This window comes from [Acidovorax] ebreus TPSY (assembly GCF_000022305.1).
Lineage (GTDB): Bacteria > Pseudomonadota > Gammaproteobacteria > Burkholderiales > Burkholderiaceae_C > Diaphorobacter > Diaphorobacter nitroreducens.
In genome coordinates this window covers 610,871-666,223 of record NC_011992.1, presented here as the reverse complement: position 1 = coordinate 666,223, position 55,353 = coordinate 610,871, and the positions used below count along the sequence as shown (strand labels likewise).

The following is a 55,353-nucleotide window of genomic DNA, read 5'->3' as shown; positions in this document are numbered from 1 at the left end:
GTGATCGCGATCGTCATCGTGCTGTTCCTGGTGGGCTACGTGGTACCGCAGGTGGCCAGCGTATTCGCGGGCACCAAGCGCGCCCTGCCCTTCCTCACGGTGGCCATGCTGGCCTTGAGCGACGTGGTGCGCAACTACGGCTGGGCGTTGCTGGGCGGGCTGGTCCTGCTGGCGTTCGGCGCCCGCGCCGCGCTGGCCCAGCCGCGGCTGCGCGAGAAGTTCGACGCCGCCTGGTTGCGCCTGCCGCTCGTCGGCAAGCTGGCGCGCGGCTACAACGCGGCGCGTTTCGCCGGCACATTGGCCATGCTGGCAGGCGCGGGCGTGCCCATTCTCAAGGCGCTGCAGGCCGCGGCCGAGACGCTGAACAACCGCGCCCTGCGCGCGGACGCACTCGACGCGCTGGTGCTGGTGCGCGAGGGCGCGCCGCTGGCCTCGGCACTGGCGCAGAAAAAGCGGTTCCCCGGCCTGGTGGCCATGTTCGCGCGGCTGGGCGAACAGACGGGCCAGTTGCCCACCATGCTGCAGCGCGCCGCCACGCAATTGGGCACCGAGGTGCAGCGCCGCGCCATGCAACTGGCCACGGTGCTGGAGCCGCTGCTCATCGTGGCCATGGGCGGCATCGTGATGTTGATCGTGCTGGCGGTGCTCATGCCGATCATCCAGCTCAACCAGTTCGTCAAATGAGCGCCACTCTGCAGGACAAGCTCGTCGTCGCGATCTCGTCGCGCGCGCTGTTCGACTTCGAGGAAGAGAACCGCCTGTTCGAGGCCGGCGACGAGCAAGCCTACATGCGCCGCCAGCTGGAGCTGGTGCATGAGCCCGCGCGCCCTGGCATCGCCTTTCCGCTGGTGAGAAAGCTCCTGGCGTTCAACACGCCCGATGCCGCGCGCGTCGAGGTGGTCATGCTGTCGCGCAACGATCCCGCCAGCGGCATGCGCGTGTTCGCCTCGGCCAAGGCGGCGGGCATGCGCATCGAGCGCGGCGTGTTCACGCGCGGGCGCAACCCGTTTTCCTATCTGCGGCCGTTGGGCGCGCACCTCTTCCTTTCAGCCAACGAGACGGATGTGCGCGAGGCGCTGTCCATCGGCTTTCCCGCCGCGCGGGTGATGATCGACTCCACGCCCGCGGGCGACCGCTATCCGCGCGAAGTGCGCATCGCCTTCGACGGCGACGCGGTGCTGTTCTCCGACGAGGCCGAGCGTGTGTACCAGCAGGGCGGCCTGCCGGCCTTCCTGCAGCACGAGGTGTCCCATGCCGCCACGCCGCTGGCCGAAGGGCCGTTCAAGCCGCTGCTGGCCGCGCTGCACCGGCTGCAGCAGCAGGCGGACGCCTCGCAGATGCGCATCCGCACCGCGCTGGTCACCGCGCGCAGCGCACCGGCGCACGAGCGCGCGATCCGCACGCTGCTCGACTGGGGCATCACCGTGGACGAGGCCATGTTCCTCGGCGGGCTGGAAAAAGGCCCCTTCTTGCGCGAGTTCGAGCCCGACTTCTTCTTCGATGACCAGACGGGCCACGTGGCGTCCGCCGCACGCCATGTTCCGGCGGGGCATGTCAGCAGCGGCATCGCCAACACGGCGGCGGCGCTACAGGGTGATACAGCCCGCCCCCCGCGGCGTTGAACCAGTGGCGGCGCGCCGGCTCTACTCCTGAATGTTGCCCTCACGCTCCTTCCGCCCCTTTACACGCCTGCTGACGGCCCCGGCAGCCTGCGCGTGGCTCATGGCCTGCGCGCTGGCGGCTCCGCTGGCCGCTCAGGCGCAGGGCGTGGCCCATGCCAACGCGCCCCGGCACAGCGCCAGTGCGCCCCTGACCAAGGGCGAGATCAAGGCGATCCGCCAGTTCGAGATGCTGGATTTCAACGGCGACGGCAAGCTCAGCCGTGCTGAAGTGGCCATCGTGCCCAAGGTGGCTGCGGCGTTCGATGATGCGGACACCAACCGCGACAACTACGTGACGCTGGACGAGGTGCGCGCCTTCGCCATCAAGTACCGCGCCGAGCGGGACGGCGCCCGCGCGGCGGCGCGCTGAGAACGCCGGCGGACCCAAAAATACCAGTCCAATTGGCCTCCAGCGCTTTAACAATAAGCGCTAACAGCTACTTATCTGATAGCAACCGCCGGAGCAAAACTCACAAACCGCCCGTGCGCTTGACCTTGGGATCGGAGTACGTGAGCGACTGACGGTCCTGCACCTGTTGGGCCAGTCGCTCCTGGAGGGTGTTCTTGTTGATGTCTTGCGCCAGCTCCACCGCACTGCCGCTGGCACGCCACATCGACTGGATGAATTCCAGCAGTTGCTTGTAGATGGGCTCCTTGGGCGGCTCCTCAGGCTCCTTCGGCGCTTCCTTCTTGGCCTCGGCCAGGGTCCAGTCGCGGTTGTTTTCGTCGGGCGCCGAGGGCTTGGTGGGCTCGCGCAGGCTGGCCCCCTCGCCCAGGCGGTCCGTGGACTCGACAGGATTGGCAGCGTTCACGGGCCGCACCGCCACGGCCCCCGAAGCGCCCGTGGAATACAAGTCCGCGCCCGTGGTACGCCACTGGGCGGGCGATCGGTCTACAGGTGGCAGTTGCATGGCATGGGTCCCCTCGTGAATGCGGCCGGCGGCAGTCGCAACTACCACCTCGTCGTACATTCATTACGGCAAACAAAAGGGGAAATTGAGGCTTTATTAGCCTTTTGTCACAAATTCATGCGACAGCCATGTCTGATTGACGTGGGCTATGACAGGGACAAACGGGCACAGGCCGCGCCAGGCAAGCGCCAGACGCTATAAAAAACGCTCCAGCAACTTGCGCGATGCACGGTCGAGCGCCGTGACATCCGGCACATGGAACTGCAGCCCGTCGCTGGCCGCGATGAGCAGCTTGGTGCGCCCCTCCAGCCGGCGGATGTCTTCCTCGCCCTTGAGCACCAACTGCGTGGCACCGCGGTCGGTGTCCACCTCCCAGGTACTGGGGGTGGAAAAGCTCGACACGGAGCGGATGCGCGTGATGGTGGGCACAAACTCACGCGCGGCCAATTCCTCCTCGACCAGCGCACGCACGGCAGGCGCCAGTTGTTCCAGGCGGGGCACCCAGGCCAATTCATGGCCGTCCGGCCCGACCAGCGACAGACCTTCGCCGGGAGCGGCAATGGGAAAGGCGCGCACGGGCGTCACGCCCACATGCGCGGTGCCGTCGGCCGCGCGCAGCACCAGCCGGCCATGGGGATTACGGTGCAGGTCCCAGCCTGCCGCGAGTGCCGAAGCGGTAGAGGGGGATGTGTGAAGGGTCATCGCGTGTCTTTCTCGCTCAGGTGTTGCCCGCGGGGTGAGCGGAGTGCTCGCGCACTTCGATGCGCACGCCCGCGGCCTGGGCGTCTTCCTCGGCACGGCGCGCCTGCGCCTCGTACAGGCGCCAGTAGGCACCCTGCTTCTCCATCAGTTCGTCGTGCGGCCCCACTTCGACGACCTCGCCCCGGTCCATGACCACCAGGCGGTCGGCCTTGCGCAGCGTAGACAGGCGGTGGGCGATGGCGATGGTCGTGCGGCCCTGCACCAGGTTGTCCAGCGCCTTCTGGATTTCCTTTTCGGTTTCGGTGTCCACGGCGGAGGTCGCCTCGTCCAAAATCAGGATGCGCGGGTCGATGAGCAGCGCGCGCGCGATCGAGATGCGCTGGCGCTCGCCGCCCGACAGGCCCTGGCCGCGCTCGCCCACCAGGCTGTCGTAGCCATGCGGCAGGCGCAGGATGAACTCGTGCGCATGCGCGGCGCGCGCGGCGGCGACGATCTCCTCGCGCGTGGCGTCGGGCTTGCCGTAAGCAATGTTCTCGGCAATGGTGCCGAAGAACAGGAAAGGCTCCTGCAGCACCAGGCCGATGTGGCGGCGAAAATCCGCCACCGCCATGCGGCGTATGTCCACATCGTCCACCAGGATGGCGCCGTCGCTCACGTCGTAGAAGCGGCTGATGAGGTTGACCAAGGTGCTCTTGCCGGAGCCGCTGTGGCCCACCAGGCCGATCATCTCGCCGGGGCGGATGGTGAGCGACAGGTTCTTGATGACCGTGCGGCTGCCGTAGCGAAAGCCCACGTCGCGCATCTCGATGGCGCCCTGCACGCGGTCCACCTTCACCGGGTTGACGGGGTCGGGCACGTTGCTCACATGGTCCAGGATGTCGAAGATGCGCTTGGCGCCGGCTGCCGCCTTTTGCGTGACGGAAACGATGCGGCTCATCGAATCCAGCCGTATGTAGAAGCGCCCGATGTAGGCGATGAAGGCCGCCAGCACGCCCACGGTGATCTGGTTGCGCGCCACCAGCCAGATGCCGAAGCCCCAGACCACCAGCAGCCCCACCTCCGTCATCAGCGAGACGGTGGGCGAGAACAGGCTCCAGGTCTTGTTGAGCTTGTCGTTCACCTCCAGGTTGTGCTGGTTGGCGGCACGGAAGCGGTCCGCCTCGCGCTTTTCCTGGGCGAAGGCCTTCACCACGCGGATGCCGGGGATGGTGTCGGCCAGCACGTTGGTCACCTCAGACCACACGCGGTCGATCTTCTCGAAGCCGGTGCGCAGCTTGTCGCGCACGGTGTGGATCAGCCAGGCGATGAAGGGCAGCGGCACCAGCGTGACCAGCGCCAGCCACGGGTTGATGGAGAACAGGATCGCCGCCGTCATCACGATCATCAGCACGTCGGTGGCGAAATCCAGCGCGTTGAGCGACAGAAAGACGTTGATGCGGTCGGTTTCGGAGCCGATGCGCGCCATCAGGTCTCCCGTGCGCTTGCTGCCGAAATAGTCCAGTGACAGCCGCATCAGGTGTTCGTAGGTGGTGGTGCGCAGGTCGGCGCCGATACGCTCGGACACCAGGGCCAGGATGTAAGTGCGCGCCCACCCCAGCGCCCAGGCCAGCAGCGCTGCCAACAGCAACCCCCCCAGGTACAGCAGCACCATGCCGGCGGGGATCTGCTGGCCGCTCTGGTAGGGAATGAGGATGTCGTCCATGAGCGGGATGGTCATGTACGGCGGCACCAGCGAGGCGGCGGTGGAGGCCAGCGTGAGCGCGAAGCCCGCGGCCAGCTGCTTTTTGTAAGGCCGGGCGAAACGCCACAGGCGCAATAGCACCCAGGTGGAGGTCTGCGGCGCCTGCTGGCGCGCACAGGCCGTGCACTCGTCGCTGTCGGGCGGCAGCGGCGTGCCGCACACGGCGCAGCGCGGCACGTCTTGCGCTTCGGGCGCGATGGCGCCTTGCAGGCTGTCCAGGCGCTGCACCTGGGCGTCCAGCCGCTGCTGCAGGTGCAGCGCCTGGGGATGGCGCCCCAACGTGAAGCGCCACAGCGCCAGGCGCCGGTCGGCATCGTGCAGCTCCACCGTGCCCACGCCGCCATGGTCCAGCAGTCGCAGCGCCATGCCGGGCGCCAGGGGCCATTCCTGCGCTGGCGCGTCACCGGCGCGCGCCAGCAGGCGCCGCTCGGTCAGCACCAGCAGGCCGGGGGCAAAGCGCAGGTCGGGCGTCAGGTCAACCTCGAAGGCGGCCTGCACGTTTTCGTCAGGAGCGAGCACTGCCCGCATCTCGGCCCCCCAGGGGCCAGACAAGACACCCGAGGCGTCCACAGAATGGTGATGTTGCATTTGGTTTTGTATGTCCACCCCCGCACGGACGGGGCGTTGGCGGGCCAGTCCGCGCCCATGGGGGGCATTGTCGGCCACCGGGCCCCAGGCCCTTGCGCCGCCGCGGTATCCCCTCGTAACGCACATCATCAGCCCGCGGCTGACACCCGCCAGTGCTGAGCTGCGCCAGTATCGGCGCACAATCTCAGCCCATGGGCATCGCCACATCCGCCGCAACCCGGCAGATATCCGAATCTTCCACGCTGCACTTCATGGCCAAATTCAACGATATCCAACTCCTGCGCACCACCTATCTGCGCGGCCCCAGTGTCTGGACCTACCGCCCGGTCCTCGAAGTCTGGCTGGACCTGGGGGAGCTGGAAGACTATCCCTCCAACAAGATTCCCGGCCTCAACGAGCGCCTGACCACCTGGCTGCCGGATCTGGTGGAGCACCACTGCGGCGTGGGCGAGCGCGGCGGCTTCCTGCTGCGCCTGAAGGAAGGCACCTGGATGGGGCACGTGCTGGAGCACGTGGTCATCGAGCTGCTCAACCTCTCGGGCATGCCGGCCGAGTTCGGCCAGACGCGCGAGATCTCCCGGCGCGGCGTGTACCGCATGGTGTTCCGCTGCCCCGAAGAGGCCGTGGCCCGCGTGGCGCTGGAGCATGGCCACCGTCTGCTGATGGCCGCCATCAATGACGAGGCATTCGACCTCAAGGCCGCCATCCACGCTATCAAGACCGCCATCAACGACCGCTACCTGGGCCCCAGCACCGGCTGCATCGTGGACGCCGCCAGCGCCCGGCGCATTCCGCACATCCGCCTGAACGATGGCAACCTGGTGCAACTGGGCTACGGCGCCGCGCAGCGCCGCATCTGGACCGCCGAGAGCGACCAGACCAGCGCCATCGCCGAGGGCATTGCCCAGGACAAGGATTTCACCAAGCGGCTGCTCGCCTCCTGCGGCGTGCCCGTGCCGGAGGGCCAGATCGTCCGCAACGCCGATGAGGCCTGGGAAGTGGCGCAGGAGATCGGCTTCCCCGTCACGGTGAAGCCCTCGGACGGCAACCACGCGCGCGGCGTGACGCTGGAGCTCTCGCGCGAGGCCGATATCAAGGCCGCCTTCGCGCTGGCCGAGCCCGAGGGCTCGGATGTCATCGTCGAGAAGTTCATCGACGGCGTGGAACACCGCCTGCTGGTGGTCGGCGGCAAGGTGGTCGCCGCCACCAAGGGCGAGACGGTCAGCGTGCACGGCAATGGCCAGTCCACGCTGCGCGAGCTGGTGGCCGTGCTCAACGAAGACCCGCGCCGCGGCCCCGAGCAGGAGTACCCGCTGGACTGGATCGACGTGGAAAAAGGCGCCGTGCAGCTGGAACTCAAGCGCCAAGGCGTGACGCCCGACACCGTGGTGCCCTCGGGCCAGGCCATCTTGCTGCAGCGCAACGGCAACATGGCCATCGACTGCACCGACGACGTGCACCCCGACGTGGCTTACTACGCCCAGTTGGCCGCGAAAATCGTGGGCCTGGACATCGCCGGCATGGACATGATCCTGCAGGATGTCTCCAAGCCCATGAAGGAACAGGGCGGCGCCATTCTGGAGGTGAACGCCGGCCCCGGCCTGCTGATGCACCTCAAACCCACCAGCGGTGCACCCCGCCCCGTGGGCCAGGCCATCGTGGAACACCTGTTCCCGGTCACCGACGAAGGCACGGGCGCGGGCCGCATTCCCATCGTGGGCATTGCGGGCACGCGCCACAACGCGTTCACCGCGCGCTTCGTGGGCTGGCTGCTGCAGCTGTCGGGCAAGCTCACGGGCGTGGCCAGCAGCGAAGGCATGTTCCTCAACAACCGCCGCACACAAAAGAGCGCCACCGCCCACTGGGCCGGCGCGCACCGCCTGCTGACCAACCGACTGGCGCAGGCCGCCGTGATCCAGACCACTGCCCGCTCCATCCTGGAGGAAGGCCTGGCCTACGACCGCTGCCTGGTCGGCGTGGTGACCGACATGGACGGTTTCGAGACCCTGGCCGACCATGACGTGCTGGAGCAGGCCCAGATGACGCGCGTGCTGCGCACCCAGATCGACGTGGTGCTGGACGAGGGCGCAGGCGTGCTCAATGCCGACATCGAGCAGGTGGCCGACCTGGCGCGCCTGTGTGATGGCGAGGTCCTTCTGTATTCCCTGTCGCCAGACAACCCCTTCGTCGCCGCGCACCGTGCAGAGGGCGAAGGCCGCGCCGTGTTCGTGCGCGGTGAGCAGGTGGTGCTGGCCACGGGCGCCAGCGAACGCGTGCTGGGCACGCTGGACGCCCTGAGCCTGCCCGGCGGCCACCGCCCCGACACGGCCGCGATGCTGGCCGCAATTGCCGCAGCCTGGTCCATGGACATCGGGCCGGACCTGATCGCCGCGGGCATCAAGACCTTCGACTATGCCGCGTGACGCCGCACCTGCTTTCAAAAGCATAGCTGCCACCGCTCACCCCACAAGCGCTACAGGCCAATTTGACTGAAAAATCGGGCTGAAAGAAAACACCATGCAGATCACCCGCATCCGCGCCCTGCGCGGCCCCAACCTCTGGAGCCGCAACACCGCCATCGAAGCCGTTGTGCACTGCGAGCCACAAGAGTGCGGCTACGCAGACATCGCGGGTTTTGAAGACCGCCTGCGCGCGCGCTTTCCCAAGATCGGCGCCCTGCAGCCCCATGGCGCCGACCAGCGCCTGTCGCTGGCCCACGTGCTCGAAGTGGCCGCCCTGTCGCTGCAGGCCCAGGCCGGCTGCCCCGTGACCTTCAGCCGCACCCACGCCACGCTGGAAGAAGGCACCTACCAGGTGGTGGTGGAGTACACCGAGGAGGCCGTGGGCCGCCTGGCCATGGAGCACGCCGGCGCCCTGCTGCAGTCCGCGCTGGCCGATACCCCCTTCGACGCCGATGCCGTGGTCGCCGAGCTACGCGAGCTGGACGAGGACGAGCGCATCGGCCCGTCCACCGGCTCCATCGTCGACGCCGCCGTGGCGCGCGGCATCCCGTTCCGGCGCCTGACCAGCGGCTCGCTGGTACAGCTGGGCTGGGGCTCCAAGGCGCGCCGCATCCAGGCCGCCGAGCTGGACACCACCAGCGCCGTGGCCGAATCCATCGCCCAGGACAAGGACCTGACCAAGCGCCTGCTGCACGCCGCCGGCGTGCCCGTGCCGCTGGGGCGCCCGGTGGCCGACGTGGAGGACGCCTGGGTGGTGGCCCAGGAAGTGGGCCTGCCCGTGGTCGTGAAGCCCCAGGACGGCAACCAGGGCAAGGGCGTGGTGGTCAACATCACCACCCGCGAAGGGCTGGAGGCCGCCTACAAGACCGCCCGCGAATTCGGCGACGAGATCATGGTCGAACGCTTCCTGCCCGGCCACGACTTCCGCCTGCTGGTGGTGGGCCACCAGCTCGTGGCCGCCGCGCGCCGCGAGCCGCCCCAGGTGCTGGGCGACGGCCAGCACACCATTCGCGAGCTGGTGGACATCGTCAACCAGGACCCGCGCCGCGGCTCGGGCCACGGCACGGCGCTGACCAAGGTGCGCCTGGACGACATCGCCATCGCGCGCATCGCCTCCGAGGGCCTCACGCCCGACTCCGTGCCCGTGCAGGGCCAGCGCGTGGTGCTGCGCAACAACGCCAACCTGTCCACCGGCGGCAGTGCCACCGACGTGACCGACGACGTGCACCCCGAGATCGCCGCGCGTGCCATCGAGGCCGCGCAGACCATCGGCCTGCACATCTGCGGCGTGGACGTGGTCTGCGAAACCATGCTCAAACCCCTGGAAGAGCAGAACGGCGGCATCGTCGAGGTGAATGCCGCGCCGGGCCTGCGCATGCACCTGGCCCCGTCGTTCGGCAAGCCGCGCAACGTGGGCGTGCCGATGGTGGACGAGCTGTTCGCGCCCGGCCAGGACGGGCGCATCCCACTGGTGGCCGTCACTGGGACCAATGGCAAGACCACCACCACGCGCCTGATCGGCCAGCTGTTCGCGGCGCACGGGCTGCGCGTGGGCATGACCAACACCGACGGCGTGTACGTGAACGGTCGCCAGATCGACAGCGGCGACTGCTCGGGCCCCAAGAGCGCGCGCAACGTGCTTTTCCACCCCGAGGTGGACGCTGCGGTGCTCGAATGCGCGCGCGGCGGCATCCTGCGCGAAGGCCTGGGCTTTGACCGCTGCCAGGTGGCCGTGGTCACCAACGTCGGCGCGGGCGACCACCTGGGGCTGAACTTCATCACCACCGTGGAAGACGTGGCGGTGCTCAAGCGCGTGATCGTGCAGAACGTGGCCGCCGACGGCTACGGCGTGCTCAACGCCGCCGACCCGCACGTGGCCGCCATGGCCAGCGTATGCCCGGGCAAGGTGATCTTCTTCGCCGTCGACCGCCACCACCCCCTCATGGCCACGCACCGTGCCCAGGGCAACCGCGTGGTGTATGTGGATGGCGACTCCATCGTGGCGGCCGAAGGCTCGTGGCGCGAGACCATCTCCTTGCGCGAGATCCCGATCACGCGCGGAGGCACGATCGGCTTCCAGGTCGAGAACGTCATGGCCGCGATCGGCGCGGCCTGGGGCGTGGGTCTGCCCTGGCAGACCATTCGCCGCGGCCTGGCCGGCTTCATGAACGACAGCGACAACGCACCCGGCCGCTTCAACGTGATGGACTACCGCGGCGCCACCGTGATCGCCGACTATGGCCACAACCCCGACGCCATGCGCGCACTGGTGCAGGCCGTGCAGGCCATGCCGGCCCGGCAGCGCAGCGTGGTGATCAGCGGCGCGGGCGACCGGCGCGACCAGGACATCGTCGAGCAGACCCAGATCCTGGGCCAGGCCTTCGACGACGTGGTGCTGTACCAGGACGCCTGCCAGCGCGGCCGTGCCGACGGCGAGGTGCTGGCGCTGCTGCGCCAGGGCCTGCAGGGCGCGCCGCGCACGCGCTACGTGACCGAGATCCACGGCGAGTTCATCGCCATCGACCATGCGCTGGAGCGCCTGCAACCGGGCGACCTGTGCCTGGTGCTGGTGGACCAGGTGGAGGAAGCCCTGGCCCACCTGGCGCAGCGCTGCAGCGAAGCCTCGGCGGTTGCGCCATGAATGCGCGCGGCGGCCTGCGCGCGGGCATGGCAAGCCTGGCCCTGCTGGCATGCGCCCTGGGCTTGGCTGCCGGGCCGGCCGCGGCCCAGGCCGAGAAGATCGGCACCGTGGACACCGCCTTCCAGTGGATCGGCCGCGACCACGACATCATCGTGGAGGCCTATGACGACCCCGCCGTGCAGGGCGTGACCTGCTATGTGTCGCGTGCGCGCACCGGCGGCATCAAAGGCACGCTGGGCCTGGCCGAGGACCGCGCCGAAGCCTCCATCGCCTGCCGCCAGGTCGGGCCCATCACCTTCGTGCAGCCGCTCAAGGCGCAGCAGGAAGTGTTCAGCGAACGCATGTCCATCCTGTTCAAGCGCCTGCGCGTGGTGCGCATGGTGGACGCCAAGCGCAACACGCTGGTGTACCTGACCTACTCCGAGAAGCTCATCGACGGCTCGCCGCAAAACAGCGTGACGGCCGTGCCCGTGGACCGGGCCACGCCGATCCCGCTGCGCTGACAGGTTTCCAGCCAAAACAGGCTGCAGCGCTGGATGGGCAAGCGCTACCAGCTATCAATAAAAGAGCATCAAGCCTGCTGTGCGATCTGCCGCAGCGCCTGCTCGAACACCTCGACCGGCTGGCCGCCCTGGATCAAATGGCGGTCGTTGATGATCACCGCCGGTACCGAATGGATGCCGTGGCCCTGGTAGAAGGCCTCGCGCTCGCGCACCGCCTCGGCATATTCCTGGGACGCCAGCACGGCGCGGGCGCGCGCCTCGTCCAGCCCCAGCTGCGCCACCAGACGCAGCAGCACGCCGTGGTCGCCAGGGTTCTCGCCCTGCGTGAAATACGCGGTGAACAGCGCATGTTTGAGCGCGCCCCGCTGCTCCGGCGTGCCCTCTTCCTCCAGCCAGTGCAGCAGGCGGTGCGCATCGAAAGTGTTGTAGATGCGGCCGCGCCGGTCCATGTTGAAGGTAAAGCCCAACTGCGCGCCGCGCGCGGCGATGGCCTCACGGTTTTGCTGTGATTGCTCCGGCGTGGCGCCGTACTTTTGCTGCAGGTGTTCGCCGATGTCCTGGCCCTCGAGGCCCATCTGCGGGTTCAGCTCGAAGGGCTGAAAGTGCAGATCCAGCGCCACCTCGCCGTCCAGCCGCTTCGCGGCCTGCTCCAGCGCGTGCAGGCCGATGGCGCACCAGGGGCAGGACACGTCGGAGACGAAGTCGATCTTGAGGGAGACGGGTTGGTTCATGGCAAGGGCTCCAGCCGGGGCAAAGCGCCCATGGTATGGGCGGCGCAATGTCCGCGCCGCTCCCGGGTTTGTTACGCCCCGCTCCCCGCCCCTTCGGCCTGCAGCCATGCGCGCAGCTCGGTCTTGAGCACCTTGCCATAGCTGTTCTTGGGCAGGGCCGGCACCCAGCGGTAGGCCTTGGGGCGCTTGAAGCGCGCGATGTGGTCCAGGCACAAAGCGTCAAGTTCCGCGTCAAGTTCCGCGTCAAGTTCCGCGTCAAGTTCCGCATCGAGCTTCGCATGCAGCGCGGCATCGTCCACGGCGCCGCCCTCGCCCGCCACCAGGAAGGCCACCACCACCTCGCCCCAGTCGGCATCGTGCTGGCCCACCACGGCCACCTCGCTCACGCGCGGGTGCAGCAGCAGCACCTCCTCCACCTCGCGCGGGTAGATGTTGGAGCCGCCCGAGATGATCACGTCCTTGCTGCGGTCGCGCAGGGTCAGAAACCCGTGCGCGTCCAGGCTGCCGACATCGCCCGTGTGCAACCAGCCGCCGCGCAGCGTCTGCGCAGACGCCTCGGGATTGCGCCAGTAGCCGGCCATCACGGTGTCGCCGCGCACCACCACTTCGCCCAGTTCGCCCGTGGGCACGGGTCGGTCCTCGTCATCCACCACCCGCACCTGTACGCACGCATGCGCCACGCCGACCGAGGCGATGCGCTCGGCCCAGCGCGGGTGCGCCGTGTCGGCCAGGTGCTCGCGCGCCAGCGCGGTGATGGTCATGGGGCTTTCGCCCTGGCCATAGATCTGCACGAACTTCTGGCCCATGGTGTCGATGGCGCGGCGCAGGTCGTCCACATACATGGGACCGCCGCCGTAGACGATGGTTTTGAAGCCGTCCACATTGGCGCCCGTGCGGCGCACGTGCTCCACCAGCCGGTGCACCATGGTTGGCGCGGCAAACAGCGACAGGCGGCCCACGTCCGCGGCCAATTGCACCAGCTCGGCCGGGTCGAACCCGCCGGACGCGGGCACCACGTGGCGCGCGCCGCGCAGCATGTGGGCGTAGTTGTACAAGCCCGCGCCATGCGACATGGGCGCGGCATAGACCATGGCGTCGCCGGGCTGCACGTCGTCCACGTCGGTGAAGTAGGCCATGGTCATGGCCAGCAGGTTGCGGTGCGTCTGCATCACCCCCTTGGGCCGCCCGGTGGTGCCCGAGGTGTAGAACAGCGAGGCCACGTCGTCGGGTGCGCGCTCCTGCAGCGCCAGCGGCGCGCCCTGCGCCGCCTGCTCCCAGGCGGATGCCCCCAACACCTGCACCGCCGCGGCGTCGGCGCCCGCAGCCAGCGCCGCATCGTGCAGCGCCGCAGACACGCACACCACGCGCGCGCCGCTGTCGGCAAGCACGTAAGCCAGCTCGCGCGCATGCAGCTTGTAGTTGACGGGCACCGAGATGGCGCCGCACCAGTGGATGGCGTGCAGCGCCTCCAGATACTGCGGACCATTGGCCGAGAAGATGGCCACGCATTCGCCCGGCTGCACGCCGCAATGCGCGCGCAGGTGTGCGGCCAGCGCGGCCACGCGCGCGGCAAGGGTACGGTAGTCGTGCAGCAGGCATGTGCCGGCCAGCAGCGCGGGCCGCTCGCCATGCACCAGCGCGCTGCGCTGCAACAGGTGGGCAATGTTCATGGGGTTGTCGCGTTGTCTCCTGGTGCGACTATAGGCAAGCGTCGGCAGCGCGCACAGTCGCAGAAATACACAAGGGAAATCCCTGGCGGGGGATGAGCACCGACCAACCGATTGCTCCTTTATCAGTAGCACATTGCGCTGGATGGTTAAGCGCTGGAGTCCTTTTTAGCTCACACTACGGGCATGCCATCTGCGCCCTCCGACGACCTATTTGCCGACGACCCCGCGGAGCCATCCACGCTGGCGCTGGGCATGCAGGCCGTGCTGCTGCGCGGCTTCGCGCTGGCACAGGCACCCCAGTTGCTGGAAGAAGTGCGACAGGTGGTGCGCCAAGCGCCGTGGCGCCACATGCAGACCCCTGGAGGCAAGGCGATGTCGGTAGCCACCACAGGCTGCGGGCCGTTGTCGTGGGTGAGTGACCGGCGCGGTTACCGCTACGCTGCGCTGGACCCGCTGACCGGCAAGCCCTGGCCCGCCCTGCCCGCGGACTTCGCGCAGCTGGCACATGCCGCAGCGCAGGAGGCCGGCTTTGCCGCTTTCGTGCCCGACGCCTGCCTGATCAACCGCTACGCCCCCGGCACGCGCCTGTCGCTGCACCAAGACCGCGACGAGCAGGACCTGGCAGCGCCCATCGTGTCCATCTCGCTGGGTCTGCCCGCCACCTTCTTGTGGGGTGGCGCCACACGTGGCGAGCGCGCCTTGCGCGTGCCGCTGCGCCATGGCGACACGGTGGTCTGGGGCGGGGTGGACCGACTGCGCTTTCACGGCGTGCTGCCGGTGGCGCCGGGCCAGCACCCGGCAACGGGCGAATGCCGCATCAACCTCACGCTGCGCAAGGCCACCTGATGCTACATGTTTGATAGCTGCTTGCGCTTACTGGGCGGATCTTGTAGCCATTTTTAACGATAATTTCGCAGAACGGCACATTGTCTTACACCGGCGTAAGACGTTCCCCGCACAATGCCCCTTTGCCCTGCGGCAGAGCCCGCTTCCCAAGGACCTTACTTGCGCATCCTCTACGTCGAAGACAACTGCGAACTGCGAGACACCATCGGCCTGCTGATGGAGGGAGAAGGCCGCACCGTCGTCACCTGCGCCACGGCCGAGGAGGCCTTGCAGCGCGATGCGGCCCAGCCGCACGACGTGGTGGTTTCCGACGTGAGCCTGCCCGGCATGAGCGGGCTGGATCTGTGCCGCCACCTGCTGGCAAGCAACCCCCAGCGCTGGGTGGTGCTGTGCTCGGGCTATCCGCTGGAGCACGGGGTGGGCACGCTGGGCCCGCATGTGCGGTCCCTGCTCAAGCCGTTCGAGCTGGAAGAGCTGGAGGAGTTGCTGGACGTGATCGCCAGCCACCTGCAAAGCGCCAGCCCCGCCTGAGGCGGCACCTGCCGGGCCGCTGAAGGCCCGGCATCCCCCCGCCCCCGTCCTGTCAAGCCGCCACCGCGCGCCGCGGCAGCGTCACCGTGAAGCAGGTGCGCCCCGCCTGCGAGGCGGCGTCGATCGTCCCGCCATGGGCCTGCACGATCTGGTGCACGATGAACAACCCCAGCCCCAACCCCTGGTATTGACCGGCCCGGTTGCGCCGGCCGGTGAATGGCGCGAACAGCCGGGGCAGCAGTTCGGCGTCAATCCCGCCGCCGTTGCTCACGCGCAGCACCACGGTATCGGCGGCGGCGCCGTCCAGTGACAACTCCACCGGCTGGTCGGGCGTGCCGTGGTGCATGGCGTTGCCCAGCAGGTTCGCCAGCATCTGGCCCAGGCGCTCTTCGTCCCACTCGCCGCGCAGATCCCCTTGCTGCTCAAGCCGCAGGTGGCGCTCGGGGTGGCCGGCGCGGACTTCCTGCACCACGCGCTGCGCCTGCTGCCCCAGGTCCATGGGTGCAGGCTCGATGGCCAGCCTGCCATGCTGGCGGGCGCGCGTCACATCCAACAGGTCCTCGATCATGCGGCCCATGCGTCGCCCGGCCTGCTGCACGTTGCACGCCAGAGCCTGCACCTTGGCGGGCTCGGGAGCGCGCTGCAGCGCACTGGCCACGGCCATGATGGCGCTGAGCGGGCTGCGCAGATCGTGGCTGAGCACGGCCATTAACATCTCGTTGATGTACAACGCCTCGGTGCGCTCCTGCAGCTCGCGTGCCAGCGCATGCCGCTGGCGCTGCAGGTCGAAGAACACCCGGGCCTTGTTGACCAGCATGTGGGGGTCGACGGGTTTGTAGAGGAAGTCCACCGCACCTTTTTCGTAGCCGCGGAACTGCCAGCCCTGGTCCCGCGAGCCGGCGGTGATGAAGATGAGCGGAATGTGCCGCGTGCGCTCGCTGCCGCGGATCAACTCCGCCAGTTCGAAACCGTTCATCTCGGGCATTTGCACGTCCAGCAGCGCCAGCGCCACGTCGTTGTGGGCCAGCAGCAGCTCCAGCGCCTGGGCGCCGGAGCCGGCCATGAGGATCTCGACGTCCTCATCCTTCAAGAGCGCCTGCAATGCGACGAGGTTTTCAGGAACGTCATCCACGATCAGGCATTTCACGCACGCGCCGGTCCGATGACTCGCGGGCTGTGCAGCCGGTGGGGCAAAAATCACGAAAGTCCCTCCTTATGCAAGGTGGTCAACAGCGCGGCGATGCGTGCCGGGGGAAGCACCTGATCGGGTTGGATCAGGGCCAGCGCCGCCTGCGGCATGGCCATGGACGAAGCGCTGTCGGGCGACTGCACCACCGTGGCGCCGCCAGCGGCCTGCACTGCGCGCAAGCCACGCGCTCCGTCACTGTTCGCGCCCGACAGGAGCACGGCCATGAGCCGCGGCCCGTATTCATCGGCGGCGGATTCGAACAACACGTCGATCGACGGGCGCGAGAAATTCAGCGGTGCATCCACGGACAGGGACAGCCTCGGCCCCGAATCCACCAGCAAATGATAGTCAGGCGGCGCGAAATACACCGTGCCCGGCTCCACGGGCTCCTTGTCCTGGGCCTCGCGCACCGGCAGGGCGCAGCGCTGGCGGAAGATGTTGCACAGCAGGCTGGGCCGCTCGCGCGGCAGGTGCAGCACGACCAGCAGGGCCGCATGGAAACCCGCAGGCAGCGCGGGAAGCACCACACCCAGCGCTTCGATGCTGCCGGCCGACCCGCCAATGGCGATGGCGTCCAGGCGCGCGCGTGGCAAAGCCGCCTGCCTCATGCGTCACCTCTCTTCTGAAAGATGCGCTCGGGCGCCACGAAGTCTTCGAATGCCGGCGCGTGCGAGGAAAAGCGCAGGGATTCCTTGGCCCCCAGGCCCAGGAATCCACGCCGGCACAGGGCCTCGCGGAACAGGCCCAGGGCGCGGTCCTGCAGCGTACGGTCGAAGTAGATCAGCACGTTGCGGCAGGAGATGAGGTGCACCTCGGCAAATACGCTGTCGGTCGCCAGACTGTGGTCGGAGAAAACGATATGCCGGCGCAGGCTCTTGTCGAACACTACGCGGCCATAGGCGGCGCTGTAGTGGTCGGACAGCGAGGAACGCCCGCCCGAGCGCGCATGGTTTTCGGTGAAGCCGGGCACGCGCTCAATGTCGTATACGCCCGCCTCGGCACGCTGCAGTGCCGTGCTGTTGATGTCGGTGGCGTAAATCAACGAGCGTTCCAGCAACCCCTCTTCACGCAGCAGGATGGCGAGCGAATACGCCTCCTCTCCCGTGCTGCAGCCCGCGACCCAGATCTTGAGCGAGGGGTAGGTACGCAACAGCGGCACCACCTTTTCGCGCAGCGCGCGAAAGTACTCCGGGTCGCGAAACACATCGCTGACCTGCACGGTGAGGTAGTCCAGCAGCGCGGGAAACACCCCGCGCTCGTGCAGCAGCCGATGCTGCAGTTGGGACAGCGTCTCGCAGTCGAACCGCGTGAGCGCGGCCTGGAGCCGGCGCTTGAGCGACGACTGCGCATACCCGCGGAAGTCGTAGTGGTAGCGCAGGTAAATGGCCTCGATCAGCAGCTGCTGCTCGATCTCTGCGGTCTTGCGTTGGTGCGGCAAGTGTTGGCTCCGATATCGTGTGTCTCCGCGCGCTGGCGCACGCTCACTTGGGCATCCACACCCTCACCAGCGACAGGAGTTTCTCCACGTCCAGCGGCTTGGCGATGTAATCGTTGGCGCCGGCGGCCAGGCATTTTTCCTGGTCGTCCTTCATGGCCTTGGCGGTCAGCGCGATGATCGGCAGACGACGCCACTCGGGGCGCCGGCGGATTTCCGCCATGGCGGCGAAGCCGTCCATCTCGGGCATCATGATGTCCATCAGCACCAGGTCCACGGCGCTCTCGCCGGCGGCGTTGGAACGCTCCAGCGCCTCCAGCGCCTCGCGTCCGTTGCGCGCGATCTCCACGCGCGCCCCCGTGGGCTCCAGCACGCTGGACAGCGCGAACACGTTGCGCACGTCGTCCTCCACCACCAAAATGGTGCGCCCTTCGAAAGTGGACTCACGGTCGCGCGCCAGCTGCAGCATGCGGCGCCGGTCGTCCGGCAAGGTGGATTCCACCTGGTGCAGGAACAGCGTGACCTCGTCCAGCAGGCGCTCGGGCGAGCGCGCGTCCTTGATGATGATGGACTTGGAGAAGCGTCGCAGTTGCTGTTCCTCGTCGCGCGACAAGTTGCGCCCGGTATAGACGATGACGGGCGGAAAGGACACCTCTTCCTGCTCGGCCATCTGCTGCAGCAGCTCGTACCCGTTCAGGTCGGGCAGGTGCAGGTCCATCACCACGCAGTCGAACGTGCTGCCCTTGAGCAGGTCCAATGCCTGCCGCGCGGTGGCGGCGCCCACGATCTCCACGCCGTCGGTTGCCAGCAGATGGTGCACGCTCTCGCGCTGGCGCGCGTCGTCCTCCACCACCAGCACGCGGCGCATGCTCTGGGTGAATTTGGCCTGCATGTGGAGCAGCGCCTGCTCCAGTTCCTCGCGCTTGACGGGCTTGAGCGCATAGCCGATGGCGCCGCGCTCCATGGCCTCCTGCATGTAGTCGGCCACGGAGACCACGTGCACGGGAATATGGCGCGTGGCCGGGTTGCGCTTGAGCTGGTCCAACACGCCCAGGCCGGAGAAATCCGGCAGGTTCATATCCAGCACCACCGCGCTGGGGCCGTATTCCAGCGCCGCCGCCAGGCCGTCGCTGCCCGTCGAGGCAATGACGCACTGAAAACCCATCTCATGCGCGAGGTCGCAAAGGATGCGCGCAAACCGCGGGTCGTCCTCGATGACCAGGATGGTGTAACGCCCCTGTTCCAACTGCTCCCGGTCATCCGGAACGACGTGCACGGGGGCGCATGGTTTTGCCGCCGGGGCCTCTGGCTGGCTCGCATGCGGTGGTTCGGCAGCGCGTCCGGCAGGCGTCGGCGCCACTGGCATCTTTGCCTGGCGCTCGCCTGCATCGCTGAGAAGGGGCGCCGTGACGGGCAGGGTCAGCGTGAAGACGCTGCCTTCGCCCGGCGCACTCTGCACCGCGATGCTGCCGCCGAGCAACTGCGCCAGATCCCGGGAGATCGACAGGCCCAAGCCCGTGCCGCCGTATTTGCGATGGGTACTGCCATCGGCCTGGTGGAAGGCATCGAAGATGCGCTCTTGCTGGTCGGGCGCGATGCCGATGCCCGTATCCCGCACAGCAAAGCACAGCGTGTCGTTGTCTCCTGCGAAGACGCGCAGGGTCACTTCGCCGCGCGCGGTGAACTTGAGCGCATTGGAAAGCAGGTTTTTGAGAATCTGCGCCAGGCGCTGCGCGTCGGAGGTTATGAATGCCGGCACGCCCGGCTCCACCACCGCGTTGAATTGCAGGCCTTTGTCCTGCGCCTGGGCCCGCAGCGGCTCCATCACGCCCGCCACCACCTTGGCCACCGTCACCTGGCCAATTTCGACCGAGGTCTGCCCCGCCTCGATCTTTGACAGATCGAGGATGTCGTTGATGAGGTTCAGCAGATCGGTGCCAGCGTTGTGGATGGTCTGCGCATAGCGGACCTGTTCCGCCGTCAGGTTCTGCTGCTTGTTGTCGGCCAGCAGCTTGGCCAGGATCAGGCTGGAATTCAGCGGTGTACGCAATTCATGGCTCATGTTGGCCAGAAACTCACTCTTGTACTGACTGGCCTGCGCCAAATCGCGCGCCTTGGCCTCCAGGGCGTCCTGTGCAGTCAGCAGGCGCTGCTTTTGGTACTGCAGCTGCTCGGTCTGCGCTTCCAGCTGGGCGTTGCTGTGCTCCAACTCCGCCTGCTGCGCCTGCATCAGGTTTTGGGACTCCTGCAGCATGCGGCTTTGCTGCTCCAGTTCCTCGTTGTTGACGCGCAGCTCTTCCTGCTGCGCCTGCAACTCCTCCGCCTGGCGCTGCGTCTCGTCCAGCAGACTCTCCAGGCGCGAGCGATCCAATGCGCCCCGAACAGCCTGGGCCAGCTGCTCCCCGGCGCGCACAAGGAAGTCAACCTCGTGCGGAGCGACCGTGCGGAACCACCCCATCTCGACCACCGCGAGCGCTACGCCATTGAGCACGATGGGCATCATCACCAATTCGGCGGGCGTGGCCTGGCCCGTGCCGGAGGTCACTGGCAGATACCCGCTGGGCACGTGGCGCACATGCTGAAGAGTGCGGCTCTGCAGCGCCTGGCCCAGCAGGCCCTCTCCCGCCCGCACGGCCGCAGGGCCGGTGTCGGGCGCCAGCGCATAGCCGCCCATGCGCTCGAAGACGCCGTGGCCTTGCGTCACGTAGATGGCCCCCACCCTGGCATCCAACTCCGTCGCCAGATAGCCGATGACAGCACCCGCCATGTCATGGATGCGCTGCTCACCTTGCAGCCGCGTGCCCAGCCTTACGAGGTTGCCTTTGATCCAGTTCTCGACCTCGCGGCTGCGGTACTCCGCCATGGTCATCACCGCGGACGCACAGGTCAGCAGCAACAGCACGGCGGCACTGCCCCATGTCAGGTAGGCCGAGATGCCAAACGCTCCTTCCCACACCTCCCGCTGGGCCTGCAGTTGCTGCTGTTCGGTGTTGAGCATCTCGCGCACCAGCGTGCGGGTGGTTTCCATGGTGGCCTGACCGTCGCCGCGCATGGCCTCCAGGGCCTCCTCGCGCCGGCCCTCGCGCTGTAGCGCAACGATGTGCGCAAGTTCGGTCATGCGCTTGGTGGCCAACCCCTGCAATTGGTCGAAGCGCTGCTGCTCCAAGAGACTCCCGCGCGTCATACCGCGCAGCTTTTCCAGGGCCACCGGCACGGCCGCCTGGGCTACGGTGAACAAGCCCAGCGTCTGCTCCTGCCCCGACAGCAGGTAGCCCCGCTTGGCGGATTCAGCGTCCTTCAAATGCGACCAGACCATCTGGATCTGCGTGATCCGTTCGACCGTCGCGTTGAGATTGTCCACGGCTTTCGCGCGCTCGTCGTTGGACCGGTAGGTGAGCACGGCGATCAACAGGGCGGCAAATGCCGCCAAAGCAAATCCCACCAACAGGCGGACGGGCATGCCCCCTCGGATGGCCGCACGGGGCCGAGCATCGGAACTGGAGACAGTCATGTGTGACGTGGAGTAAACATTGCCGCGCGATGATAGGAGCAACGGGTCCCTTGCTCCTGTAGGGCAACGTCTTCACCGCAGCGTATCCCTCTAGCGATCTTATGTCGCACCTGCCAGCAGGGCCAATCCACCACTGGTCAGCAAGGGTTAGGTAATCGTCCTAAACTCCCATCCTTTCCCGCGTTACGCGCGCCCGGGGAAGCAGATCCCCGCAGCGGCAAGCGCCGGCTTCCTACCCCTTCCCTCGGTGATCCGCCGCACTGTGCGTTCTGCAGCGCGCATACGGCCCTTCATTTCACTGCCGCAGGTGGCAACGCGCCAGCGCAGCAAAAGACGGGCAATACCTCGTCTATCGCGCCGGACGGCCGGCGCGTTCCGCAGCCTGTGCTCTCACAGGCCCCCAGGCAAGGGCATGCCCATGCTGGCTCTTGCCGTTGATCTCAAAGGAGTTCCGTGTCCAATAAAGAGCAGTTGATTGAAATGCAAGGCAAGGTAGACGAAGTGCTGCCGGATTCCCGTTTTCGTGTGGTCCTGGAGAACGGACACACCCTCATCGCCTATTCGGGCGGAAAGATGCGCAAGCACCGCATTCGAGTGCTTGCGGGCGACACCGTGTCGCTGGAGATGTCCCCCTACGACCTCACCAAGGGCCGTATCACCTTCCGCCACCTGGAGCCGCGTGCCGGCGGCGCACCGCGCCGCCCCTCGCCCCATCGCCGCTAGGCCCCGGCCGATTCGGCCAGCGTGGCGATGTCGATGACGAAGCGGTATTGCACGTCGCCCTTCAACATGCGTTCATAGGCGGTATTGATCTCATCGGCGCGGATCAACTCGATATCCGCCACGATGCCATGCTCCGCGCAGAAATCGAGCATCTCCTGGGTCTCGGGAATGCCGCCGATCAAGGAGCCAGCCAGCGTGCGCCGCTTCATGATGAGGTTGAACACATTGGGCGACGGATGGGGCGACGCCGGCGCACCCACCAGCGTCATCGCACCGTCGCGCCGCAGCAGGCGCAGGAAGGCATCCAGGTCGTGCGGCGCCGCCACCGTGTTGAGGATGAAGTCGAGACTGTTGGCATGCGCGGCCATCTCCTGCGGATGACGGGAAACCACCACTTCGTGCGCACCTAACGAGAGCGCCGCAGCGCGCTTGGATTCAGAGGTGGTGAATGCCACCACATGCGCCCCCATTGCGTGCGCCAGCTTGATGCCCAGGTGGCCCAGCCCGCCGATGCCGACCACACCCACGCGATGCCCCGGACCCACCTTCCAATGGCGCAAGGGCGAGTAGGTGGTAATGCCCGCGCACAGCAGCGGAGCAACCGCGGCCAACTGCCCTTGCGGATGGCGCACCCGCAGCACATAGCGCTCATGTACGACGATCTGTTGCGAGTACCCACCCAGCGTGTGGCCGGGTGCGTCCTCGGTCGGGCCGTTGTAGGTGCCGACCATGTGGCCGCAATAGTTCTCCAGCCCTTCGTCGCAATCCTGGCAATGCCGGCAGCTGTCGACAATGCAGCCCACGCCGACCAGGTCGCCCGCCCGGAACGCCGACACCTGCGCGCCCACGGCCACTACGCGCCCGACGATTTCATGCCCCGGCACGCACGGATACAGCGTGCCCGCCCATTCCGAACGCACCTGGTGCAGATCGGAATGGCACACACCGCAATAGGCAATGCCAATCTGCACGTCGTGCGCGCCCGGCGCGCGCCGTGCGATCTCCAGGGGCTGCAATGGACGGTCGCTCGCATGGGCGCCGTAGGCTTTGACGGTCATGGGGTTCTCCTGTGAATGGCTCACGCCCCTGTTGTACAGGTTCGGTCCGATGCGTTTCGGAACAGAATCCTATCGGCACTTCCGGCCTGAGGCAGGGCCTGCCTTCCTTCGGGCGTCGCTGGAAGGCAGGGCGTTGCTGGAGTAGAACCGCGTCAACGGCCCCTCAGCCTGGCCATGCCCCCGACCAAGGAGTTGACATGAAGGACACGATGACACCCCCACACCGTGCGGTGGTGAAACGGCTGCTTGCGCACCTCCGCACCGGCCCGGTGGCGTGAAACCGTGACGTCTATGCCAGCCTACTCGGGGTCGGCATCCCACAGCGCTCGCGTCCAAATAGGTCGCCGCTGGACACGCCATGCGTCGTCGTTTGGGCCCGCTGACGATGCAACAAGCCACCACCCAGGCGCTGAAGGCGCCGTTGCCAGGAGCAGACATGAAAACAGCACAACGTGATGTCCTTGTCCAGACGCTGAAAAAGCGGTTCGAGAGCCACATGCACCGGCACCCCACCGTCGCCTGGGCCGATGTCCATGCACGCTTGAATGCCAACAAACTGAAGGCGCTGCAGGACATGGAGGCAACGGGCGGCGAGCCCGACGTCGTCGGCAGTGCCGCCGCGGACGGAACCTACCTTTTCTACGATTGCACGGCCGAGAGCCCGAGCGGGCGCAGGAGCCTGTGCTACGACGCACAGGCCCTGCATGCCCGCAAGCTGCACAAGCCGCAGAGCAACGCCATCGAAGCGGCTGCGGCCATGGGCGTCACCCTGCTGACAGAGGCGCAGTACCGCGCACTACAGGAGGTAGAGGATTTCGACCAGAAAACTTCGAGTTGGATTTGGACCCCGCCAGACGTGCGCGAGCGCGGTGGCGCGCTTTTTTGCGACAGGCGCTACGGCCGGGTTTTCGTGTACCACAACGGCGCCGAGTCGTACTACGCAGCGCGAGGATTCAGAGCGTCGCTGAACGTCTAGGCCGCACCGCCACCCGCCGTGCTTCCTCGCCGGTGGCCGAGACCACGCTGCCGGGCGTTGCCGCAGTGCCCCCACTTCTTGCCTGCGGCCTGCATCAAGCCCTCCGGAGCATTTCGCCCTTCAGAAGCTCGACGAAGGCGCGCGCCGCAGGTGCGATGGCTGTGCCGGGCGGATACACGGCATAGACGCCTCCTTTGGGCAATGTCCATTCCGGGAGCAGCCGAACCAGCGCTCCACTGCGGATGTCACTCTCCAAGTGAAGCAAACTGCCAACCGAAACGCCTGCGCCATTGAGCAGCAAGGCGCGCAAGGCAACAGCGGAATCGGTGCGCAGCTTGGGCGCCATGCGCACCGTGATGTCCTTTGTCCCGTTGGTGAATGACCATGTGAGGGGCGCCGGCAGCAAGGTCAGCGCGATCCACCGGTGATGCGCCAGGTCCTCGGGAGCCTCCGGACGCGGACAGCGGGCCAGATACTCGGGTGACGCCAGGACCGCCTGCCCAAATTCCCCCAGTTTCGCAACCCGCGCACTTGAATTGCGTAACCACCCCACACGGATGCTCACGTCGATGCCCTCGCCAACGAGGTCTTGCACCTTGTCACTGACCACAAGTTCCAAACTGACCTCGGGATGGCGGACAGCGAACTCCGCCACCACCGGCGACATGACCTGAACGGCATATTCAACAGGCGCACTGACACGCAAGCGGCCACGCAGACCCGATCCACGCGATCCGGCGTGTTGCAGCACTTGCTCAAGCCCCTGCATGAGAGGCGCGCTTTCTTCGAACAACCGTTGCCCCGCATCGGTGAGCGTAACCGTGCGCGTCGTACGGTGGAACAGGGCCGCGCCCAGCACGTTCTCCAGACGGCGAATCTGAAGACTCACCTGCGGACGCGCAATGTGCAGACGTTCGGCGGCGGCCGTGAAGCTGCGCGCATCGGCGACGGCCAGGAAAGCGCGCAACAGGTTGAGATCGCCCACGGGGGATGGCATGATTGGTTCGAATTAGATACCAGTATTGTTCTTTTTGTCCTCTTTTTCTGACGATGCGGCAAGAGGATCATTGACCCCGCACCCCGAATCCGCGGGTCAAAGAAAGGATCATTCCATGCGTATCGCACTGATCGGTGCCACTGGCTTTATCGGCTCCGCCATCCGCCAAGAGGCGCTCTCGCGCGGTCATCACGTGACCGCCATCGTGTCCAACCCCGCAAGACTCCCCGCCGCGCAGGGCCTTGAGGTTCAGGGCGCAGATGCCCTGGACTCACAGCAATTGCGAGCGGTTCTCCATGGGCACGACGTCGTGATCAGCGCATTCAGTGGCCATGCCAACTCCGACGTATATGGCTATTACCTCAAAGGAATGCACTCCATCATCGATGCAGCGCGTGCCACGGGCGTCCGCCTGCTGGTCGTGGGCGGGGCGGGCAGTCTGGAGGTCGAGCCCGGCGTGCAATTGCTCGACACACCGTCGTTCCCTGAACAATGGAAAGCGACGGCCGAGGGTGCCCGAGCAGCCCTGAAACTGCTGCGCGAAACACCCGATGTGGATTGGACGGTGCTGAGCCCCCCGCCCATGATCCACCCGGGAACCCGCACCGGACAGTACCGGACCGCGAACGATGCCGTGATCATGGGCGATAGCGGGCCCAGCGACATCTCGCTGGAGGACTACGCAGTCGCCATGGTGGATGAAGCAGAGTCCGCGAAACACCGCGGCCTGCGCTTCACCGTGGCGAGCTGAGAGCGCACTGAGAACGAACCGAAAGCCCCGTGCCGGTTCGCGCCCGACCCGGGGCGATCCTCTGCCACGGCTTTCGCTGCACCAGTGAATCACCGATGCCTGCGATAGGCATCGTTGGAATACCGCAACCGGGCGGCGTTAACCGCGCCGCCAGCGTGCCTGGCCTTACTCCACCGTGACGCTCTTGGCCAGGTTACGGGGCTTGTCCACATCCGTTCCGCGCGCGCAGGCCGTGTGGTAGGCCAGCAGTTGCAGCGGCACCACGTGCAGCAGCGGCGACAGGGCGCCGTAGTGCTCTGGCATGCGGATGACGTGCAGACCTTCGCTGCTGTCGATATGGGTATCGGCATCGGCCAACACGTAGAGCACGCCGCCACGGGCGCGCACTTCTTCCATGTTGCTCTTGAGCTTCTCCAGCAACGCGTCGTTGGGCGCCACGGTCACCACCGGCATGCTGCTGGTGACGAGAGCCAGCGGGCCGTGCTTGAGTTCACCCGCGGGGTACGCCTCGGCGTGGATGTAGCTGATCTCCTTGAGCTTGAGGGCACCCTCCAGTGCAATGGGGTAGTGCAGTCCGCGGCCCAGGAACAGGGCGTTCTCCTTCTTCGCGAAGTCCTCGGACCAGCTGATGATCTGCGGCTCCAGCGCCAGCACGGCCTGCAGTGCGGCGGGCAGATGGCGCATGGCTTTCAGGTAGTTGCCCTCGGCCTCCTCGGTCAGGCGCCCGCGCGACTGCGCCAGCGCCAGGGTCAACAGGAACAGTCCCGCCAGCTGCGCGGTGAAGGCTTTGGTCGACGCCACGCCAATCTCCACGCCGGCGCGGGTGACATAGGCCAGCTCGCACTCGCGCACCATGGCGCTGGTGGCCACGTTGCAGATGGTGAGCGTGTGGCGCATGCCCAGGCTCTGCGCATGGCGCAGTGCGGCCAGGGTGTCGGCGGTTTCGCCGGATTGGCTGATGGTCACCACCAGCGTGCGCGGGTTGGGCACGCTGGTGCGGTAGCGGTATTCGCTGGCCACTTCCACCTGGGTGGGAATGCCCGCGATGCCCTCCAGCCAGTACTTGGCGGTGCAGCCGCTGTAGTAGCTGGTCCCGCAGGCGAGGATGAGCACGGAGTCGATCTCCTTGAACACACGCCAGGCTGCCGCGCCCTGCTGCCCGGGCTGGCCCACGCCGTCGAACAGCTCGGGCACGATGCCCTGCAGGCCGTGCAACGTGTCGGCAATGGCGCGCGGCTGCTCGAAAATTTCCTTTTGCATGTAGTGGCGATAGGGCCCCAGCTCCACCGCACCACTGTGTGCGTGCACGGTGCGCACGGGGCGGCTGCCGGCGTCCAGCGGCTGGCCGTCGGCCGTGGTGATCCAGTAACGGCCCAGTTGCAGGTCCACCAGGTCGCCCTCTTCCAGGTACACGATCTGGTCGGTCACACCAGCCAGGGCCATGGCATCGCTGGCCAGGAAGTGCTCACCCTCACCGACACCCAGCACCAGGGGCGAGCCCGCGCGCGCGCCCACCACGCGGTGCGGCTCGTCCTTGTGGATCACGGCGATGGCGAATGCGCCGTGCAGCCGCGCAGTCGCGGCGCGCACGGCCTGGAACAGGTCGCCGTCGTACAGGCTGTCCACCAGATGCGCGATGACTTCGGTATCGGTCTGGCTGGAGAACACGTAGCCGCGCGCCTGCAACTCGGCGCGCAACTCCTCGTGGTTCTCGATGATGCCGTTGTGCACCAGCGCGACGCGGCCGGGGCGCTCTGCCTGCGCCGGCGCGGCACCGGGTCCATGGCTGAAGTGGGGATGGGCGTTGTGCACGGCGGGGGCGCCGTGCGTGGCCCAGCGGGTGTGGGCGATGCCCGTGGCGCCTTGGAGGTGTTCATGGTTCACCTGCGCCAGCAATTCGGCCACGCGGGCAGTGCTGCGCGCACGGTGCAGGCCACCCGCGGGCATTTCGCCCAGGCTCGCCTCGTGCACGGCGACGCCGCAGGAGTCATAGCCGCGGTACTCCAGCCGCTGCAGGCCTTGCACCAGGATGGGAACGATATTGCGGGTGGATACCGCGCCGACGATGCCGCACATAAATACTGCTCCGATGAAAGAATGGGCGAGATGCTAGGCGGCCTCTCCAGAAATTTTTGATCTGATTTTCATGACATATGAACAAAAATTTCTTCCGTCATAATCTAAGAAATATTTCTTCATAAAACACACTTTGATGGAATCTGATTCCTCGCTGGATGCCGTGGATTTGCAATTGCTGGACCTGCTGCAGCGCGACGCCTCCCTCAGCAACCAAGCTCTGGCAGAACAAGTGCATGTCTCCCCACCCACCTGCCTGCGCCGCGTGCGGCGGCTGCACACCCTCGGCCTGATCGAGCGGCAGGTGGCGCTGTTGCAGCCCGACCGCCTGGCCGCGCTGCAGGGCCACGGGCTGGCTGCGATCGTCGAGGTTGCACTGGACCGCCAGGGTGCCGAGCACCTGGACGCGTTCGAGGCCCGCGCCGTCGCCGAAGACGAGGTCCAGCAATGCTGGCGTGTCTCGCCGGGGCCGGACTTCGTGCTCATCGTGCACACGCGCGACATGCCGGGCTACCTGGCCCTGTCGCAGCGGCTGTTCACGCAGGACGCCAATGTGCGCAACGTGAAGGCGTTCTTCTCGGTCCACCGTGCAAAATTTGAAACAAAAGTACCTCTAGCGCTTATCTAGTAAGCGCCAACAGCTATTTAATTTATAGCAATCCTGCACGACCCCTTGACCTTCCGGGACATCGACTCCACTCTGTGAACCTCAAGGCCGCGCCCACTGCGGGCCGGCCATGCATGGAGGGACGCATGGAGTTCAAGGACTACTACCAGATCCTCGGCGTGGCACGCGACGCCACTGCCGCCGACATTAAGAAGGCCTACCGCAAGCTCGCGCGCCGGTACCACCCCGACGTGAGCAAGGAGGCCGATGCCGCGGCCCGCATGGCCGAGGTGAATGAGGCCAATACCGTGTTATCGGACCCGGAGAAGCGCGCCGCCTACGACGCGCTCGGCCGCGAGGCACCGCACCGCGCGGGGCAGGACTTCCGCCCGCCGCCGAACTGGGACGCAGGGTTCGAGTTCACCGGCACGCCCGGCGCCGAGGGCATGGACGCGGCGCAGTTCAGCGACTTTTTCGAGCAGCTCTTCGGCCGCGCCGCCCGCGCCCAGCGCAGCCGGCACGCGGGCCCGTCGGCCCATGATGGAAGCGGCAGAACCTCACCACAGCGCGGGCGCGACCACCACGCCAGCATCGAGCTGGACCTGCGCGATGCCTACCTGGGCGCCGAGCGCACGCTGACGCTGCGCGGTGCGCGGCTGGACGACAGCGGCCACCTGGTCAATGAAGAACGCCAGCTGCAGGTGAACATCCCCAAGGGGGTGCGGGAGGGCCAACTCATCCGCCTGGGCGGCCAGGGCGGCCCGGGCCTGGGCGGCGCGCCCGCGGGCGACCTGTTCCTGGAGGTGCATTTCAAGCCCGACGCACGCTGGCGCGCCGAAGACCGCGACGTGTACCAGTCCGTCACCCTCGCGCCCTGGGAGGCCGAACTGGGCGGCCCCGTCGAGGTGCAGACACCCGGCGGCGCCACCGTGGAAGTGACCGTGCCGCCGCGCTGGAAACCCGGCCGCAAGCTGCGCCTGAAGGAGCGCGGCATTCCCGCCGCCACGCCCGGCGACCTGTACCTGGAACTGCACGTGGCCCTGCCCCCCGCCACCAACGAGGCCCAGCAGCAGGCCTACCGCGCGCTCGCGCAGGCCTTCCCGCAATTCCAGCCCCGCAAGCCCTCTACGCAAGGAGCCTGAGCATGCCCACGCCCCCATTTGTTGATCATGCCCTGGCCGAGCTGCTGGACGAGCAGCCCCGCCTCACGCTGGAAGACCTGGCACGCACCTGCTGCATGGGCCCCGACTGGGTCGTGGAGCGCCTGGAGGCCGGCTTGCTGCAAGGCGAGCAGGCAGGCGGGCACTGGCGGTTCAGCAGCGCAAGTGTGGTGCGCGCGCGGCGGCTGGCACGCCTGGAATCCACTTTTGACGCCGACCCCGAGCTGGCCGCACTGACGGCAGACCTGATCGAGGAAGTGACCGCGCTGCGCCAGCGCCTGCGCGAGCTGCAGACGCGCCTGGGCCTGCCTGCGGCGATGCCTTGAGCGCGGCGGGAAGCGCGGCAAGCGCAGGCCGCTACCGCGCCGCAGCCGGCCACTCCAGCGCCACCGTGCAGCCCGCACCGGGCACCGCGGTGGCCTGGATGTGGGCGCCATGGCGCTGCGCGATCGCCTGGCACAGCGCGAGACCCGCGCCCACGCCCTCGAATTCGGCTTCGCGGTGCATGCGCTGGAACACGCCAAAGAGCTGCTGCGCGCGCGTGCCATCAAAGCCCACGCCGTTGTCCCGCACGGTGATGCGCACACCGCCCGGCGCCGCAGGTTCAGCCTGCACCTGCACACGGGGCTGCGCCACGCCGCGCGAGAACTTCACCGCATTGCCCAGCAGTTGCACCAGCAACTGGGCCAGCAGCTCGGGATCGGCCTGCACGACGGGCAGATCCGGCGCAATGTTCCATGCCGCGCCTTCGGCCGCCGCACCCAAAGCCTGCCGAGCCTCCTGCACAGCCGCGGTCAGCGCAACGGCCCGGGGCCGCAGCGCAGCGCTGCGTGCGCGGGCGATGGCCTGCAGCCCGTCGATCATCTGCGCCATGCGGCGCGCGGACTGCTCCATCGTGGCCAGGAAACCCAGCGCCTCGTCCACCTGCGGCGGCTGCTCCTGTAGTACCTCGCGCACCAGCGCGCCATAAGAGGTGACGTGGCGCAGCGGCGCGCGCAGGTCGTGCGACACACCCCGTAGAAAGTCCTCCTGCGCCGCCGCCATATCGCTGATCTGCTGGCGCGCCTGGGCCAGTTCGCTGCGCAGTTGCGCCAGCGTGTCCGCCGGTGGAATGCCCTCGCCGGTCATGGCCTCAACCCTTGGCCTGTTTGGCGGGGCGCTTCCAGTTCGCGATGCTCACCTGCCGGCCACGCGCCACGCTCAACCCCCCGGGTGGCGTGTCCTTGGTGATGGTGGAGCCGCCACCCACCGTGCCGCCCGCCCCAATGGTGACGGGCGCCACCAGCACGCAGTTGCTGCCGATGTGCACGTCGGCCTCGATCACCGTGCGGTGCTTGTTGGCACCGTCGTAATTGGCGGTGATGCTGCCGGCGCCGTAGTTCACGCGCTCGCCCACGCTGGCGTCGCCCAGGTAGGCCAGGTGGTTGGCCTTGGCGCCGTCGGCCAGCGTGCTGTTCTTCACCTCCACGAAGTTGCCAATGTGCACCTCGCGCCCCAATTGCGCGCCGGGGCGCAGGCGCGCGAAGGGACCAATCAGTGCGCCTTCGCCCACATGGGCGCCGGCCTTCTCGCCATCGATGTGGGTAAAGGGGTGGACCACAGCGCCCGCGGCGATGGTGGCGTTGCTGATGTGGCAATAGGCGCCGATGCGCGCACCCTCGCCCAGTTCCACGCGGCCTGTGAAGATGCAGCCCACGTCGATCTCCACATCCTGCGCACAGAGGATTTCGCCGCGCGCGCCGCTGCGCGCATCGTCGCGCAGGTCAAAGCGCGCGGGGTCGGCCAGGCGAACGCCCTGCTCCATGAGTGCCGCGGCCTGGGCGCGCTGGTGCGCGCGCTCCAGCTCGGCCAGTTGCGCGGGGCTGTTCACGCCCGCCACCTGCAGCGCATCGCCAATGCAGTGGGCCGCCACGGGCACGCCGTCCGCCACAGCCATGGACACGATGTCGGTCAGGTAGTACTCGCCCTGCGCGTTGTCGTTGGTCAGACGCGCCAGCCAGCCCGCCAGGCGCTGCGCGGGCACGGCCATGATGCCGCTGTAGACCTCGTCGATGGCGCGCTCGGCATCGTTTGCATCCTTGTGCTCCACGATGCGCTGCACCGTTCCGCCCTCGCCGCGCACGATGCGGCCGTACCCTGTGGGATTGGGCAGGCGCACGGTGAGCAGCGCAAGGCGCTCGCCCGCCCCGGCCTCGACCAGCGCGCGCAGCGTCGCGGCCTGGGTCAACGGCACGTCGCCCGACAACACCACCACCGTGCCATCGCCCGCCAGCGCGGGCGTGGCCTGCTGCACCGCGTGGCCCGTGCCCAACTGCGGCTCCTGGCGCACGAATTTCAAGTCAAAAGTGCCTCCAGCGCCCGCCAATCCTGCGCAAGCAGCTTCTACTTCTGTAGCGCCATGGCCCGTTACCACCACCACGCGGCGCGCCTGCAGGCTGGCGGCCTGGCCCAGCACATGGTGCAGCAGGGGCCGGCCGGCCAGGCGTTGCAAGACCTTGGGAATGCGGCTTTTCATGCGCGTGCCCTTGCCCGCGGCCATGATGATGATGTCCAGTGCTGTCATGAAGGTGTGGAGAGTGGAAGGTCGTCGTGTCCTGCCAGCCCAGGCCGGCAGCCCGCCGCCATTATCCCGCCGCCCATGCGCAGCCCCTCTGCGGCGCGGCTGCACCACCGCCTCTGATCGCTCCTAAAAAAATAGCTGCTAGCACCCGTCATTCGGGCGCTAGCAGCCAGTTTGATGCGATAGCCGGACGATCAGGCGCGGCAGACATCGCCCCGGGGGGCGGCGTGCTGCGGTGACGGTGCGCGCACCGCGGCGGCGCTGCGCCACTGGAACTGCAGCGGCTCGCGGCCCATCGGCTCGACCACGGCGTGCTGGCCGGAGGCCACGCACACGCTCTGGCCCGCGTGCAGCATGAGGTCCCCCGAATCCTCGCGCCAGCCATGGGGGCCGTCGCTCAAGGTCACCCAGGCCAGGCCGCTGACCACGCGCAGTTGCATCGGCGCGCGGGGGTGCAGGCTGCGCGCCGCGCCCTGGGGAATGGTGCACAGTTCCGGTCCGGCAACGCCGGCGGGAACGCTGGAGGCTTGCGAATGCAGAACTTGCGAGGTGGTCACGGTCATCTCCTGGTAAACCCTTTGAAGTGACGTCAGTGTGCGACTGCGACCCGGGCACCGTCCAATGAAAACGGAAGGCCTCATCGATTACGGAACGGCATCAATCACCGTATCACCCCATGCCCCGGGGGACGGCAACCGCTAGCGGTGCTCCCGCTGCCTGAGCAGCCTGCTGCGCGATCGATGAAAAAGCGCTAGCATTTTGATTCCTAATGGTCATCAATCTGCCATGAACTCCCCTCTCTTGCCCGCCAGCGCTCCTCCCATCGCGCATCTGCGCACCCGGCCCGTGGCCGTAGGCCATTGGCGCGCATTTCTGGCCGTGGCGCGGCATTTGAACTTCCGCGCCGCGGCCGAGGAACTGGCCCTGACCCAGTCGGCGGTGAGCCGCCAGATCCAGGCGCTGGAGGACGAAGTGGGCGTGCCCCTGTTTCTGCGCCACACACGCGCCGTGGAGCTCACCAGCGCCGGCGGCCAGCTGCAGCGCGCCGTGGCGCCCGCGCTGGAGCGCATGGACGCGGCCGTGCGCCTGGTGCGCCAGACGGCGGGGCGCAAGAGCGTGGCCATCACCACCTGGGCCAGCTTCGCGTCCATGTGGCTGATCCCGCGCATGGAGGAATTCCAGCGCGACAACCCCGACATCGACATCCGCATCGACGCAACCGACACCATCGTGGACCTGGAGACGGCCGACGTGGACCTGGCCCTGCGCTCCAGCGTGCCCGGCACGCAGGCTGCGGGCGCGCAGCGGCTGTTTGGCGAGCAACTGGCGGTGGTCGCCAGCCCCTGGCTCCTCAACAGCATGCCGCCCATCCGCACGCCGGCCGACGTGGCGCAGTTCACGCTCATCGAAGCAGGCGACGCGCACCGCATGCCCTATTTCGAGTGGATCACCTGGCGGCGCTGGTTCGAACTGCACGCCCTGGGGCGGCTGCAGCCCAAGCGCTGGCTGTACTTCAACTACGCGCAGCAGATCGTGCAGGCCGCGCTGGCCGGACAGGGTCTGGCGCTGGCGCGCATGCCGCTGATCGCGGAAAGCCTCGCCTCGGGCGACCTGCAGGAGGTGCTGCCGGGCCACCGGCTGGACTCTCCGCTGGTGTACTGGCTGGTCGTTGGCCCGCGCAGCGGCCAGCGCCCCGAAATCCAGGCATTCAGCGCCTGGCTGCTGCTGCAGGCCGAAGCCACGCGCCAAGCCGTCGGCGAAGTGCCGGACACGGACCTGATCGACGACATCTCCTGAGCGCGGCACGATCGCTCCTCTATTTATAGCGCTTAGCGCGCGATGGGCGGGCGCGCTTGGCTTTTTTTGCTCAGGAATGCGTGGCAAACCACTCACGCAGCCGGGTGCTTCGTCTGACGAAGATCAAGGCCCATGTAAATCCATGCGAATGGCATGGTCTTCCCCTATGGGTTGTCACGCAAAGGTCTGCGACCGTCGGCAGGCTATGCCCCGCCCCCGACAACACCAATAGACAAAAGAGAAGACCCTGTATGCCTTTCATGCCCTGGACCGCGGAACTGGAGCTTGGCCTGCCCGAAATCGACGACCAGCACCGTCAACTGGTCGCGCTGACCAACGCCCTGCACGATGAACTGAGCGCGGCGAGCCCGCGCCGCAGCGCCGTGGGCGAAATTTTGGAAGGCCTGGTGGACTACACGCACAACCACTTCATCGTGGAGGAGGTGCTGTTCCAGCAGCACGACTACGCCGAGACTCCCGCCCATAAGGCCGAGCATGACGGCTTCACGCGCAAGGCCATGGATCTGCTGACGCGCTTTGACGGCGGGCAGGAGGTCACGCTGGAGGCGCTGGAATTCCTCAAGCAATGGCTGGTGCACCACATCTGCAAGGTGGACCGCGCCTACCTGCCTTTCATGCGCGAGGCGCTGCAGGCGCAACGCACCGCCGCCCTGGCCTGAAAGGGCATGAAAAAAGCCACTGCGCGGAGTGGCTTGGCAAAGCGGGAACGCGGTCGCGCCCCGCCGGGCGTCAGGCCAAGGTGACGCGCGCGAACTTGCGCTTGCCGACCTGCACCACGTAGCTGCCCGCTTCCAGCTTCAGGCCCTTGTCGCTGACCACGACGCCGTCCACGCGCACGCCGCCGCCGTCGATGAGGCGGTTGGCCTCGCTGGTCGAGGGCGCAAGGTTGGCCTGCTTGAGCAGCGCACCGATGCCCAGGGGCGCGCCCGCCAGGCGGACTTCGGGAATGTCGTCGGGGATGCCGCCCTTGCTGCGGTTGACGAAATCCTGCTCGGCCGCGTCGGCCAGCGCGGCGCTGTGAAAGCGCGCGGTGATCTCCTTGGCCAGCATCACCTTGGCATCCTTGGGATTGCGGCCTGCCGCCACCTCGGCCTTGAGCGCAGCGATTTCGCCCAGGCTCTTGAACGACAGCAGCGTGTACCAGTCCCACATCAGGGTGTCCGAAATGGAGAGCACCTTGGCGAACATGGAGTTGGCGTCCTCCGTGATGCCGATGTAGTTGTTCTTGGACTTGGACATCTTGTCCACGCCATCCAGCCCCACCAGCAGCGGCATGGTGAGCACACACTGCGGCTCCTGCCCCCATTCTTGCTGCAGATGGCGTCCCATGAGCAGGTTGAACTTCTGATCAGTGCCGCCCAGCTCCAGGTCGCTCCTGAGCGCTACCGAGTCATAGCCCTGCAGTAGCGGGTAGAGGAACTCGTGCAGGCTGATGGAGCTGCCGTCGGTGAAGCGCTGGTGGAAATCGTTGCGCTCCATCATGCGTGCCACCGTGTACTTGGCCGACAGCTGAATCATGCCGCGCGCACCCAACTGGTCGCACCACTCGCTGTTGTAGCGGATCTCGGTGCGTGCAGGGTCCAGCACCTTGGCCGCCTGGGTGTAGTAGGTTTCGGCGTTGACCTTGATCTGCTCGGCCGTCAGCGGCGGGCGCGTGCTGTTGCGGCCCGATGGGTCGCCGATCAGCGTGGTGAAGTCGCCGATCAGGAAGATGACCTGGTGGCCCAGGTCCTGCAATTGGCGCATCTTGTTGAGCACCACCGTATGGCCCAGGTGGATGTCCGGCGCCGTGGGGTCCAGCCCGAGCTTGATGCGCAGCGGCTGGCCCGTGGCCTCCGAACGCGCAAGTTTCTGGGTCCATTCTTCTTGGGGCAGAAGCTCGTCGACCCCGCGCAGGGAGACTTCAAGCGCCCGTCCTACACCATCGGTCACCGGGAATGTTGTAACAGCAGATTGATTCATAAGGGTTTTTTGGGGTGCCGCCAGGGCCCCAACGACTATACTTCCGGGCACTTTCCAGCCGTGGATTCTAGTGGGCCACCCGTACGCCCGGCGTTCGCTCCCTTCCACAGCACTACGACATTGACAGTGCCTCCCGCCCTTTAAGACCCCTGGCCCGGGGCCTGGAAGCACACAGACGCCTGGGGTAAGACTCTTGAACAACGGCTTGACGACCGCCTGCCTGGTATTGCTCAACCAACTGAAGCAGTCCGCTCAGAAACATCCAAAACGCATCACCGCCGCCGTGGCCACCCTGCTGCTCACCGGCGGCGGCGGTGCCTTCGCAGTGGCTTCGTTCGCGCCCGACCCGGCCGACCTGCCCGTGCGCACCGTCACCCAGGCCGTGCAGTCGCTGGCGGCAAACGAGCCGCTGTCGTCGCTGGTGGACATCCCGCAGTACGCGCTGTACCGCTCCGACGTCACCCGCAGCGCCGATACCGCCGAGAGCATCCTGCAGCGCCTGGGCGTGGCAGACCCCGCGGCTTCGGCCTTCCTGCGCAGTGACGCCAACGTGCGGCAGAACCTGCTGGGACGCACCGGCCGCTCTATGTCCGCCGAGACGACCGACGATCACCGCCTCACCCGCCTGACGGCGCGCTGGGCCCCCGACGACAGCGGGAGCTTCAAGCGCCTGGTGGTCGAGCGCCAGCAGGACGGCAGCTTCGCCTCGCGCATCGAGACGGCGCCGCTGACGGTGGGCAGCCGCCTGGCGGGCGGCATCATCCGCAGTTCGCTGTTTGCGGCAACGGATGCCGCCAACATTCCCGACGCCGTCGCCGTGCAGCTGGCAGAGGTGTTCTCCGGTGACATCGATTTCCGGCGCGCCCTGCGCAAGGAAGACCGCTTCTCGGTGGTGTATGAAACCCTGGAGGCAGATGGCGAGCCCCTGCGCAGCGGCCGCGTGCTGAGCGCCGAGTTCCACAATGGCGACAAGACCCACAGCGCCGTCTGGTTCCAGGAGCCGGGAGCCACCAAGGGCTCGTACTACACACTGGACGGCGAGAGCATGCGCCGCGCCTACCTGTCGTCGCCGGTCGAGTTCTCCCGCGTCTCCAGCGGCTTTGCGATGCGGTTCCACCCCATTCACAAGACCTGGCGCGCGCACCTGGGTACCGATTTCGCGGCGCCGACCGGTACTTCCGTACGCACGGTAGGCGACGGCGTGGTGGATTTCGCCGGCGTGCAGAACGGCTACGGCAACGTGGTGTACATCAAGCACCGCAACCAGCACGTCACCGTCTACGCGCACCTGAGCCGCATCGACGTGCGCAAGGGCGAAAGCGTAGAGCAGGGCCAGAAGATTGGCGCCGTGGGCTCCACCGGCTGGGCCACGGGCCCGCACCTGCACTTCGAATTCCGCGTCGCGGGCGAGCACAAGGACCCGATGGTTATTGCGCGCCAGAGCGAGGCAGCCCAGCCGGTCTCGGCCGCCGCACGTCCGGCATTCGACCGCCTGGCCGGCAACATGCGCGTGCAGCTGTCCTCCGCCGCACAGATCCTGCAAGCCAGCGCCGAGTAACGCCCTTCGCCCATGGATACGCCGCCACGGTGGTTCATCGGGCTGATGTCGGGCACGTCGCTGGACGGCGTGGATGGTGTGCTCGCGCATTTTTCAGGCCAAAAATGCGCTGTAGCCCAGCATGCATCAGCGCCACTAGCTCCTGATTTAAGAGCAGAACTCCTCGCTCTCAACAGCACCGGCCACGACGAACTGCACCGCGCGGCGCTCGCCGCGAATGCGCTGGCGCGTACCTATGCGAAGGTAGTCCACCGTCTGCTGGACCAAGCGGGCCTCACGGCGACCGCGGTGCAGGCCCTGGGCGCGCATGGGCAGACGGTGCGCCACCGGCCGCAGGCGTTCGATGGCACGGGCTACACGCTGCAACTCAACCAGCCCGCCTTGCTGGCCGAAATCACCGGCATTACCGTCGTGGCCGACTTCCGCAGCCGGGACGTGGCGGCGGGCGGCCAGGGCGCGCCGCTGGTGCCCGCCTTCCACCGCGGCGTGTTCGGCCAAGCCGGACGCACCGTGGCGGTGCTGAACCTGGGGGGCATTTCCAACCTGAGTATCCTGCGGGCCGACGGGACCACCGTGGGGTTTGACTGCGGCCCGGCCAACGCCCTTATGGATCACTGGTGCGAGCGGCATACGGGGCAGCCCTACGACCACGAAGGCGCCTGGGCACGCAGCGGCCATGTCCTGCCCGCCCTGCTGGAGGCGATGCTGGACGAGCCATTCCTCGCCCTTGCGCCCCCCAAGAGCACAGGGCGTGACCTGTTCCATCCGCAATGGCTGGCCACACGCCTTGCGGCCAGCGCCGTGGGCACCGCGCCCCAGGATGTCCAGGCCACCCTTGCTGAGTACACGGCCCTTACGTGCGTCCAGGCGCTGTCACGGCACGCACGGGACTGCGGGCTGTTGATCGTCTGCGGCGGCGGGGCACTGAACCGCTATCTGATGGAGCGCCTACAGCAATTGGCGCCGACGGTTCGCGTCGAAAGCTCGGATCACCACGGGCTGCCTCCCCTGCAGGTCGAAGCGGCTGCCTTCGCGTGGCTGGCGCATCAATGCGTCAACGGCCAGACAGCCAGCTTGCCCGCGGTCACGGGCGCCCGCGGGGAGCGCATCCTCGGCGCCATCTACCCCGCCTGAGCAACCTGCCACGCAGCCATAAAAAAGCCGCCCGTAGGCGGCGGATTCTCATGGGCTGTGCGTCAGTGGTCTTCCACGGAGAAGCTGGAGCCGCAGCCGCATGTCGAAGCGGCATTCGGGTTCTTGATGACGAACTGCGCACCCTGCAGGTCTTCCTTGTAGTCGATCTCTGCACCCACCAAGTATTGGTAGCTCATGGCATCGATGAGCAGTGACACACCGTTCTTGGTCATGGTGGTGTCGTCTTCGTTCGTGATTTCATCAAATGTGAAACCATACTGGAAGCCCGAGCATCCCCCGCCCTGCACGAAGACCCGCAGCTTGAGGTCAGGATTGCCTTCTTCGGCAATCAGCTCGGCCACCTTGGCGGCGGCGCTGTCGGTGAAAAGGATGGGGGCGGGCATCTCGGTCGTGGTGTTCTCGGCAACGGCGCTCATGAAGGGCTCCTTGGGTCAGTCTTTGTTTCGATGGTAAGGCATAGCCCCCCAGCGCTCCGTTCACTGTGCGTTTGACGCCAGTTTCAGTGTGGGCTTTTCTTCCAGCAGCAGCGGCGCGGCCGGGCAGAGCTGCCCGGCAATCACCGCGCCCTGGTGCATTTCAAGGGCCTTGTAATGCACGTTACCGGTGATCCGCGCCTTGGGCTGAACCTCCAGCAGCTCCGTGGCATGTACGGGCCCCTCCACCGTTCCGTTGACGATGACATGGGCGGCATGCACCGCACCTTCCACCTTTGCCGATTCGGACACCACCACAATGCTGGGTTCAGCCGAAGACCGCAGGTCGCCGATCACTTCGCCATCCACCCGCAATCCGTCCGCGAACAGCACATCGCCCTGCACGCGCGTTCCTTGCGCAATCAGGCTCTTGATCGGGGGTGGCTTCTTGCGCGAAAACATGTGGTATTCCCTCGGGGTGTAGTAGTCATTGCCATGCGGGTCCGCAGCCGGGCCCTATGGCTCCAGTGAAAAAGTCTGGGCGGCGCGCAACGAGGTTCCATCCATCAAGCGCGCGGTCACGGTTTTTACCATGGCGCCCGGCGGCAGGGCCGCCACGCCCTGAACCCGCCGGTACTGCCGGAACTGAAGCGGCTGGATGACCGCTGGAGACGTGGAGGACCACTCCGCCCCGTTCAGCGTGCCCGCCAGCAGCAGTTCCAGCCGGCCCTTGAATTCCGGCGCATTGCGCATGGGCTGCATGGCCAGCACCTGCCAGCGCAACTGCCCACCTCCCTCCAAAGTCTCGGCGTGCAGCCCGCGGATGGTCAGGTTGCCAGGCTTGCCGGTGGGGGTCAGCTTCTCGAAGAAGCCCAGGTCCTCCCGCAGGCTACGGTTGTCGGCTTCGAGTTGCCGCAGTTGCTCCAGCAGGCGATCCATGGCCGCCTGCTCGGCTATGCGCAGGCTGCCCGCGGCTTCCTGCTTTTCGTGCTGGAGACGGTTGTGCTCGCGCAACTGCGACACCTCTGCACGAAGGCGCTGCAATTCCTCCCGGCTGCCCGCGTCCAGCCCGGCGATCCGTTTGCCCAGGTCGAAGGCCCACAGCGTCATGGCCGCGCACAGGCCCAGGACGATGGCCACGGCCGCCCAGCGCAGCGGCCACGGAAGCGCGCTGCGCACGGTGACGCGCGGAGCGGAGATCGTGAGGCGGCGGCGCAGCAGTCGGTAACGCATGGGCAGTGCACGTTTCTTTCAGTGGGATGGTCGCCGCCCGCGGCAACGCCCAAAAACAAAAAACCGCCCCGAAGGGCGGTTTCTGCAGTCTGCAGCACGCCGAGGGGCGCTGCAGCATAACGCAAGGCAGTGGCCGAGGCTTAGCGCTTCGAGAACTGCTTGGCGCGGCGTGCGGAGTGCAGGCCGACCTTCTTACGTTCAACTTCACGGGCATCACGCGTCACGAAGCCGGCTTGGCTCAGTGCGGGCTTCAGCGTCGCGTCGTAGTCGATCAGAGCGCGGGTGATGCCGTGGCGGGCAGCGCCAGCCTGGCCGGATTCACCACCGCCGTGCACGTTGATCTGGATGTCGAAGGTTTCGACATGGTTGGTCAACGCCAGGGGTTGCTTGGCAATCATGATCGAGGTTTCGCGGCCGAAGTACTGTTGAATGTCTTTGCCATTCACAGTGATCTTGCCGGAACCCTTCTTCAGAAACACGCGGGCGACGCTGGACTTGCGACGGCCGGTGCCATTGTTCCATTCACCAATCATTCAAGGCTCCTTAGATTTCCAGCGCTTTAGGCTGCTGAGCGGTGTGCGGATGTTCCGCGCCGCCGTACACCTTGAGCTTCTTGATCATGGCGTAGCCGAGCGGGCCCTTGGGCAGCATGCCCTTGACGGCCTTTTCCAGCGCGCGGCCGGGGTGCTTGGCTTGCAGATCGCGGAAGTTCGTGGCCGTGATGCCGCCGGGATAACCCGAATGGCGGTAGTACACCTTGTCCAGGGACTTGGTGCCGGTGACCTTGAGCTTGGAGGCGTTGATGATGACGATGTAGTCGCCGGTATCAACGTGAGGCGTGTAAATGGCTTTGTGTTTGCCGCGCAGACGGAGGGCAACTTCGCTGGCTACCCGGCCGAGCACCTTGTCGGTGGCGTCAATCACAAACCACTCGTGCACGACCTCAGCGGGCTTTGCGCTGAATGTGGACATGAGTTTCTCTTTTCTAGAGGTGGTTTGGCGGTCCTTTTCCACGGTCGGTGCTTTTCTGATGAAAGCCTCTTAGGTGGGATGTCGCGCTTCGCCGCGGGACCTAAAAATCGCTGCGAAGCCGGCCATTATACAAAATCGACCGCTGCGCAGTGCTCTACTGCGAGTAAAGCTGTCGCCTGCGCTCCTCGGCTTCCTGCCGGCGGCGGTTTTCCACGCAAACGGGATGGTTGGCCAGCCCCGGCTTCTGGCATTGCTCGTGAATGCACAAGGGGCGTGCAAAGAAACTGGATGCCTCGCAGGCCTCGTCAGGCCCGGGCACCCTTGCGGGCACCGCAGGGCGTGACGGCGCAGGGGGAGGCGGCGCTGGCTCCGGAGCCGGAACCACAGGGGCGGGCGCTGGGGCAGGCGCGGTCGCCTCGGCAGCCTTGCGCACAAGCCGGGGTTTGGAAACGACCGCAGGCCGGGCCTCAGCCACCGACGCAGCCTCTTGCTGCACTGCCATTGGCGCCGACGCGGGGTCCGCCGCCTCATGCGACACCATCACCACCTCTGCCGGCTCCGGTGCTGGCGCTGGTGACGCAAGTTCCGTGATGATCTCGTTTTCGGGTGTATACCGCGGCGCGTTCTCCCGGCCTCCCCACCACGGACTGCTGGCGATGACCAGCAGCGCCAGAGAGGCAGCCATACCCCACACCAGCCGCGCCCGTCCGCCATGGCCTGCTGTGGCAACACGGGGGGCTGATGCATGGCGTGCAGCCTTCTGGGGGCGGGGTGTGCGCGCGTGCGTCGGGTGGCGTGAACCGGTCGGCGCGTCATGTTGCGGCATCTCGCGCGTATCTGCGAAGGCCTGCGTGTCGCCCGCATCGGCAACGGTTTCCGCAAACACGGTCGCAGGCTCCACGGGTGACACCATGAGGTCTGAAGGCGCGCTAGCCGGCGCCGCCACAACGGTGGCGGTCTGCGGCCGGGAATCCTGCGGCTGCGACATCGCCGTGAGGTCGATCATCGGGACTGCCACGCCCTGCGCATCCTTGCTCGAGGGCTCCACCCAGATGGAGCCCAGTTCGGCACGGAAGTCGAACCCGTCCAGTCCCGCGGGCGCCGCCGTCATGCCCATCGTCTGCAGGAACGCGTCGATCGATTGCGGACGGTCTTGCGGCTGCAGCGCCAGGCATTGCGACACCGCATCGACGAACGGACGCGAGTATTCCACGCCGAACTGCTTGCGCACCGTGCGTGCTACGCGGGAGAACGACACCATGCGGTCACGTATGGCACGCAGAGTAGCGGGCAGCGGCGTGTCGTTGCACAGGCAGCCATGCACGACGGCGCCCAGCGAATACAGGTCGCTCCACGGCCCTTGGTGCAGGTGCGATGCCGCGTCCGTGTACTGCTCTATGGGCGCGTAGTTGACTTTGAGCACGGCCGTGTGCTTCTGGTCCCGGTCGCTGATCGCATGCCGCGCGGCGCCGAGGTCCAGCAGCACTGGTGGGCCATGGTCCTGCAGGAAGATGTTGTCCGGCGAGATGTCGCGGTGCAGCGTCTGTCCTTCGTGCAGCACCCGCAACGCGCTGGTGACCGACCACAACACCTTGCGCAGCCATTCCTCGGGGGGCGGCGTGCGCATGTGCGCACGCGCCTGCTTGAGGGTCAAGCCGCTGTACAGGGGCATGACCATGTAGGCCGTGTGATTGGCTTCCCAGAACCGGAAGACCTTCACCAGCGAGGGATGGTCGAACTGCGCCAGCAGGCGCGCCTCGTCCACGAACGAGGCCAGGCCCGCCTGGAAAGACTGCTCGTCCGACGAGGAACGCACCCAGAGCGAATGCCCGTCCGCGCGGCCCGCCAAGGCGGCAGGCATGTATTCCTTGATCGCGACGAAACGCAGCAGGGAATGGTCGAACGCCTGGTACACCATGCCGAAGCCACCCACGCCCAGCAGCGCCACGATCTCGAACTCTCCCAACCGGGTGCCCGCCGGGAGGGCGTCGACGTGGTGCGCGACGCTGGCGGGCGTGAAGCGGGGGGGGAGCGAAGACATGGAGGGCGTTGCGGACAAGGGATGCGGATCAGCGAGGGCAGCGAAGTCTAACGAGGAAGCGGAGGAAGCGCCGCGGCACGCCGCAGCGGACGCCATGATGCGCCAGGCAGCCAGGCCGACGCGCAACAAAGCGCATCCTGTCTGCCAAAAACATCACTTCCCGTACCAGGCGGACCCGCATTGTGCCCGCGATGGCGCTGGTTACCATTGGGTGCATGTTCAGTTACCGCCACGCCTTCCACGCAGGCAACCACGCCGATGTGCTCAAGCACACGGTGCTCATTGCCACCTTGCAACACCTTCTACAGAAAGACGCGGCCCTGACCGTTCTGGACACCCACGCCGGCGCGGGCCTATACCGGCTGGACGGAGACTATGCCTCCACCAGCGCCGAATCCGCGGACGGCATCCTGCGCCTCGTGCCGCCAGCGGCTCCTCCCGCCCTGGCACCCGCGCTGCAGGACTACGTGGACATGGTGCGCGCCTTCAACCAGGGCGATGCCACGCGCGTCTACCCCGGCTCGCCCTTCATCACGCAGCGCCTCTTGCGCGCCCAGGACAAGCTCAAACTGTTCGAGCTGCACCCCACCGACGCCCGCTCCCTCGCAGGCAACATAGCCCAGCTTGAAGCAGGCAGGCAGGTGGCCGTGCTGCAGGAGGACGGTTTTGAGGGCGTCAAGAAGTTCATCCCCCCACCGGCCCGCCGCGCCCTTGTACTGTGCGATCCCAGCTATGAAATCAAGAGCGACTACCTGCGCGTGCAGGCGCTGCTGCAAGATGCGCTGAAGCGCTTTGCGACCGGCGTGTATGCCGTCTGGTACCCCATCATTCCGCGGGCGGAGGCGCACGATCTCCCGCGCCGGCTCAAGACGCTGGCCCAGAAGGCGGGCAAGCCCTGGCTGCATGCGACGCTGACCGTGAAATCCAGCAAACTGGCCTCCCCTGCAGCCGGCGAAGGCGCGCGCCGGCCCGGCCTGCCGGCCAGCGGCATGTTTGTGGTCAACCCTCCCTTCACGCTGCAGGGCGTGCTGCGCGAGGCGTTGCCGCAGATGGCGCAATTGCTGGCCCAGGACCGCAACGCGTCCCACACGCTGGAGGTGGGTTAAGCCCCCGGCCAGCGGCGCCCGCACGATCCCTGGGACGCCGTGGTTTAGCGCCGCCGGGCCCGGCTCTTGCGGGGAGTAGTGCGCGCTGCGCCCTGATTTGTGCGCGCTTGCGCGGCGCCCGCTGGAGCTACGGCCGGCGAGGCTGCGGGCGTGGACGACGGGTCCAGTTCTGGCAGATCTTCGGGGCAGCTGTCGTCGTCCGGCCCCATGTGCCAGATCTCCACGGGCTTGATGCCCAGGCCCACCATGCCCAGTTCCTGCGCCGCGGCCTGGCTCAGATCGATGACCCGGCCTGGCGCGAACGGTCCGCGATCATTGACGCGCACCACCACCACCTTGCCGTTGACCAGGCTGCGCACGCACACCCGCGCCCCGAAAGGCAGCGTGCGGTGCGCGGCGGTGAGTTCCCCACGGTCAAAACGCTCGCCGCTGGCCGTGCGCCGGCCATGCAGGCTGCCGCCGTACCAGGAGGCCAGCCCGCGCCCGAGCAGCACGCCGCTTTCTTCCTCGTCTTCGCGGCCGCGCTCGATGGCGGTATCGGCTTCACGCGGAGAAGACGGTGCCGAGCGCACCCTGCCCTCCTTGCGGGCCCGCGGCGGGGCCGATACGCCGGAGTCGGGTGGGCTGTCCGCCTGCGCGCCCGCCGGTCCCGGCAGCGCCTGCGTCGGGCCAGGTGCTACCACAGGGGGCGCATCGGCGGGTGGCGCCGCGCAACCCGCCAGCACGGCCGCCAACAGCACGCCGGCCAACCACCGTCCCATGCGGCCGGGCTGCAAAGGGTCAGAAGTCGCCGCAGCGGGTGATGACGTTGGTCTCAAAACGGCGCAGATCATTGCGTTCACCCGGTGTCAGGTCGGTGCGCGCTCTCTTGGCGGCCAGGATGCGTTTGGACTCCGCGCATTGCAGCGCCTTGCGGCTTTCCTGCTCCTCCTGCGCCAGTTGGGCTTGTTCCTCGCGCTCGCGCTCTGTGCGGCGCTGGCTGCGTGCCTCGCGGCGCTCGCGGTAGTAGCGCGAGGCGGCATCGCTCTCCTCGTCGCTGCAGTCACGCCGGTATTCGCGCTGCATGCCCGCGATGACGTCGTAGCTGGAGCCATTGGCCGATGCCCCGCGGATGCTGTTTTGCAGCGTGCGGCAGCGCCCGCTCATGTAGCTCTCGTATTCCGGCACCTCGCGCATCGCACTGCTGCGCCGGGACGGGGTGGGCGCGTAGCTGCGGGGCTCGACGCGTGGCTCCACCGGTCCCGCCGAGACGGCGGTGGTCACCATGCCCTTGGGGCACGGGCGCGCCAGGGTGTAGACGGCGCCCTGCTCGTCGCGGCAGGAATAGCGCGTCTGCGCCGACGCGGGCGATGCCATCGCAAGCGACAGCGTGGTGAACAGCAGGAAGGCAATGACGGGACTCATACCGCAAACGCGCAGGGGATAGGAGGAAGAGGACGGGAAAAAGCTGCCGATATTACCCATCCCCGCTGCTTCAGAGCCCCAGGCGGTCGCAGATTTCCAACGTGGCCGCGCTCTGGTTCATGGTGTAGAAGTGCAGGCCCGGCACGCCCTCGCGGCGCAGTTGCTCGCACAGGTGCGTGACGACATCCAGGCCGAAGGCGCGAATGCTCGCCACATCGTCACCATAGCCCTGCAGGCGCAGGCGGATCCAGCGCGGGATCTCGGCGCCGCAGGCGTCCGAAAAGCGCAGCAGCTGCGACGCGCCCATGATCGGCATGATGCCCGGCACCACGGGCACGTCCAGCCCCAGGCGGCGCACGTCCTGCACGAAGCGCAGGTAGGCGTCGGCATTGAAGAAGTACTGTGTGATGGCCGAGTCGGCGCCCGCGCGCACCTTGGTGGCAAAGGCCTGCAGGTCGGCATCCGACGAACGGGCCTGGGGATGGACCTCGGGGTAGGCCGCCACCTCGATGTGGAAGTCGCGCCCCGTCTCGGCGCGGATGAACGCCACCAGATCGCTCGCGTAATGGAACTCGCCCCCGATGCCGTAGCCACTGGGCAGGTCGCCGCGCAGCGCAACCAGGCGCTTCACGCCCATGGCTTTCAGCTCGGCGAGCTGCGCGCGCACGCCGTCCTTGGTGGCGCCGATGCACGAGAAGTGCGAGGCCGCGCTCACGCCCTCGGCGAGGATCTCGCGCACCGTGCCGAAGGTGCCCGCCTGCGTGGAGCCCCCCGCGCCGTAGGTGACGGAGCAGAACTCGGGCCGGCGGGCATACAGCTGCTGGCGCACGGCGCGCAGTTTGTCGGCGCCCTCGGGCGTCTTGGGCGGGAAGAATTCAAAGCTGACCGGAAAGGCCGTGGAAAGGCTCATGCCTTCCTCCTTGCATGGATGAAGAACTCGCGGTTGCCGTCGCCCCCCTCGATGGGGCTATCGATCCAGGCCACCACGTGCAGCCCCAGCTCCGTGCAGCAGTCACGGATGCGCTGCTCCACCTGCGGATACAGCTGCGCATCGCGCACGATGCCGCCCTTGCCCACTTGGCCGGGTTGCAACTCAAACTGCGGCTTGACCAGCATCAGCAGCTGGCCCTGCTCTTTCAACAGCGGCACCAGCGCAGGCAGCACCAGCGTGAGCGAGATGAAGGACAGGTCGCCGGTGACGAGATCGAACGCTGGCGTGATGTCCACGTCCTCGCACCCGGGGCGGCGGCGGCGCTGCACGGGCAATGAGCCATCGGCGCGTGCCTTGGCCTTGGCGGCGCGCTCAGCCTTGAAGCTCTCGATCTCATGCTCCTTGGCGTCGTCGCTGTCGTCGTACTCATCGTCCACCATGCCGCCGTTGCGCATCCAGGCGTAGGGGGCCTGGGGCTGGGTGTCGTTGTCTTCCACGTCCTCGATGACTTCGGACAGCGCCACGTCGCAGGCGTCCTGCAACGCCTCGGGCGTGAGGGCACGGGCATTCACGCCTTCCACGCAGACCACCCGCGGGTCGGCGCGCAGCCGCTCGTGCAACTGGCCGTGGCCCACGTCCACGCCAATCACCTGGGCAGCGCCATGTGCCAGCAGGCAGTCGGTGAAACCGCCGGTGCTCTGCCCCACGTCCAGGCAGCGCAGGCCAGCCACTTGCAGGCCCGTGGCCGCCAGCGCACCTTCAAGCTTGAGGCCGCCGCGCGAGAGGTACTTGGCCTCCGCAGCGTCCAGCAGCTGCACCTCGACCCCCGCGGGAATGTCGTCGCCGTTCTTGGCCACCTTCTGCCACGGCAGCGTGGGCGCCAGGCGCCACTGCACGCCGGCGGCAATCAACCGCTGGGCCTGCGACCGGGTGGCCGCGTAGCCGCCTTCCACCAGAAATACGTCCGCGCGCATCGCGCTTTCCTCTCATATCGATAGCTGGCAGCGCTTGCAGTGAGCCATTTTCAGCAATATTTCATACTGAAAACGGCTACTGGCAAGCGCAAGCAGCTATGCTTTTTGACAATCAATAGCGGTAGGTGTCGGGCTTGTAGGGGCCCTGCTTCGGCACGCCGATGTAGGCGGCCTGCTCGTCGCTCAGCTCGGTCAGCATGGCGCCGACCTTCTTCAGGTGCAGGCGCGCCACCTTCTCGTCGAGGTGCTTGGGCAGCACGTAGACCTTGCCCACGTCGTAGCCCTCGGGGTGGGTGAACAGCTCGATCTGCGCGATGGTCTGGTTGGCGAACGAGTTGGACATCACAAAGCTGGGGTGGCCCGTGCCGCAGCCCAGGTTCACCAGGCGGCCCTTGGCCAGCAGGATGATGCGCTTGCCGTCCGGGAAGATCACATGGTCCACCTGCGGCTTGATCTCTTCCCACTGGCAATGCTCTTCGAGCTTGGCGACCTGGATTTCGTTGTCGAAGTGGCCGATGTTGCAGACGATGGCCTGGTCCTTCATGGCCTTCATGTGCTCGAAGGTGATGACGTCGCGGTTGCCGGTGGTGGTGACGAAGATGTCGGCCTTGTCGGCCGCCCACTCCATGGTCACGACCTTGAAGCCTTCCATGGCGGCCTGCAGGGCGTTGATGGGGTCGATCTCGGTCACCCACACCTGGGCGCTGAGGGCGCGCAGTGCCTGGGCCGAGCCCTTGCCCACGTCGCCGTAGCCGCAGACCACGGCCACCTTGCCGGCAATCATCACGTCGGTGGCGCGCTTGATGCCGTCCACCAGCGATTCGCGGCAGCCGTACAGGTTGTCGAACTTGGACTTGGTGACCGAGTCGTTCACGTTGATGGCGCGGAACATCAGCGTGCCCTTGGCCGACATTTCCTTGAGGCGGTGCACGCCCGTGGTGGTCTCTTCGGTCACGCCGATGATCTGGGCGCTCTTGCGGCTGTACCAGGTGCTGTCCTCGGCCAGCTTGGCCTTGATGGCGGCGAACAGGATGCGCTCTTCCTCGCTGCCGGGGTTGGCCAGCACGGAAGCGTCCTTCTCGGCGCGCTTGCCCAGGTGCATCAGCAGCGTGGCGTCGCCGCCGTCGTCCAGGATCATGTTCGGGCCTTCGCCCTCGCTGCCCTTGGGGCCGAAGTCGAAGATGCGGTGGGTGTAGTCCCAGTAGTCCACCAGGGTCTCGCCCTTGATGGCGAACACCGGCGTGCCGGTGGCGGCAATCGCGGCGGCGGCGTGGTCCTGGGTGGAGAAGATGTTGCACGAGGCCCAGCGCACGTCGGCGCCCAGGGCCTTGAGCGTCTCGATCAGCACGGCCGTCTGGATGGTCATGTGCAGCGAGCCGGTGATGCGCGCGCCCTTCAGGGGCTGCTTGGCGGCGAATTCCTCGCGGATGGCCATCAGGCCGGGCATCTCGGTCTCGGCGATGCGGATTTCCTTGCGGCCCCACTCGGCCAGAGAGATATCGGCAATCGCTGAGTCGGCTGGGGACTTGAGAACAGCGCTCATGGTGGTTTCCTTGATGGGTATCTGAAAAAACCGCGCCTGGGGGATGGGACTCACCGCACCGCAAGGCGTGGGTGAGCGTCGTTGCTGGGTATGACTTCCGAGCCTCGCGCCCCGCCGTGCTGGGGACGCTGCAACGCTCCTCGGAAAGTGCAAGATTATACCGGCGCCCCCGCACCACGCGCTGCGCCGTAGAATCCCCGCCCAATGCCAGGGCGCTCCCGCAGGGTGCGCCCGCCTCTTCTCGCACCGGCCGCAGCGCACCGCGCGGCCCTCACCCAGAATCACTGTGTCGTACGCCCCAGAAACCCGGCGCCGCCGGACTTTTGCCATCATCTCCCACCCCGACGCCGGCAAGACCACGCTGACGGAAAAGCTGCTGCTGTTCTCCGGCGCCATCCAGATCGCCGGCGCCGTGAAGGGCCGCAAGGCCAGCCGCCACGCCACCTCCGACTGGATGGAAATCGAGAAGCAGCGCGGCATCTCGGTGGCGTCGAGCGTGATGCAGATGAGCTACCGCGACCATGTCATCAACCTGCTGGACACACCGGGCCACAAGGACTTCTCGGAAGACACCTACCGTGTGCTCACCGCAGTGGACTCGGCCCTGATGGTGATCGACGCGGCCAACGGCGTGGAGGCGCAGACGCGCCGCCTGATCGAGGTCTGCCGCCAGCGCGACACGCCCATCATCACCTTCGTCAACAAGATGGACCGCGAGGTGCGCGACCCGCTCGACATCCTCGACGAGGTCGAGCGCGAGCTGGGCATGCCCTGCTGCCCCATCACCTGGCCCGTGGGCCAGGGCAAGAGCTTCGGCGGCATCATCAACCTGCGCACGCAAAGCATGACGGTCTTCCAGCCCGGCAGCGAAAAGCGCCCGCAGGACTTCGAGGTCATTCCGCTGGCCGATGCCGACAAGCTGCGCGCGCGCTTCGGTCAGGCCTTTGACGACGCACTGGAAAGCATGGAGCTGGCGCAAGGTGCCTCGGCGCCCTGGGACCATGAAGCCTTCCTGGCTGGCAAGCTCACACCGGTGTTCTTCGGCTCGGGCGTGAACAACTTCGGTGTGATGGAAGTGCTGGATGCGGTGGTGGACATGTCGCCCCCGCCCGGCCCGCGCAAGAGCTCGCTCGTCGTCAACAAGCAGACCGTCGAGAAGACCATCCTGCCCGAAGACAAAGGCTTTTCGGGCGTGGTGTTCAAGGTGCAGGCCAACATGGACGCCAACCACCGCGACCGCATCGCCTTCGTGCGCGTGGCCAGCGGCAAGTACACGCCCGGCATGAAGCTCAAGGTCCAGCGCACCGCCAAGGAACTGCGCCCCACCAGCGTGGTCACCTTCATGAGCCAGCGCCGCGAGGCGGTGGAAGAGGCCTACGCCGGCGACATCATCGGCTTCACCACGCACGGCGGCGTGCAGTTAGGCGACACCATCACCGACGGTGCCAACCTGCAGTTCACCGGCCTGCCGTTCTTCGCACCCGAGATGTTCATGACCGTGGTGCTGAAGAACCCGCTGCGCACCAAGCAACTGCAGCAGGGCCTGATGCAGCTGGGCGAGGAAGGCGCCATCCAGGTCTTCAAGCCCGAAGCCGGCGGCAACATGCTGCTGGGGGCCGTGGGCCAGCTGCAGTTCGAAGTGGTGCAACACCGTCTGAACACCGAATACGACTGCGACATCCGTCTGGAAGCCTGCCAGTACACGGGAGCCCGCTGGATCACTGCCGACACGCCGGCCGAACTGCGCGAGTTCGAGAACGCCTACCCCATGCGCATGGCGCGCGATGCGGCGGACACGCTGGCCTACCTGTGCACGAGCCCATATGACGTACGGCTGGCGCAGGAGCGGTTCCCGAAGATTCACTTCCATCCGCTGCGGGAGCATGCGGGGTTGGCGTTGCAGAACAGTTGACGCGACCCCCATCCGCCATGCTCCCTCTTGCCTCATGGGACGAGTTGGCGCGCACGTGCATCACCGGCGTGCTCACCGACATCGACGACACCCTGACCACCGATGGCGCCATCACCGCCGATGCCCTGCAGGCGCTGGCCGACCTGAAAGCCTCAGGGCTGCACGTCATTCCGATCACGGGCCGGCCGGTGGGCTGGAGCGAGCCTTTTGCCGCTGCCTGGCCGGTGGACAGCATCGTTGCTGAGAACGGTGCGGTGGCGCTGCTGCGGGCGCCCCGAAATTTTGCCCCAAATGGCCTACAGTCCCCGTGCGATAAGCGCGAGCAGCTATTAAAGTTGTATCAACAGGACGCCGCCACGCGCGCCTCCAACTTCGCGCGCATGCAACAGGTGCTGGCCGAGATTGAAGCCGCCGTGCCCGGCGCCCGGCGCGCCACCGACTCGCCCGGGCGCGAGACGGACATCGCCATCGACCACAGTGAATTCACGCACCTGCCCCAGGCGGCCATCGATCAGGCGGTTGCCCTGATGCATGCCGCGGGCATGAACGCCACCGTGAGCAGCATCCACATCAACGGCTGGTTCGGCGCGCACAACAAGCTGGAGGGTGCGCGATGGATCGTGCGCGAGCTGTTCGGGCGCGATCTGGACGCCGCGCTGGAGCGCTGGGTCTACATCGGTGACTCCACCAATGACCAACTCATGTTTGCGCACTTCCCGCACAGCGTGGGTGTGGCCAATATTGCGCGTTTCGTGCCCCAACTGCAGCATCTGCCGCGCTATGTGACGCAGGGCGAGCGCGGGGCAGGGTTTGCAGAACTTGCGCAATCCTTGCTCGCCATCAACGATCGCTGACATCGACCGTCCAGGTGCGCGTTGCACTACCAAAACACCACCGGGGCTTCACAACTCGCCTTCTAAAATGACCCTTTTCACAAAAAGGGTTACACCATGGCAAGGCGCATTCCCGCAATGCTGGCGCTGGCGTTGTTCGCCGGGCTGGCGTGGCAAACCGCGGCGATGGCCCAGGCCGGCCGCAGCAAGGTGGACATCGACACGCGCTTGCAGCAAGCCATGGCGGACCCCAAGCTGGCCGACGAACTCTACAAGGTGGGCCGCAAGGTCTCGGCGGTGTGCGCCAACTGCCATGGGGACGGTGGCAACAGCACCAAGCCTTCGGTTCCCAACCTCGCGGGCCAGAACCCGGCCTATCTGTTGGAGCAGGTGCGGCAGTTCGCAGACGGGCGCCGCCGCTACGAGTTCATGGAAGGCATGATCCGTGCGATGAACAGCGACGAGAAGATCGGCATGGTGCTCTTCTACGCCGCGCAGCCCGTCACTCCCAAACCCGTGGCGGACGCAGCGCTGCAGGCCAAGGGGCAGGAGATCTTCGGCAAGAACTGTTTTCGCTGCCATGGCGACATGGGCCGGGGCAACGACCAGATCGCACGCATTGCCGGCCAGCAGACCGACTACCTGCGCAGCACTCTCAAGCGTTACCGCGACGGCCCAAACACGCGCGCCAATTCGATCATGACGCCCAACACCAAGCTCCTCACGGACGCCGACATCGAGTCGCTGGTGGCGTACGTCTCGTCGATGCAGTGAAGCACTGCCCGCTCGGGCGGGACGATCACAGCTTGTACGTGGACAGCAGGATGCTGGTTTCGGTGCGCGCGATGCCCGGCGTGAGCCGAATGCGCGTGAGCGCCAGGTCGAATTCCTCCAGGCTCTGCGCATGCAGCTCGGCCACGATGTCCCAGCGGCCGTTGGTACTGTGCAGCGCGCCGACCAGCGGCTCTCCACGCAGGGCGCGAATCACGTCAGGCGCCGCGTTCCCTTGCACTGCAATGCTCATCCAGGCGCGGATCCGGTGGGGCTCCGACTCGGGGCGCAGCCGCACGGTGTAGCCGACGATGACGCCCTCTTCCTCCAGCCGGCGCAGGCGGTTCTGAACGGTGCCGCGGGCCACGCGCAGACGTACGGCGAGCGCCGCCACCGGCATGCGGGCATCCGCACGCAGCAGCGCAATGATCTCGCGGTCGACGTCGTCCATGTTGCGCATAGTGCCACGGGTTGCTGGCGAAACGCCAGTTTTCCGCGCTTATTGAGCAGTTTGTAGGCTGGCCGCAAGCGCAGGGCCTGTCCACAATGGGGAAACACGTTGGACCGACACCATGACACGCCTCATTGATTTGCCGACCCTTGCTGCCTTCGTGCATGAACGGGGTGCCGCACGCTGCATGACCGAGCTGGCGACCGAGCTTCGCGCCGACTTCCTGCGTTGGGAGTCTTTTGACAAGTCCGCCCGCACGGCCAGCCACAGCCCGCGCGGCGTGATTGAGCTGATGCCCGTGGCTGACGATGCGCTTTACAGCTTCAAGTATGTGAACGGCCATCCCGGCAACCCTGCCAGCGGACTGCCCACAGTGATGGCCTTCGGCGTGCTGGCGGAGGTCCGTACCGGCTATCCGCTGCTGCTGTCGGAGCTGACGCTGACCACGGCGCTGCGCACCGCTGCCACGTCGGCGCTGGCGGCGCAGGCGCTTGCACGACCCGGCAGCCGCCGCATGGCGCTGGTTGGCAACGGGGCGCAGGCGGAGTTCCAGGCCCTGGCCTTCCACGCGTTGCTGGGCATCCGCGAACTGCGGGTGTACGACACCGACCCCGCCGCCACCGACAAGCTGGTGCGCAACCTGGCGCACGTCGATGGCCTCACCGTGGAGCGCGCCGCCAGCACGGCCGAGGCCGTGCGCGGCGCGGACATCGTGACCACGGTCACCGCCGACAAGAGCCGCGCCACCATCCTCACTCCCGCGATGGTGGAGCCCGGCATGCACCTGAATGCCGTGGGTGGCGACTGCCCCGGCAAAACCGAACTGCACCCCGATGTGCTGCGCGGGGCGCGCGTGGTCGTGGAATACGAGCCGCAAAGTCGCGTGGAGGGCGAGATCCAGCAATTGCCCGCGGACCATCCCGTTACCGAGCTTTGGCGGGTACTGCGCGGCGACGCGCCGGGGCGCACGCGGGCCGACGAAGTCACGGTGTTTGATTCCGTGGGCTTTGCGCTGGAGGACTACTCCGCACTGCGCTACCTGTACCAGCAGGCCCAGGCGCGCGGCCTGGGCGTGGATGTGGAGCTGGTGCCCACAGACGACCCCAAGGACCTGTTCGGCCGCACGCGCGGTGCGAGCGTCCAAGGCCGCACGCGGCTGCGGCGCGTGGCTTGACCGCCTCAAGCCAAATCAGGCTCTAACGCCCATCCATCAAGCGCTAGCAGCTATCAAAATAAAAGCAAAAGGCGCCAATGGCGCCTTTTGCCCTTTTGCCCTTTTGCCCTTTTGCCCTTTTGCTTTTGTACGCCACCCGGGCAAGCCTGGGCCACGGCCCATCCCACTGGCGCGCCCCGGACCATGGCAGCCGTGGGCCGGGCTCTGCCCTGCCGCCGGCTGCGCCCCCTCCTGCAGCGCAGCGCTGCGAGTGTGGGGGAAGGCGCGAAGCGCCTCAGGGGGTATGCGGAATCAATGCTGCAGGATCTTGTTGAGGAAGTCCTTGGTGCGCGGCTGGCGCGCCTCGGGGTTGCCGAAGAATTCCTCCTTCGAGCAGTCCTCCAGGATCTTGCCGCCCACGTCCATGAAGATCACGCGGTTGCTCACCTTGCGCGCGAAGCCCATCTCGTGCGTCACGCACATCATGGTCATGCCCTCCTGGGCCAGGCCCACCATGACATCCAACACCTCGCCCACCATTTCGGGGTCCAGGGCCGAGGTCGGCTCGTCGAACAGCATCACGATGGGGTCCATCGACAGTGCGCGTGCGATCGCCACGCGCTGCTGCTGACCGCCCGACAGCTGGCCGGGGAACTTGTCCTTGTGCGCCGTCAAGCCCACGCGCTCCAGCATCTTCAGGCCGCGCGCCTTGGCGTCGGTGGGGTTGCGGCCCAGCACCTTGATCTGCGCGATGGTCAGGTTCTCGGTCACCGACAGGTGGGGGAACAGCTCGAAGTGCTGGAACACCATCCCCACGCGGCTGCGCAGCTTGGGCAGGTCCGTCTTGGGATCGTGCACGGCCACGCCGTCCACGAAGATCTCGCCCTTCTGGAAGGGCTCCAGCGCGTTGATGGTCTTGATGAGGGTGGACTTGCCGGAGCCGGAGGGCCCGCAGACCACCACCACCTCACCCTTCTGGATGTTCGTGGAGCAGTCCGTGAGCACCTGGAAGCTGCCGTACCACTTGGAAACGTTCTTCAATTCAATCATTGCAATTCCTTGGAACGCCGCTTCAGCGAATGATGGCGATCTT

General features: G+C 66.9%; 53 protein-coding genes and 1 riboswitch (2 of these 54 only partly in view). Of the genes, 23 read left to right on the top strand and 30 right to left on the bottom strand.

Annotated elements, in window-relative coordinates:
* The 3 genes in view from gspF to DTPSY_RS03170 are tightly spaced (at most 31 nt apart) and all read left to right on the top strand, a layout consistent with a single transcriptional unit that may run on beyond the window.
* Positions 1-684 carry the 3' portion of a type II secretion system inner membrane protein GspF gene (gene gspF / locus DTPSY_RS03180; RefSeq protein WP_011804115.1) on the top strand. 546 nt of this gene lie to the left of the window's left edge, so 684 of the gene's 1,230 nt are visible here — the last part of the coding sequence; the start codon falls outside the window, past its left edge; it ends in the stop codon at positions 682-684.
* The gene (locus DTPSY_RS03175) at positions 681-1,622 is read left to right on the top strand and encodes a 5'-nucleotidase (protein WP_011804114.1); all 942 of its coding nucleotides are present in this window, start codon (positions 681-683) and stop codon (positions 1,620-1,622) included. The genes gspF and DTPSY_RS03175 overlap by 4 nt, the downstream gene beginning before the upstream one ends.
* A 31-nt stretch (positions 1,623-1,653) precedes the next feature.
* Positions 1,654-2,031: an EF-hand domain-containing protein gene (locus DTPSY_RS03170; protein WP_012655650.1), complete on the top strand. Its 378-nt coding sequence runs from the start codon at positions 1,654-1,656 to the stop codon at positions 2,029-2,031.
* Positions 2,032-2,131: 100 nt separating this feature from the next.
* On the opposite strand, the gene DTPSY_RS03165 is transcribed toward DTPSY_RS03170, so the two are convergent.
* From DTPSY_RS03165 to DTPSY_RS03155, 3 genes are all read right to left on the bottom strand, one after another.
* A complete protein-coding gene (locus DTPSY_RS03165; protein WP_012655649.1) occupies positions 2,132-2,572 on the bottom strand; it encodes a hypothetical protein in 441 nt (146 codons plus the stop codon).
* Positions 2,573-2,767: 195 nt separating this feature from the next.
* On the bottom strand, positions 2,768-3,274 hold the full coding sequence (locus DTPSY_RS03160; RefSeq protein ID WP_012655648.1) for a cyanophycin metabolism-associated DUF1854 family protein: 507 nt from the start codon (positions 3,272-3,274) through the stop codon (positions 2,768-2,770).
* Positions 3,275-3,290: 16 nt separating this feature from the next.
* Complete coding sequence (locus DTPSY_RS03155) at positions 3,291-5,603, bottom strand: cyanophycin metabolism-associated ABC transporter (RefSeq protein WP_012655647.1); 2,313 nt, start codon at positions 5,601-5,603, stop codon at positions 3,291-3,293.
* Between the two features lie 251 nt (positions 5,604-5,854).
* Here DTPSY_RS03155 and DTPSY_RS03150 point away from each other — a divergent pair, with 251 nt between their 5' ends.
* The 3 genes from DTPSY_RS03150 to DTPSY_RS03140 all read left to right on the top strand — a co-directional run bounded on the left by DTPSY_RS03150 (position 5,855) and on the right by DTPSY_RS03140 (position 11,209).
* Positions 5,855-8,026 carry a cyanophycin synthetase gene (locus DTPSY_RS03150; RefSeq protein WP_012655646.1) on the top strand — a complete coding sequence of 724 codons (2,172 nt, stop codon included), beginning with the start codon at positions 5,855-5,857 and terminating at the stop codon, positions 8,024-8,026.
* Between the two features lie 94 nt (positions 8,027-8,120).
* On the top strand, positions 8,121-10,706 hold the full coding sequence (cphA, locus tag DTPSY_RS03145) for a cyanophycin synthetase (protein ID WP_012655645.1): 2,586 nt from the start codon (positions 8,121-8,123) through the stop codon (positions 10,704-10,706).
* The gene (locus DTPSY_RS03140) at positions 10,703-11,209 is read left to right on the top strand and encodes a CreA family protein (protein WP_012655644.1); all 507 of its coding nucleotides are present in this window, start codon (positions 10,703-10,705) and stop codon (positions 11,207-11,209) included. The genes cphA and DTPSY_RS03140 overlap by 4 nt, the downstream gene beginning before the upstream one ends.
* 68 nt (positions 11,210-11,277) lie before the next feature.
* Here DTPSY_RS03140 and DTPSY_RS03135 read toward each other — a convergent pair whose 3' ends face one another.
* Positions 11,278-11,940 (bottom strand): DsbA family oxidoreductase, encoded by a 663-nt coding sequence (locus DTPSY_RS03135; protein ID WP_012655643.1) that lies wholly within the window; start codon positions 11,938-11,940, stop codon positions 11,278-11,280.
* Between the two features lie 71 nt (positions 11,941-12,011).
* Positions 12,012-13,610: an AMP-binding protein gene (locus DTPSY_RS03130; protein ID WP_012655642.1), complete on the bottom strand. Its 1,599-nt coding sequence runs from the start codon at positions 13,608-13,610 to the stop codon at positions 12,012-12,014.
* 183 nt (positions 13,611-13,793) lie between these two features.
* On the opposite strand from DTPSY_RS03130, the gene alkB reads away from it, so the two are divergent.
* Both alkB and DTPSY_RS03120 read left to right on the top strand, forming a co-directional pair.
* The gene (alkB, locus tag DTPSY_RS03125) at positions 13,794-14,456 is read left to right on the top strand and encodes a DNA oxidative demethylase AlkB (protein ID WP_012655641.1); all 663 of its coding nucleotides are present in this window, start codon (positions 13,794-13,796) and stop codon (positions 14,454-14,456) included.
* A 159-nt stretch (positions 14,457-14,615) separates the two neighbouring features.
* Positions 14,616-14,987 carry a response regulator gene (locus DTPSY_RS03120; protein WP_012655640.1) on the top strand — a complete coding sequence of 124 codons (372 nt, stop codon included), beginning with the start codon at positions 14,616-14,618 and terminating at the stop codon, positions 14,985-14,987.
* A gap of 52 nt (positions 14,988-15,039) precedes the next feature.
* Here DTPSY_RS03120 and DTPSY_RS03115 read toward each other — a convergent pair whose 3' ends face one another.
* From DTPSY_RS03115 to DTPSY_RS03100, 4 genes are read right to left on the bottom strand one after another with little or no spacing between them, the layout of a single operon-like run.
* Positions 15,040-16,188: a hybrid sensor histidine kinase/response regulator gene (locus DTPSY_RS03115; RefSeq protein WP_012655639.1), complete on the bottom strand. Its 1,149-nt coding sequence runs from the start codon at positions 16,186-16,188 to the stop codon at positions 15,040-15,042.
* Positions 16,185-16,784, bottom strand: a complete 600-nt coding sequence (locus DTPSY_RS03110) for a chemotaxis protein CheB (protein ID WP_012655638.1) — start codon at positions 16,782-16,784, stop codon at positions 16,185-16,187. The genes DTPSY_RS03115 and DTPSY_RS03110 overlap by 4 nt, the downstream gene beginning before the upstream one ends.
* Positions 16,781-17,614, bottom strand: coding sequence for a CheR family methyltransferase (locus DTPSY_RS03105; protein ID WP_012655637.1), 834 nt, complete (start codon positions 17,612-17,614; stop codon positions 16,781-16,783). Before DTPSY_RS03105 ends, DTPSY_RS03110 begins: the two co-directional genes overlap by 4 nt.
* Positions 17,615-17,657: 43 nt before the next feature.
* Positions 17,658-21,071, bottom strand: a complete 3,414-nt coding sequence (locus tag DTPSY_RS03100; protein ID WP_012655636.1) for a response regulator — start codon at positions 21,069-21,071, stop codon at positions 17,658-17,660.
* A 504-nt stretch (positions 21,072-21,575) separates the two neighbouring features.
* On the opposite strand from DTPSY_RS03100, the gene infA reads away from it, so the two are divergent.
* Positions 21,576-21,845 carry a translation initiation factor IF-1 gene (gene infA / locus DTPSY_RS03095; protein WP_011804098.1) on the top strand — a complete coding sequence of 90 codons (270 nt, stop codon included), beginning with the start codon at positions 21,576-21,578 and terminating at the stop codon, positions 21,843-21,845.
* Here the strand turns inward: infA and DTPSY_RS03090 are convergent.
* On the bottom strand, positions 21,842-22,903 hold the full coding sequence (locus DTPSY_RS03090) for an NAD(P)-dependent alcohol dehydrogenase (protein WP_012655635.1): 1,062 nt from the start codon (positions 22,901-22,903) through the stop codon (positions 21,842-21,844). The genes infA and DTPSY_RS03090 overlap by 4 nt on opposite strands.
* A gap of 385 nt (positions 22,904-23,288) precedes the next feature.
* Between DTPSY_RS03090 and DTPSY_RS03085 the strand changes: the two genes are divergently transcribed.
* Positions 23,289-23,879, top strand: a complete 591-nt coding sequence (locus DTPSY_RS03085) for a DUF4256 domain-containing protein (RefSeq protein WP_012655634.1) — start codon at positions 23,289-23,291, stop codon at positions 23,877-23,879.
* A 94-nt stretch (positions 23,880-23,973) separates the two neighbouring features.
* Here the strand turns inward: DTPSY_RS03085 and DTPSY_RS03080 are convergent, their stop codons facing one another.
* Complete coding sequence (locus DTPSY_RS03080; RefSeq protein WP_012655633.1) at positions 23,974-24,876, bottom strand: LysR family transcriptional regulator; 903 nt, start codon at positions 24,874-24,876, stop codon at positions 23,974-23,976.
* Between the two features lie 115 nt (positions 24,877-24,991).
* Between DTPSY_RS03080 and DTPSY_RS03075 the strand changes: the two genes are divergently transcribed.
* Entirely contained in the window at positions 24,992-25,627 is a 636-nt protein-coding gene (locus tag DTPSY_RS03075) for an NAD(P)-dependent oxidoreductase (RefSeq protein WP_012655632.1), read from the top strand.
* A 165-nt stretch (positions 25,628-25,792) separates the two neighbouring features.
* Here DTPSY_RS03075 and glmS read toward each other — a convergent pair whose 3' ends face one another.
* Complete coding sequence (gene glmS, locus DTPSY_RS03070) at positions 25,793-27,703, bottom strand: glutamine--fructose-6-phosphate transaminase (isomerizing) (protein ID WP_012655631.1); 1,911 nt, start codon at positions 27,701-27,703, stop codon at positions 25,793-25,795.
* Between the two features lie 136 nt (positions 27,704-27,839).
* Between glmS and DTPSY_RS03065 the strand changes: the two genes are divergently transcribed.
* The 3 genes from DTPSY_RS03065 to DTPSY_RS03055 all read left to right on the top strand — a co-directional run bounded on the left by DTPSY_RS03065 (position 27,840) and on the right by DTPSY_RS03055 (position 29,796).
* Positions 27,840-28,331, top strand: a complete 492-nt coding sequence (locus DTPSY_RS03065; RefSeq protein WP_012655630.1) for an Lrp/AsnC family transcriptional regulator — start codon at positions 27,840-27,842, stop codon at positions 28,329-28,331.
* A 125-nt stretch (positions 28,332-28,456) separates the two neighbouring features.
* Positions 28,457-29,452, top strand: a complete 996-nt coding sequence (locus DTPSY_RS03060; protein WP_012655629.1) for a DnaJ C-terminal domain-containing protein — start codon at positions 28,457-28,459, stop codon at positions 29,450-29,452.
* Between the two features lie 2 nt (positions 29,453-29,454).
* Entirely contained in the window at positions 29,455-29,796 is a 342-nt protein-coding gene (locus DTPSY_RS03055) for a chaperone modulator CbpM (protein ID WP_011804091.1), read from the top strand.
* A 31-nt stretch (positions 29,797-29,827) separates the two neighbouring features.
* On the opposite strand, the gene DTPSY_RS03050 is transcribed toward DTPSY_RS03055, so the two are convergent.
* From DTPSY_RS03050 to DTPSY_RS03040, 3 genes are all read right to left on the bottom strand, one after another.
* On the bottom strand, positions 29,828-30,598 hold the full coding sequence (locus DTPSY_RS03050; RefSeq protein WP_012655628.1) for a sensor histidine kinase: 771 nt from the start codon (positions 30,596-30,598) through the stop codon (positions 29,828-29,830).
* Positions 30,599-30,602: 4 nt separating this feature from the next.
* Entirely contained in the window at positions 30,603-32,033 is a 1,431-nt protein-coding gene (gene glmU, locus DTPSY_RS03045; protein ID WP_012655627.1) for a bifunctional UDP-N-acetylglucosamine diphosphorylase/glucosamine-1-phosphate N-acetyltransferase GlmU, read from the bottom strand.
* A 191-nt stretch (positions 32,034-32,224) separates the two neighbouring features.
* Entirely contained in the window at positions 32,225-32,593 is a 369-nt protein-coding gene (locus DTPSY_RS03040; RefSeq protein WP_238526565.1) for a DUF2917 domain-containing protein, read from the bottom strand.
* A 223-nt stretch (positions 32,594-32,816) separates the two neighbouring features.
* Between DTPSY_RS03040 and DTPSY_RS03035 the strand changes: the two genes are divergently transcribed.
* Positions 32,817-33,827 carry a LysR substrate-binding domain-containing protein gene (locus DTPSY_RS03035; RefSeq protein ID WP_012655625.1) on the top strand — a complete coding sequence of 337 codons (1,011 nt, stop codon included), beginning with the start codon at positions 32,817-32,819 and terminating at the stop codon, positions 33,825-33,827.
* Between the two features lie 260 nt (positions 33,828-34,087).
* On the top strand, positions 34,088-34,507 hold the full coding sequence (locus DTPSY_RS03030; RefSeq protein WP_238526564.1) for a bacteriohemerythrin: 420 nt from the start codon (positions 34,088-34,090) through the stop codon (positions 34,505-34,507).
* Positions 34,508-34,577: 70 nt separating this feature from the next.
* On the opposite strand, the gene tyrS is transcribed toward DTPSY_RS03030, so the two are convergent.
* Complete coding sequence (gene tyrS / locus DTPSY_RS03025; protein ID WP_012655623.1) at positions 34,578-35,810, bottom strand: tyrosine--tRNA ligase; 1,233 nt, start codon at positions 35,808-35,810, stop codon at positions 34,578-34,580.
* Positions 35,811-36,003: 193 nt separating this feature from the next.
* Here tyrS and DTPSY_RS03020 point away from each other — a divergent pair, with 193 nt between their 5' ends.
* Together DTPSY_RS03020 and DTPSY_RS03015 are read left to right on the top strand one after the other, a co-directional pair.
* A complete protein-coding gene (locus DTPSY_RS03020; protein WP_012655622.1) occupies positions 36,004-37,368 on the top strand; it encodes a M23 family metallopeptidase in 1,365 nt (454 codons plus the stop codon).
* Positions 37,369-37,380: 12 nt separating this feature from the next.
* Complete coding sequence (locus tag DTPSY_RS03015) at positions 37,381-38,502, top strand: anhydro-N-acetylmuramic acid kinase (protein WP_012655621.1); 1,122 nt, start codon at positions 37,381-37,383, stop codon at positions 38,500-38,502.
* A 62-nt stretch (positions 38,503-38,564) separates the two neighbouring features.
* Here the strand turns inward: DTPSY_RS03015 and erpA are convergent, their stop codons facing one another.
* The 6 genes from erpA to DTPSY_RS02985 all read right to left on the bottom strand — a co-directional run bounded on the left by erpA (position 38,565) and on the right by DTPSY_RS02985 (position 43,182).
* Complete coding sequence (erpA, locus tag DTPSY_RS03010; RefSeq protein ID WP_011804082.1) at positions 38,565-38,939, bottom strand: iron-sulfur cluster insertion protein ErpA; 375 nt, start codon at positions 38,937-38,939, stop codon at positions 38,565-38,567.
* Between the two features lie 60 nt (positions 38,940-38,999).
* Entirely contained in the window at positions 39,000-39,398 is a 399-nt protein-coding gene (locus DTPSY_RS03005; RefSeq protein WP_011804081.1) for a bactofilin family protein, read from the bottom strand.
* A 54-nt stretch (positions 39,399-39,452) separates the two neighbouring features.
* Positions 39,453-40,169 carry a DUF6776 family protein gene (locus DTPSY_RS03000; protein ID WP_012655620.1) on the bottom strand — a complete coding sequence of 239 codons (717 nt, stop codon included), beginning with the start codon at positions 40,167-40,169 and terminating at the stop codon, positions 39,453-39,455.
* Positions 40,170-40,309: 140 nt separating this feature from the next.
* Complete coding sequence (rpsI, locus tag DTPSY_RS02995) at positions 40,310-40,702, bottom strand: 30S ribosomal protein S9 (protein WP_011804080.1); 393 nt, start codon at positions 40,700-40,702, stop codon at positions 40,310-40,312.
* A gap of 10 nt (positions 40,703-40,712) precedes the next feature.
* Complete coding sequence (gene rplM / locus DTPSY_RS02990) at positions 40,713-41,141, bottom strand: 50S ribosomal protein L13 (protein ID WP_011804079.1); 429 nt, start codon at positions 41,139-41,141, stop codon at positions 40,713-40,715.
* Between the two features lie 154 nt (positions 41,142-41,295).
* A complete protein-coding gene (locus DTPSY_RS02985) occupies positions 41,296-43,182 on the bottom strand; it encodes a serine/threonine protein kinase (protein WP_012655619.1) in 1,887 nt (628 codons plus the stop codon).
* A 215-nt stretch (positions 43,183-43,397) separates the two neighbouring features.
* On the opposite strand from DTPSY_RS02985, the gene DTPSY_RS02980 reads away from it, so the two are divergent.
* Entirely contained in the window at positions 43,398-44,288 is an 891-nt protein-coding gene (locus DTPSY_RS02980; protein WP_012655618.1) for a 23S rRNA (adenine(2030)-N(6))-methyltransferase RlmJ, read from the top strand.
* Positions 44,289-44,332: 44 nt separating this feature from the next.
* Here DTPSY_RS02980 and DTPSY_RS18625 read toward each other — a convergent pair whose 3' ends face one another.
* The 5 genes from DTPSY_RS18625 to ahcY all read right to left on the bottom strand — a co-directional run bounded on the left by DTPSY_RS18625 (position 44,333) and on the right by ahcY (position 49,140).
* A complete protein-coding gene (locus tag DTPSY_RS18625) occupies positions 44,333-45,049 on the bottom strand; it encodes a septal ring lytic transglycosylase RlpA family protein (protein ID WP_012655617.1) in 717 nt (238 codons plus the stop codon).
* Between the two features lie 19 nt (positions 45,050-45,068).
* On the bottom strand, positions 45,069-45,692 hold the full coding sequence (locus DTPSY_RS02970) for a DUF4124 domain-containing protein (protein ID WP_231403454.1): 624 nt from the start codon (positions 45,690-45,692) through the stop codon (positions 45,069-45,071).
* Positions 45,693-45,762: 70 nt separating this feature from the next.
* Positions 45,763-46,602 carry a methylenetetrahydrofolate reductase [NAD(P)H] gene (metF, locus tag DTPSY_RS02965; protein ID WP_012655616.1) on the bottom strand — a complete coding sequence of 280 codons (840 nt, stop codon included), beginning with the start codon at positions 46,600-46,602 and terminating at the stop codon, positions 45,763-45,765.
* Complete coding sequence (locus DTPSY_RS02960) at positions 46,599-47,597, bottom strand: TlyA family RNA methyltransferase (protein ID WP_012655615.1); 999 nt, start codon at positions 47,595-47,597, stop codon at positions 46,599-46,601. Before DTPSY_RS02960 ends, metF begins: the two co-directional genes overlap by 4 nt.
* Before the next feature lie 112 nt (positions 47,598-47,709).
* Complete coding sequence (ahcY, locus tag DTPSY_RS02955) at positions 47,710-49,140, bottom strand: adenosylhomocysteinase (protein ID WP_012655614.1); 1,431 nt, start codon at positions 49,138-49,140, stop codon at positions 47,710-47,712.
* Positions 49,141-49,206: 66 nt separating this feature from the next.
* Positions 49,207-49,288: riboswitch (S-adenosyl-L-homocysteine riboswitch) on the bottom strand.
* A gap of 138 nt (positions 49,289-49,426) precedes the next feature.
* On the opposite strand from ahcY, the gene DTPSY_RS02950 reads away from it, so the two are divergent.
* The 3 genes from DTPSY_RS02950 (at position 49,427) to DTPSY_RS02940 (ending at position 52,659) form a co-directional block, all read left to right on the top strand.
* A complete protein-coding gene (locus tag DTPSY_RS02950) occupies positions 49,427-51,052 on the top strand; it encodes a peptide chain release factor 3 (RefSeq protein WP_012655613.1) in 1,626 nt (541 codons plus the stop codon).
* 17 nt (positions 51,053-51,069) lie between these two features.
* Positions 51,070-51,906 carry an HAD-IIB family hydrolase gene (locus tag DTPSY_RS02945; RefSeq protein ID WP_012655612.1) on the top strand — a complete coding sequence of 279 codons (837 nt, stop codon included), beginning with the start codon at positions 51,070-51,072 and terminating at the stop codon, positions 51,904-51,906.
* Positions 51,907-52,002: 96 nt separating this feature from the next.
* Positions 52,003-52,659 carry a c-type cytochrome gene (locus tag DTPSY_RS02940; protein WP_012655611.1) on the top strand — a complete coding sequence of 219 codons (657 nt, stop codon included), beginning with the start codon at positions 52,003-52,005 and terminating at the stop codon, positions 52,657-52,659.
* 25 nt (positions 52,660-52,684) lie between these two features.
* Here the strand turns inward: DTPSY_RS02940 and DTPSY_RS02935 are convergent, their stop codons facing one another.
* Entirely contained in the window at positions 52,685-53,116 is a 432-nt protein-coding gene (locus tag DTPSY_RS02935) for an Lrp/AsnC family transcriptional regulator (protein WP_012655610.1), read from the bottom strand.
* A 112-nt stretch (positions 53,117-53,228) separates the two neighbouring features.
* Between DTPSY_RS02935 and ocd the strand changes: the two genes are divergently transcribed.
* Positions 53,229-54,281, top strand: a complete 1,053-nt coding sequence (gene ocd, locus DTPSY_RS02930) for an ornithine cyclodeaminase (protein WP_012655609.1) — start codon at positions 53,229-53,231, stop codon at positions 54,279-54,281.
* A gap of 291 nt (positions 54,282-54,572) precedes the next feature.
* Here the strand turns inward: ocd and DTPSY_RS02925 are convergent, their stop codons facing one another.
* Both DTPSY_RS02925 and DTPSY_RS02920 read right to left on the bottom strand, forming a co-directional pair.
* The gene (locus DTPSY_RS02925) at positions 54,573-55,310 is read right to left on the bottom strand and encodes an amino acid ABC transporter ATP-binding protein (RefSeq protein ID WP_011804066.1); all 738 of its coding nucleotides are present in this window, start codon (positions 55,308-55,310) and stop codon (positions 54,573-54,575) included.
* A gap of 22 nt (positions 55,311-55,332) precedes the next feature.
* A protein-coding gene (locus DTPSY_RS02920) for an amino acid ABC transporter permease (protein ID WP_011804065.1) crosses the window boundary here: on the bottom strand, positions 55,333-55,353 show its final stretch. The gene runs 651 nt beyond the window's last position; only the last 21 of its 672 coding nucleotides appear in the window; the start codon falls outside the window, past its right edge — the gene reads right to left on this strand; the stop codon is at positions 55,333-55,335.

What these genes read in the sequence shown, in the direction of transcription:
- DTPSY_RS03175 (WP_011804114.1), top strand. Translation starts at nt 681, where the DNA reads ATGAGCGCCACTCTGCAGGACAAGCTCGTCGTCGCGATCTCGTCGCGC.
- DTPSY_RS03170 (WP_012655650.1), top strand. Translation starts at nt 1,654, where the DNA reads ATGTTGCCCTCACGCTCCTTCCGCCCCTTTACACGCCTGCTGACGGCC.
- DTPSY_RS03165 (WP_012655649.1), bottom strand. Translation starts at nt 2,572, where the DNA reads ATGCAACTGCCACCTGTAGACCGATCGCCCGCCCAGTGGCGTACCACG.
- DTPSY_RS03160 (WP_012655648.1), bottom strand. Translation starts at nt 3,274, where the DNA reads ATGACCCTTCACACATCCCCCTCTACCGCTTCGGCACTCGCGGCAGGC.
- DTPSY_RS03155 (WP_012655647.1), bottom strand. Translation starts at nt 5,603, where the DNA reads ATGCAACATCACCATTCTGTGGACGCCTCGGGTGTCTTGTCTGGCCCC.
- DTPSY_RS03150 (WP_012655646.1), top strand. Translation starts at nt 5,855, where the DNA reads ATGGCCAAATTCAACGATATCCAACTCCTGCGCACCACCTATCTGCGC.
- cphA (WP_012655645.1), top strand. Translation starts at nt 8,121, where the DNA reads ATGCAGATCACCCGCATCCGCGCCCTGCGCGGCCCCAACCTCTGGAGC.
- DTPSY_RS03140 (WP_012655644.1), top strand. Translation starts at nt 10,703, where the DNA reads ATGAATGCGCGCGGCGGCCTGCGCGCGGGCATGGCAAGCCTGGCCCTG.
- DTPSY_RS03135 (WP_012655643.1), bottom strand. Translation starts at nt 11,940, where the DNA reads ATGAACCAACCCGTCTCCCTCAAGATCGACTTCGTCTCCGACGTGTCC.
- DTPSY_RS03130 (WP_012655642.1), bottom strand. Translation starts at nt 13,610, where the DNA reads ATGAACATTGCCCACCTGTTGCAGCGCAGCGCGCTGGTGCATGGCGAG.
- alkB (WP_012655641.1), top strand. Translation starts at nt 13,794, where the DNA reads ATGCCATCTGCGCCCTCCGACGACCTATTTGCCGACGACCCCGCGGAG.
- DTPSY_RS03110 (WP_012655638.1), bottom strand. Translation starts at nt 16,784, where the DNA reads ATGAGGCAGGCGGCTTTGCCACGCGCGCGCCTGGACGCCATCGCCATT.
- DTPSY_RS03100 (WP_012655636.1), bottom strand. Translation starts at nt 21,071, where the DNA reads ATGCCCGTCCGCCTGTTGGTGGGATTTGCTTTGGCGGCATTTGCCGCC.
- DTPSY_RS03090 (WP_012655635.1), bottom strand. Translation starts at nt 22,903, where the DNA reads ATGACCGTCAAAGCCTACGGCGCCCATGCGAGCGACCGTCCATTGCAG.
- DTPSY_RS03085 (WP_012655634.1), top strand. Translation starts at nt 23,289, where the DNA reads ATGCAACAAGCCACCACCCAGGCGCTGAAGGCGCCGTTGCCAGGAGCA.
- DTPSY_RS03080 (WP_012655633.1), bottom strand. Translation starts at nt 24,876, where the DNA reads ATGCCATCCCCCGTGGGCGATCTCAACCTGTTGCGCGCTTTCCTGGCC.
- DTPSY_RS03075 (WP_012655632.1), top strand. Translation starts at nt 24,992, where the DNA reads ATGCGTATCGCACTGATCGGTGCCACTGGCTTTATCGGCTCCGCCATC.
- glmS (WP_012655631.1), bottom strand. Translation starts at nt 27,703, where the DNA reads ATGTGCGGCATCGTCGGCGCGGTATCCACCCGCAATATCGTTCCCATC.
- DTPSY_RS03065 (WP_012655630.1), top strand. Translation starts at nt 27,840, where the DNA reads ATGGAATCTGATTCCTCGCTGGATGCCGTGGATTTGCAATTGCTGGAC.
- DTPSY_RS03060 (WP_012655629.1), top strand. Translation starts at nt 28,457, where the DNA reads ATGGAGTTCAAGGACTACTACCAGATCCTCGGCGTGGCACGCGACGCC.
- DTPSY_RS03055 (WP_011804091.1), top strand. Translation starts at nt 29,455, where the DNA reads ATGCCCACGCCCCCATTTGTTGATCATGCCCTGGCCGAGCTGCTGGAC.
- DTPSY_RS03050 (WP_012655628.1), bottom strand. Translation starts at nt 30,598, where the DNA reads ATGACCGGCGAGGGCATTCCACCGGCGGACACGCTGGCGCAACTGCGC.
- glmU (WP_012655627.1), bottom strand. Translation starts at nt 32,033, where the DNA reads ATGACAGCACTGGACATCATCATCATGGCCGCGGGCAAGGGCACGCGC.
- DTPSY_RS03040 (WP_238526565.1), bottom strand. Translation starts at nt 32,593, where the DNA reads ATGACCGTGACCACCTCGCAAGTTCTGCATTCGCAAGCCTCCAGCGTT.
- DTPSY_RS03035 (WP_012655625.1), top strand. Translation starts at nt 32,817, where the DNA reads ATGAACTCCCCTCTCTTGCCCGCCAGCGCTCCTCCCATCGCGCATCTG.
- DTPSY_RS03030 (WP_238526564.1), top strand. Translation starts at nt 34,088, where the DNA reads ATGCCCTGGACCGCGGAACTGGAGCTTGGCCTGCCCGAAATCGACGAC.
- tyrS (WP_012655623.1), bottom strand. Translation starts at nt 35,810, where the DNA reads ATGAATCAATCTGCTGTTACAACATTCCCGGTGACCGATGGTGTAGGA.
- DTPSY_RS03015 (WP_012655621.1), top strand. Translation starts at nt 37,381, where the DNA reads ATGGATACGCCGCCACGGTGGTTCATCGGGCTGATGTCGGGCACGTCG.
- erpA (WP_011804082.1), bottom strand. Translation starts at nt 38,939, where the DNA reads ATGAGCGCCGTTGCCGAGAACACCACGACCGAGATGCCCGCCCCCATC.
- DTPSY_RS03005 (WP_011804081.1), bottom strand. Translation starts at nt 39,398, where the DNA reads ATGTTTTCGCGCAAGAAGCCACCCCCGATCAAGAGCCTGATTGCGCAA.
- DTPSY_RS03000 (WP_012655620.1), bottom strand. Translation starts at nt 40,169, where the DNA reads ATGCGTTACCGACTGCTGCGCCGCCGCCTCACGATCTCCGCTCCGCGC.
- rpsI (WP_011804080.1), bottom strand. Translation starts at nt 40,702, where the DNA reads ATGATTGGTGAATGGAACAATGGCACCGGCCGTCGCAAGTCCAGCGTC.
- rplM (WP_011804079.1), bottom strand. Translation starts at nt 41,141, where the DNA reads ATGTCCACATTCAGCGCAAAGCCCGCTGAGGTCGTGCACGAGTGGTTT.
- DTPSY_RS02985 (WP_012655619.1), bottom strand. Translation starts at nt 43,182, where the DNA reads ATGTCTTCGCTCCCCCCCCGCTTCACGCCCGCCAGCGTCGCGCACCAC.
- DTPSY_RS02980 (WP_012655618.1), top strand. Translation starts at nt 43,398, where the DNA reads ATGTTCAGTTACCGCCACGCCTTCCACGCAGGCAACCACGCCGATGTG.
- DTPSY_RS18625 (WP_012655617.1), bottom strand. Translation starts at nt 45,049, where the DNA reads ATGGGACGGTGGTTGGCCGGCGTGCTGTTGGCGGCCGTGCTGGCGGGT.
- DTPSY_RS02970 (WP_231403454.1), bottom strand. Translation starts at nt 45,692, where the DNA reads ATGAGTCCCGTCATTGCCTTCCTGCTGTTCACCACGCTGTCGCTTGCG.
- metF (WP_012655616.1), bottom strand. Translation starts at nt 46,602, where the DNA reads ATGAGCCTTTCCACGGCCTTTCCGGTCAGCTTTGAATTCTTCCCGCCC.
- DTPSY_RS02960 (WP_012655615.1), bottom strand. Translation starts at nt 47,597, where the DNA reads ATGCGCGCGGACGTATTTCTGGTGGAAGGCGGCTACGCGGCCACCCGG.
- ahcY (WP_012655614.1), bottom strand. Translation starts at nt 49,140, where the DNA reads ATGAGCGCTGTTCTCAAGTCCCCAGCCGACTCAGCGATTGCCGATATC.
- DTPSY_RS02945 (WP_012655612.1), top strand. Translation starts at nt 51,070, where the DNA reads ATGCTCCCTCTTGCCTCATGGGACGAGTTGGCGCGCACGTGCATCACC.
- DTPSY_RS02940 (WP_012655611.1), top strand. Translation starts at nt 52,003, where the DNA reads ATGGCAAGGCGCATTCCCGCAATGCTGGCGCTGGCGTTGTTCGCCGGG.
- DTPSY_RS02935 (WP_012655610.1), bottom strand. Translation starts at nt 53,116, where the DNA reads ATGCGCAACATGGACGACGTCGACCGCGAGATCATTGCGCTGCTGCGT.
- ocd (WP_012655609.1), top strand. Translation starts at nt 53,229, where the DNA reads ATGACACGCCTCATTGATTTGCCGACCCTTGCTGCCTTCGTGCATGAA.
- DTPSY_RS02925 (WP_011804066.1), bottom strand. Translation starts at nt 55,310, where the DNA reads ATGATTGAATTGAAGAACGTTTCCAAGTGGTACGGCAGCTTCCAGGTG.